Raw genomic sequence first — 57,671 nt, forward strand, 5'->3', positions numbered from 1 at the left:
ACAGGTGTTCCTGTCAATGCAATATGGTGCTGTCCATTTAATTTACGAATGGCACGCGATTGTTTCGTCTGCATATTTTTAATGTTTTGTGCCTCGTCTAGTGTAATGCTGGCAAACTGCACCTCTGCAAGTTGTTCGCCGTCTTGGGAAGCAGTGCCATACGTTGTTAATATAACGTTCGGCTTTGTTGTATCGATCAAAGTCTTTAATTGGTCGTCTTTGGCGCGGGTTGCTCCGTAGTGCGTGTGTACGTTAAGTGACGGCGCGAATCGCTCTATTTCCTTCTGCCAGTTACCTAAAACACTTGTCGGACAAATAATTAATGACGGTATCTCGGTTGCTTTCCGATCATGTACGTTAAGCAAATAAGCGATGAGCTGTACTGTTTTACCAAGCCCCATATCATCAGCCAAAACCGCACCAAATCCGTGATCGCGCATAAATGTAAGCCAGTTGAATCCATCTACTTGATAAGGTCGAAGTTCTGCCTGAAGTCGAGGTGAAAGTTTAGCAGCTGGAAGTCCTTTTTTGTCCGACAACATTTCCATATACTGTCTGAGCGATTGATGCATGGAAAAAGTTAAAAGGGGATCTTCATACTCATCGTCTTCAATCGGTACGATTTCTTCTGGGATTTCTTGGAACAATAAGTCCTTTACTGTCCACTCTCCGGCATCCGCCCGATCCATTAACGCCCGAATTTTCTGCAGCCAAAGCGGATCAATGTGGAACCATTCATCGCCAAGCCGAATGAATTCCCGATTTTCATCAACAAGTTTTCGGAAAGAGGAACCGTCTATTTCTTTTTCACCAAGTGAAAAGCTCCAGTTAAATGAAAGTACCTCGTCGAGACCTGTAGAAGACTTATACGATTGAATTCCCGCAGTTGTGCGAATACGCATTTTAGACTCCGTAATCGATTTAAGCCAGGCAGGAAGTATGACTGGAAATCCAAATGACTGGAATAAAGGCAGATCTTGTTGGATAAACACCCGAACTTCTGCATCAGTCATAGGAATTGAAAGAAATTTTTCATCGACTTCGATATCAATAGATGTGAGAAGCGATGCCATCTCCCTTTGCTTTTGAGAAATGCCCGCCGCAAATGATTTCCACTTTACGGGCAATGCCTCTTCAATAGGAGCCTGAAGTTTACGTACAGCTGGTGTCCAATGCGCACCGCGTTCGCTCACAATAGTGGTCTCAAGCAGCCATTCCGATTCTGTATCCAACTCGGGTTCTGTTAAACGGAAAGCTACTTGAATGGGTACTGTTTGATCGGATTTCCCCGGCCATCCATAGACCTGTAAGTGGGGGAGTAATGCGGCGAATTGTTCGGGGTGAATCGTCATTTCACCTAACTTTTCCTGTACTGCAAAATAAATGATATTCGCTGCCTCATGAGAAATTCCAGCTTGCCCTTCATCAAACTGCAGCACGCCATCAACGACTTTTGCAAACTTCCATAAACTAGGATGACGCCAAGCATTTGCTGCTTCATAAATAGAAGCAAGCTGTCGCTCATCATCGTTTGTTAGTCCAACAAATGATGCGAAAGGATGGGGATTAGAAAATGCTTGAAGAAGTTCATTGGCATTCAAATGAACACATCCATTGTTTGTGTTGGCGAAAAGCCCGAAAAACGCTTGCTCATTGCTAAAAAATAAATAAGAAACAAGATTGTCTGGATCGACCGAATGGCCATATTCATCTTCAGCAGAAATGGAAAACACCTCTGGTGAGGATCGATCGATTTTCAATTGAAAAAGATGTTTCAATCCGATTGACTTGCTCATAAATGTAAATTTCCCTTCTCCATTTCTTCCATTAAAGCGCGTAGACGGCGATTTTTATCTCGTACAGCATCGATATATTGATTCCAAAATGCAATTTTACCGCTTTTTTTAGAGCCAGTTTTCATCCTTTTAAACAATCTAACGGCATGCCGATAACTATGTCGATTTTTTTCTTGAATAAAGCGCATTGCATACGTATGCAAAAGTGGAAAAACAGCCGTGGGATCTTTGGCCAATGCGACTTTTAAGCTACTCGCTTCAATTGTATTATAGGATACTTGGTAACGATGCATGAGCGCTGACCACTCCGCAAATCGTTCACGCTCAATAAGAAAGTCAGCATATACATCTACACTGGCAAGGCCATAGTTTATGAATAAATTTTCCCTCGTAGCGTCTGGGAAGTCTGCTGCTTCGAGCAACCCATCTATTCGCCGCAGAAACTCAGTTTGTTTAGTTAATTGAAACTCATCTATTTCGTGAATGAGCGGCAATAGTGCATCCATAATGATGGAAAGTGCTTGTGAATCTTCCAATTTATCGGCGGTATCCGCAAGGGGGAGCCAAATCGCCGATTGAACGATTGATGTATTTCGGATAAGTGTGTCTAGTTCATGATGCCGACTTTGCATGACATAGAAAAATGCTGTGAAAACTTTTGCTTCTTCTGTTTGGATCTCTTGGAGTTTTGCCAATTCTTTTTCGTGTTCTCTTTTTTGTTGAAAAAGCTCCTGCCAAAATAAGCGGTAGATCTCAAAGCGATCTTCAAAAAGTGCTGAATGCCCAAGCGTAAATTTACGTACCAATTGTTTCAACTGCTCGTAGAACGAATCTGTTTCAAACAATCTCGGTTTAGACCGGATCGCATGGACGTTATCTTCCAATTTCTCCAGTTGTTCAACTAGCCAGTTTTTTAAATGCCATTTGCCATAGAAAAAGGACGAGGAGTTACCGCCTAAATGTGTTTGTACATATGGCCAAGCTGCGTCCAATAGATGCAGCCGATAATAGAGTTCAAATAATGGTTTCCATTCCCATTCGAAAGGTGAAAGAGGAGCCATTTTTTGCTCATTCAGAGCGCATTCATGTATAAAGACTCCTGGATTCTCGGTCAAATCTAGCCGACGAAAGGGGGAGGTGAGACGTGACAACGTTTCAATCCATGCTTCAGGTGTTCGTTCTGCAATGGATAAAACCAGTTGATCGCTTTCGGAACGTTTCCATTCATGCAGCCAATCAGTGACAGAATGAAATTGAGAATAGAGATGCAAAATGACCGCTACCCGGTGTGTACACCAATTCGTTTTGCCACAAGTACAGTGGGTTTCCATTCTTTCAAAAAAAATACGAACAATGTGGTCATCTACATCATTTAAACTTGCAACAACAATCTCTTCTGAAGCAGAGGTGTTTACTTTATATTCAATGACGCCTTTTCGAACAATCGAAACGGCAAGTCGAATGGCTATAGATTCTGTCTCGTTTCCAGGATCAAAAGCATGCGTAATTTCGTTTATAAAATGATTAATTTCATCCTCGTGTATATACGAGACACGCTCTACAGTCATATGCATTTATCGCTTACCTCCTAAAAAAGCAGTCTTATCATTATAACGCTTTTTTAGAAGGGGCGTAAACAAAGTACCATCGATCAGCAGGAAACAGTAAATAAGGAACTCCTTGAACTGCTAAGATTAGTTTAAATTTCATCGACTTTGCGAAAATATTATATTAAATACATCTTTTGGAGAGGAAGTGGGGAATTGGAGAAATTTGTACTACATGTAATGGATATCGATCAACATTTTTTAGAAATTGAAAAATATCGTCATCTACTAGCAGCTGAGTTCGATGTGAATTCGAGTCAAGACATCCAGTTTTTTAAAAAAGAAAAAGAACTGTTTATACAAGCCGAATCAGATGGCCGAAAGCAATACGATTTGATGATGATTGACTTTGCGTGCAATCGCATTACCTTCAAGAAAGGTAAGCAATGTTCCATTCATATTAACCAAACGGCTTTCAAAATATTATCTTCACTTAGTGTGAAATTTGAACCACACACAATGTCATTTTTGATGGGGCCCCGACCGAAAGAAAAGGATACGGTCAAATAACTCTTCTTTAAAAGTTCTGATTACTATTTTTCTAAATTCGTTCACAAAATGGTCACAGTTGTGATAAAATAATAATAATCGGAAGATTCAAAAATGGAGGGAGAGACCTATGCTATCAGTTCAGCGGATGACGCCATTTTATACAAGTAAAGAAGATTTCCGTTTACGACTTGTCTTTGCCTATCAATATTTCTCTATTGTAAAAGGTGGTGAAGTTTTTCAATTTGTACCTTCGGAAGGAAAAGAGATTATTATTAATACGAAAAGTTTACAAGTAGAAAATCTCGGTGAAGTTTTTGTTTTTCAACGGGGAACACGTTTTATTCGACTGCCACTATACCAATTGCTGCTAATCTCTGACTTGCATTCGCATTTGACAACGATTTTAGAAGGGACAGAAAACGTGAAGATGGAAATACATGAATCTGTAAAGATGGAGGCAGAGTCACTGATTTCACAATTGGAAGCAGAAAACAAACTACGAATGATCGACTATGCGCTAGAAACTAGAAATCAACAATTATTTTATGAATTGACGGAAGGATTGTAGACAATTGAAAAGTTTTCCATGAAAACACCTGTCGTTTTTTAATATAAACGGTAGGTGTTTTGTTTTTTTACTTAGGGCTGTCCCAGAAGTACCTGGCTCTTCTTTTTAGGACAGCTCCAAGTTAAGCCTTTGGTGAAATTGCATCTTGTCAATTTCCCGGGAAATAAGTCAAATTACTTTTTCTTTTGCGCGGTATTTGGAATGTTTTCCAAAGTTCTCAAATACTGTCGGAAAATCAACAAGATCTTACATTGCAAAACTTTCATATTTTGCTAAAGTATTGGTAGGGTATATTCTATAATAGCCACTATCCACAGTATAATCAGTCGTCGTTAGCAGAAAGGGGTTTCGCATGTTTTTTAATTTTACATATTGGCACTTTTTGACGAAACCGGAAGAATTAGCGGAAAAACTTCAATCCTCTGAAATGAGAGGTTTTAACAAAAGAGTTGTTTTCGTTTTTCTATTCGGTCTTTTTCTTTTCGTTAGTCGTGAATTATGGGGTATGAATACAGAGTCAGTCACATCACTTTTAGCTACAATGACTACGATTGATTTTATCATTGCAAGATATGCCTCATTATTGGGTGTCATTTTATGGGCATTCGTATATATGGCGTTTCACTTTTGGGGATTTGCATACATATTGCGTTTTCTCACAAAAATACCCTATCAAAACATTTTGCCACTGCAACTATTGATTACGGGTTTATTGCTGCTGGAAAAAGCGATTGTATTTATTGTTTTTTATATAAAAGGCGAAGTCGCAAATGTGTCATTTCTATCATTTGGCCCATTGGCAATGACATTTTTAGATCAGTATTACATGATCTTTTTCTTAAATCAGTTAACAATCATAACTGCTGCCATCATTGCACTTCAATTCCGCTTTGTAAGAGCGTATCATGGTGCCTCTAACTGGAAAGGTATTCTAGGCCTCTTGATCGCTGTTCATGTTGTTATGGCGCTTATTACAGCAGCAGTTGGAATGATTCCTTTCGAAGATGTGATCCGGGCAATCATCAGAGGAGGTATTGGTCTTGTATAAATGGATGAATGTTGCGATCGCAATAACAGTAAGTACATTTATTGCGCTAAACCTCTACCTTCTATTTTCAGATAAAAGCGTCATCGAAAAGACGGTCTCTATTGATCGCTATGAACGGATGAAAAATGGTAACTTTAGCGAGAAAATGCCTAAAGAAGGCTTCATCGCACCTTCTGAAATGTATACAATTTACGTTGGCAATGAAGACGCCGTAGATACGTGGCTCGTAAAAGAAGGGGAAGAAGTTACCATTGGACAGGAGTTAGTTGTCTTACAAACTGAACGGGCGGAAGGTCAGCGTGCGATTTGGCAAGCGGAATTGAATGCCCTTAGGGAGCAAGAAAGGACCATTCAAAACACAATTTCCGATTTGGAGTCTGATCGAAGAAATGCCAAATCCGACAACAAATCTAATGTCAAAAAAAATGACAGCACCTCCAAATCAACCCAGGGTGACAAGATTGAAGTCGGTCTCAATGTAGATGTGCAAGTAGATGTTGCACCAGACGGCCCGTATGCACAAGCCATTGGGGCGGCAGAGCGGGAACTTGCGAGTGTAGAAAGACAAATGGTTGTTGTCGAAACGCAACTTGAACAAAATCCCTCAAGACCAGCTCTTGTCAGCCCTATAGATGGTACGGTTGCCAATATTGTACGTCATGGAACAACACTTGCAGTCGACATTTATAGTGCACAAAAAGAAATTCTCACATATATCAAAAATAATGAGTGGGAAAAATTACAAACGGGTAATCATGTGTATATTCAAGGGAAAGGACTTGACCAAGCAATAGAAGGAACGGTTCAATCAGTATCCCAAACACCGGCGAATGAAGATCGATGGTTCGCTGCCTATAAGGCAGTGGATCCACAAGATATTAAAAATCCACTGGGCTTTTACGAAGTTCGGATTGGGACGGAAGCAGATCTACAGTCACTGCCATTCGGCACAAATGTCAATGCTGCTGTCGTTGTCAATGAAGTGCTTGATACGCTTTCAGTGAACGCACATTGGCTGTATGAAGAGCATCAGAAGAAAGCATTTGTATGGAAACTGGATGGGCGTGGGAGAGTTGTGAAAGAGGAAGTCGCGACACCGTTTACATGGAAGAATCGTTCTGTCGTAACAGTCGGTCTTCAATTAGGCGATGTTGTGGTCGATCGACCTGTAAACTATGAACAGTCTCCAAGAGTCTTTTTACCATTTCCCGGAGAGTTTCCAAATAAAAGTGACTGGAAAGCATTTGGCTGGAAAAATTACATGAAGTACGCATTTTTGAAATAATCAATTCCTCGACCAGTAAAAAGGTCGGGGAATTTTTTTACGGAATGTGGGATATTTTTGCCTGCTTTGGGTATAGAGTGGATAGGAAGAAAAATTTTGAGCGAGTACCGATCGAATACGTAAATCATAAAATGAAGGATATACTAGGTTCAAATAGTAATCTATTTTGTCATATTCCGTTTTTAATTTCGCGGCTAACAGGTATTTTCCAAAGTGCGCTAAAATTTTTTGAAGTGGGGGAGTTAGATGAAAAAAAGCATTTTCTTTGCTACTTTTGCACTCTTCCTTTGTCTGCTCTTTACAGCAGTTCCGGGTGGGGCTTCGGCAAAGAATAAGTCACTGCGCTATGTTGGGCTTCATGACCGATTATTGCCGTTGGAAAGTGTTCGGGTCATCGATGGCGATACAAAAGTAGCGATTGACGAAATTGTCATTCCTTTGCATGCCAGCCTAGAAAAAAAGGATGGCCAATTGTTCATCACAAAAAATGGACATAAAATCACATATGACCTGGCATCCAAAAAAACAACATCTGGCAAAGATCCAGCGAAAGGAATGCCAATTGTAGAGGTAGACGGCAAGTTATTCATCAGCGTAAGATATTTAGCAAAAGAAACTGGTTTTCAAGTCGATTATTTGCCGGGCATTCAAACAGTAAGAATGTATCGTACGGACTATCAGCATGTGAGTCATCCAGCTTTTGAATACTATGTAAAATCACAATGGAAGAAAAAACAAGCCGTTGCCGCCTCGAAAAAAGCAAATGTCTATTTAACGTTTGATGATGGGCCGAACGCATACACGATGAAGAACAAAAACACTTTAAGAAAGTACAATGTGCAAGGGACTTTTTTCTTCCTTGGAAAACATATGAAAAAGCATGAGGATATTGTAATATCCGTCTCAATGGATGGAAATTATATTGGCTCGCATAGCATGACGCATGACGTAACAAGCATTTACAAATCACCCCAATCATTTATCGATGAAATGAGCGGCGCCGCGAAGATGATTCAGGATATTACGGGGGAAGATGCAAGACTTTTGCGCGTCCCATATGGAAGCATTCCACATGTTACGCCAACAATGAGAGAAGAGCTCAATAAAAATGGCTACAAAATGTGGGATTGGAGCGTAGACTCGAATGATTGGCGCTATACGGATCAACAAGCGAATGAAATCATAAAAAACGTACAAAATGGCGTGAAAAAAGCCGATGGTTTAGGAAATCGTGACATTGTTGTACTTATGCATGATCGCAGCGCAACATCGAAAGCCTTGCCGGAAATTATTAAATGGCTTCAAAAAGAAGGCTATGAGATTAAAAAATATGAGCCTGAACAACATAGCGTTGTTAACTTCTTACATGATAAAAATTTATAACGAATAAGAAGGGGTTTTCCCGAAAGTGCCTGGCACTTCTGGGAAAACCCCTTCTTATTATTTCACAATACCTAAAGCATTCAAAAACACTAAAATAATCGTTAATGGAACAATCCATTTCATTAACAAATACCAAGTCGGATAAAGAGATTGCGCTTTTCCGCTGGCGATTAAAAATTCATCCCGAACAAGCACTTGGTCCATTCGATGAACGATAAATAGTGCAATGAGCAAACAGCCTGACGGCAGCAAAATATTACTAACAAGGAAATCCGTCATGTCAAAAATCGTTCTTTTAAACAAAATGACAGATGATAATAGGCTTTCTGACAAGGCAGCAGGTATTGCAGCCAAAAATACGAAACCGCCAATGATCCATGCACTTGCCTTACGAGAACGTTTTCCGTTAGCGGTCCAAGCCGCAACGATAATTTCATAAAGACTAAATGACGAAGTAAGTGTTGCAAAAAGGAACAACAACAAAAATAACGCTAAAAATAGCTGGCCAAATGGTAATTGGGAAAATACTGCCGGTAATACCATAAACAATAATTCCGGCCCCGCAGCGGGTTCATGTCCGAAAGCAAAGACAGCAGGGAATATGGCTAGTCCTGCCAACAGCGAGACGAATAAATTCATGCCCACCACGGAGAAGGCAGAAGAGGTTAAACTAACGTCCTTTTTTAAGTAAGAACTGTAAGTTACCATACAAGAAAAACCAACCGCTAGAGAGAAAAACGATTGCCCAAGCGCGTACAATATCGCTTCCCTCGTAATCTTTGAAAAATCCGGTGTCAGAAAGAATTTAACGCCTTCCATAGCCCCATCTAGCGTCAAAGACCGAATGACTAATAGGATAAAGAAGATAAATAATAATGGCATCATATATTTATTTGCTTTTTCGATTCCATTTTGAACACCAGAAGCAACGACCCAAACATTGATCACCGTAAAGATCAATAGACCAAGTATAGTCGTGGACGGTGAACTAATAATCGAACCGAATAAAGCCGAATAGGAAGCGTCAGCAGAAATCACTTTTCCGCCGATCGACAAACCGCTATAAATTAATACCCAGCCTCCGACGACACTATAAAATGAAAGAAGTAAAAAACAACCGACGACGCCAAGTTTGCCAACCCATCCCCAGACACTTGCGGGAGCAAGCTTTTTATAAGCGCTAATGGCCTCTTTCCCTGTCCCCCGACCGATAATGAATTCAGACAGCAGCATCGGTAAACCGATTAATACTGTAAATAAAACAAATATTAGGAAGAATGCACCTCCGCCACTCATCCCCGTTACATATGGAAATTTCCAAATGGCTCCTAAACCAATGGCAGCTCCTGCCGAAGAAAGGATAAACCCAAGCTTAGAAGACCATTGCTCATTCTCTTGATTCACACGCTCACCTATTTCTCAACTTTTCTATTCTTTCTACTATAGTTATACCGTACTGTTACGTCAGAAACAAAAGATTTTTCACATTCTACTCTAGGAAAGTAGCAAGAATGAGTAATCAATTGATCTATTCGGTATAATGAAGGACATGGAATCTAGAACGGGTGGATCGATCGCGGTTTGGTAAGTGAGATCATCCATTTTATTGTCATGAAAGAAAGGAGTGGAAAAGTATGTTGAAAATTTATCTATTATTAGCAACTACGATGGTTGTGTGGGGGCTAAACTTGCCACTCCTTAAGTTTTTGCTCATCCATGTCAGTCCCGTCACAATGACGGCATTTAGAATTTTACTTGCGGGTTTAGCAGTGTTTTTATTTTTATGGATGGCTAAGCTCCTTCGCAAGCCTACTAAACAAGAGTGGATGTTTATTGTTGGAGGCGCACTTCTAAACGTTGCGCTTCACCATTACTTTTTAAATATGGGGCTTCTTCGTACGACGGGTACGAATGCTGGTTTGATCCTTGGAACCGGACCTGTTTTAACGGCAGTTTCGGCAGCGCTTATCATGCGGATTTTCCCATCGAAAATCCAATGGGGCGGTGTTCTTTTCGGGCTATGCGGCATTAGTTTTGTTGTCTTATCTGGAGGGGAAATTTCTGGACTCAGTTTAGGGGACTTATTTATTTTCATTTCCATCCTTGTGCAAGTGCTTTCCTTTTTAGTCATTTCAAAGGCATCGAAAACACTTGATCCGCGTTTAATGACAGCGTATATGATGCTCGTAGGAAGTGTTATTTTATTATTCGTGAGCATTATTCAAGAACCAGGTGAAATGAAAGTATTTTTAACAGTTCCGCCTGCTTTCTGGATGGGCTTTATCACCAGTGCGCTCATTGGAACGGCGGTTGGCCATTTGCTTTATAATTATTCAATCGGAAAAGTGGGCCCTTCCAAAGCGGCCATTTTCATGAATTTAAATACAATATTTTCATTGTTTGGATCGGCAATTTTCCTCGGTGAAAGTATTACGGCTCATCATCTTGTCGGTCTTGTATTTATCATGATTGGCGTTGTTTTAGGTTCTGGTGCTGCTGAAGACTTATGGAAAAAACGAAAACAGAACGCCTTGGAAAATTAATAATTACGTAACATGCCATTCTCTAGTCTTCATTGACAAAGGGAGCGGCTTTTTTGTTTTGGAGGTGAGTAAATATAGAGACTAGTCAATCACTTTAACATTATCTTAATAGTAGTTCTTAGATAAAGCTGTTAGACTAGTAACTAGCACCTATTAAGGAGGAGAATCGTTTGTTCAAGAAAAAATTTCTAGCTTCTTCTGTAACAGCCGCTGCAGTTGCGACAGCGGTTATCGTTCCAACAGCATCAGCAGACACAATATCTTTTCAAGATGTATCTTCGAAATACGCAGACGCGGTTGACTTTTTAGTCGCCAACGAAATGACGCAAGGCTTTAGTTCCACACAATTTGGGACAACCCATTCGATTAAGCGGGTAGATGCGGCTGTATTGATCGCAAAAGCAATCGGTTTTCAGCCGGACTGGGACTATGAAGATTCCGGTTTTAAGGACGTGCCGAGCCGTGCAAAGTGGGCGGTTGATGCGCTTGTGGAAATTGGTGTCATAGATGGATTAAATGCGAAAGAATTTGGCTCCGATGCATTATTAACACGGAACCAGACTGCTAAAATACTAGCGAATGCGGCAGATCTTGACATTGATGATTCTATTAAAAAATCTACTTATAAAGATGTAAACTCGAATTTTGCAAAGTACGTCGAAGCGCTTGTAAAAGCAGCGATTACACAAGGAAAAACAACAACAAGTTTCGGGGCGAATGATCATGTCACGCGGGGCGAGTTGGCGCTGTTCATCCACCGTGCGAAAGAGCATTTTGGCTTCCTAGATCTTTTCGTTATGCATACAAATGATACACACGGTTATTTGGATTCATTTCCGTATTTGGCAACCCCGATCCAAGATCTAAGAAGAAACCATCGCAATACGCTGTTACTTCATGCGGGTGATGTCTTCTCGGGAGACCTTTACTTCAATGCGTTTCACGGAGAAGCTGACCTCGCGATGATGAATCATCTAGGCTATGATGCCATGGTATTTGGTAACCATGAATTCGACCTTGGTTCGTCACCAGATGGGCATCTAGCACTTTCTAATTTTGTAAAAGACGCAGATTTTCCATTTGTCGCGGCGAATGTTAACTTTTCTAAAGATGCATTATTCGATGGACTGCAAACGAAAGACGTCAAAGTTGATTATGATAACGGGCATATTTATGATGGCGTCGTTTTAAATGTGAATGGCAATGAGGTCGGTTTATTTGGATTAACGACCGAAGAGACGCCAAGCATTTCCAGCACAGGAAAAGTGGAATTCTCGAATTATATCGATCGTGCGAAAGAAGCAGTGGAAAAGTTTGAAGAGATGGGTGTTAATAAAATCATCGCGCTGACACATATTGGCTTAGATGATTCACTTGATTGGGACAATGATATTGAACTGGTCAAGCAAGTAGAGGGAATTGACATTATCGTCGGGGGACACACGCACTCTACTTTATTAGCACCTCTTGTAGTCGATGAACACGATGCACCAACCATTATCGTGCAGGCAAATGAATATGGAAAGTTTCTAGGAACCCTCGACGTTTCGTTTAACCAGTTCGGTGAAGCGACGTTAAATGGCGGCGGTTTGATCCCGACTGAACCTGGTAAAGCAGCACTTGAAATAGATCCAAAAACAGCCGAAGTACTTGCACCATTTACAAAAGTGGTCGATGAAATGAAAGCAGAATCGATTGGCGTCGAAGCACTGGTTGACCTTGATGGTGGGCGTGATTCTAATAATGAAGGAATCTCAAGCGTTCGTCACAACGAAACAAATCTTGGGAACTTGATGACAGATGCGATGCTCGCAAAAGCAAAAACGATTAATGGAGACACATCCATTGCATTCCAAAATGGGGGCGGTATTCGTACATCTATTCCGGCAGGTGACATTACGGTTGGCGACGTATTAAAAGTGATGCCTTTCGGAAATGCGTTATCTATTGTGAAAATGACCGGCGCTGACATCCGCGCGACACTTGAGCACGGCGTTTCAGCGGACGTAATCGAAGGCGGCAAAGGATTAAAAGAATCTGGCGGATTCCTGCACGTGGCAGGCATGAAGTTTACGTATGACAGCACAAAGGAAAAAGGCCAGCGCGTAGTAAGTGTAGAAGTGCAAAATGGTGAGCAGTATGCAGCGCTTGATGATGCAAAAGTCTACTACGTCGCAACGAACTCCTTCACAGCACGCGGCGGCGATGGCTTCGAGAAATTCGAAGAAGCATATAAAGACGGCCGCGTATCCGACCCAGGCTTCGTCGACTACGAAAACTTCATTGAATACGTGAAAACACTAGGCGACAAAATTGAACCGAAACGCGAAGACCGTATTACAGATGTGGGGATAACGGAATAATAGATTGATAGCCGCCTCCTTGAGTGGGGGGCGGTTTTTTGTTGATCAAATTTACGCGAGTTCCTCGCAACTGCGCTCGAGATTCCCGCGATGATGCGCGAGTTCCCCTCAACGAAGCGTGAGTTCCCCGATCCGCCGCGAGTTCCCCGCAACTGCGCCCGAGTTTCCCGCAAAGATGCGTGAGTTCCCCGCAACTGCGCCCGAGATTCCCGCAAAGATGCGCGAGTTCCCCGCAACTGCGCCCGAGTTCCCCTCAACAGGCTAAGTGATGCCTAAGCCGATAGCTACGAAAACCATTAAAAACGCTATCAAATTCCGACAAAACCGTGAAAATGCCTATATTTTCAAATTAGTGCCTTGGAAACGTATAAAACTAGTAAATAATATGATAGAATTTGAGTGTCATTTGCTGTCGCTTACATGTAAAAAACGGTAAGTTTGCCATGAAAAGCCAAACTGTACCTCTATATAAACTTCTTTAATTATTTAGAAGTAATGTTCATGTTAACTTTTGACACGGGATTGTCCCTCAAATATATGTATTGAGAGGCAAAAAATACATAAAAGGAGTATAGAATTTGAAGAAAATCTACCTGATCCTCACATCGTTTTTGTTATTTGCTACTCTATCGTTCTTGCCGACGGATTCGGCCAAGGCCGCAACGAACTATGTGGATATTCCTTCCAACCATCGCGCTTACAAGGAAATTAGCTATCTAGCGCAAAGTGATATTCCCACAACCAATATCCCAAATATTTTTGCACCAGATGCTGCCATGACACGGGCACATGCCGCGGCGATGATCGGAAAAGCAGTCGGTCTAGAGGGTGATGTAACGACTACTCGTTTTTCAGACGTTCCATCCAGTCATTTATTCGCAGGCTATATCAATGAAGCGGTGCAACGCGAAATTTTATACGGCTATAAAGATGGTTCCTTCCAGCCGAATAAAACATTGACACGCGGTGAGATGGCGCTAATGATCAGTCGCGCATTTGGCTATAAGTCTGAAACGACAACGGCTGCTGCTCACGAGTTAATGGACAAAGGAATCTCTAAAGGAACTGGAAACGGAAACTTTGGCGTAGGGGAACTCATGAAACGCGGCGATTTCGCAGTATTCTTAGCTCGTGCGATTAATGCCGAGTTCCGCGTCAATGGGGAAGCACCGACAGCGACCTCGATGTATGTAACGCCAGATACTTTAAACTTCCGCCAAGGCCCTTCTACATCGTATATTGAAACGAAAAAATTATTTATGGGTTATCCGGTGGAGGCATACTACAAAGTAGGCGACTGGGTGTATATAAAAGTCGACCAATCTTATGGGTTCGTACATAGCGCCTATTTATCAACAAATCAGCCGTCCGTCAGTTCGATCAAAGCACCCCTTGATTTAATACCGGAAGTGAGCAACCCCGGCAATCATACAGGCGGGAAAAAACCGTTGAACCAACTAATGGTCATTGTTGATCCAGGACACGGCGCACATGACCCAGGCGGATCTGGCTTCGGTCTCCAGGAGAAAAACGTTGTCTTGGACATGTCACTTCGCTTGAAAAAATATTTCAATCAGACGCCGATCAATGTCAAATTGACGCGTGAAACAGATGTTTTCTTATCACTTTCCCAACGTGTCAGTTTTGCACGTGCGAATCAAGGAGATCTGTTCATTAGTATTCATACAAACGCACATACCGGCGCTGCCACTGGACTTGAAACATATTATTACGGAGCGGCTAAAAATCCGTACGTTCAAAGCTCTCAAGCGTTGTCCAATTACATTCAAAAGCGTGCACTGCAAGCTTGGAACTTAGGCAACCGAGGCTCTAAACACGGAAATTTCCACGTTCTGCGTGAAAATACAATGCCTGCTGTCCTTGTCGAGGCAGGGTTTATCGACAATAAAAGGGACAATGCATATATCGCCTCTCCAACCCATCGCGAATCGATGGCAAGAGCGATTTTCCTCGGAACGCTCGACTATTTATATCATTACGAGGGACGGACAGATGTTGCGTCACTTTACACAAAATTTAACGCAAGACCATCTGCAAAATAATCCTACGTACCCCGCCGGAAAAATTGTTCGGTGGGGCTTTTTTTAAAATAGTAATCTTGTACAATGGAAGTAAGCTGTTGGAAAGGATGATTTTATTGAAGAAAATTGGAATGTCATTGTACCTATCCATCCTATTCATTTTCTGCATGCAATCGACGACATTCGCCGAAGAATCGCGTGCCGATTATTTATTAATAGGGGAAAATCAAACAGAAATTACGCGCTACATGAATGAACAAAACATTCCAATCGGAAAAATCTACTCGTCTTTTTCCATCATTAGTGCAAGTTTGACAGAATCTGAATATGCACTGCTGCAGAACCGATTTCCAAACTTAACGACCCAAAAAAATCAAACATACAAATCTTCGAAAGATACAACGCCTACCTCGATCAAAGCAGTGCAAGCTGCGAAAGAACAAACGCTTCCTTACACAGGGGCAGGCATTAAAGTGGCAGTGCTCGACTCGGGGGTTGACGTGAAACATCGCGACTTGAAAGTACAGGGCGGCTATTGCTCGCTTGGCTATGATTGTGCACCAGGCACTCCTTACGACGATGACAATGGACATGGCACCCATGTCGCGGGCATTATTGCCGCTTCAAACAACAACACGGGCATTATCGGTATTGCGCCTGATGTTGAATTATATAGTATAAAAGCACTTAATGCATTCGGCGTGGGTTCAACAAATAGCTTGATCAACGGGGTCGAATGGGCGATTAAAAATAATATTGATATTTTAAATTTAAGCATTACAACAGAAGACCACGATGTCGCGTTGGAAAAAGCATTAGCCACTGCATATCAAAAGGGAATGTTGATCGTCGGTTCGGCAGGAAACAACGGCGGAACTGCCAATAAATCCGTCATGTACCCAGCGAAATATGAGACAGTAATTGCTGTGTCAGCTGTGAAAAACGATTTATCCAAACTAAAAGAAAGCGCAATGGGCAAAGAAGTCGATATTGCAGCGCCGGGGGAATTGGTTTTTAGTACATATCCTGTGAAATTCGATTCTTTGGATTTTAAAGTAGACGGCTATACACATATGTCGGGAACGTCCATGGCAACACCGCACGTGACAGGCATTCTTGCTTTGTATAAAGAACGCTTCCCGAAAAAATCGAATGTAGAACTGCGGGCACTTCTTCAATCACATGCGAAAGATCTTGGTGATTCGGGGAAAGACCCGATTTTCGGATATGGCCTCGCGCAGTACGTCCCAAACATTCCAGGAACAACGGTATTTGATGTGAAAGAAGAAGTGGGCCTCGCGACACTTGCAACTACCTATAAAGTGTCAAGCATCGAATCGGGCGGCAAAAAAATTACATCTGAAAATAACGTGTGGAAAATATACGGCGTTGGCGGGAGAAAGAACATTCTCGTCACTTCTGTCGATGCGAACGGTAAGTCGCTCGTTGAACAGCAATATATTCAGTTGAAAAGTCCAATGTTTTCCGATGTCATCAACGCCCAACGCTTTGCCGAGTCAATCGGTTATTTAAGCAGCCGAAAGCAAATAAACGGCTTTGAAGACGGTACCTTTAGACCATACGCCAACATCACACGCGGCGAAGCAGCCGCACTTATCGGACGCGCACTCGGGTATTCAGATGAAAAAACGACAACAAAATTCGCTGATGTATCGGCATCTTCATTTGCCTCAGGCTACATTCAAAAAGCAGTAGATGCAAAAATTATATCGGGGTATTCCGACGGCACATTCCGCCCAGGAAATTTCGTCACACGCGCCGAAATGGCCATTTTGATATCGAAGGCATTTGACTTAAAAGCAACAACGGCCAAAACATTTACAGACGTCGCTTCGTCTATGTCCGCCTATCAAGCCATTAACACGCTAATTGCCGCGGGTGTCACAACAGGATACGGGGACGGCACCTTCAAACCATACGACAACATGACAAGAGCCGACTTCTCGGTGTTCTTGGCTAGGGTGCAAGACGATGTTTTTAAATAATGAGTGAACCGGCTGCTAGGGTATTATACCTGGCGGCCGGTTTTTTTAACGGCCAGTTACTCTCCAATAAACCCGTGCTAGTGCCCAACGAACACCCCACAATTCCCATAATTTAACGAAATCCCCAAAATACGCTACAAAACTCAAAAATGAATGATAGAATAGTAGAAAAGTCGAAAAACTAGACAATGGGGTGGCTTTATGAGGAAACGGTTGACGGTTGCGTGGTTCTTATTTTCATTCATCATCATTCTTCCTTTCGTCTCGACAAAAGAAGTGCTAGCAGCAACAAACGATAACATTACAAAATTTGCAAAGCAATTCGAGGGCACGCCTTATCTTTGGGCTGGCACAACACCAGCCGGCTTTGATTGTTCCGGCTTTATCCGTTACGTATTCAGCAATTTCGGCATTGATCTGCCAAGGACATCTGAAACGCAATATACGGCAGGAAAGCCGGTAGAAGCGAAAGATCTGCAACCGGGCGATATTGTATTTTTCCAAAATACATATAAAGAGGGCATCTCTCATTCCGGCATTTATTTAGGGGATAATCAATTCATTTCGGCAGAATCAAAAGGCATCGCGATTTCGAAACTATTTTCCCATCCGTACTGGGATTCCAAATACGCGGGTGCTAGGCGAGTGACGGGCAATGCGAAACCGACAGCCCCAATCTTCACGGATGTCACAACATCGCACCTTGCATACAATGCCATCGTTGACTTAAACAATAAAGGCATCATTGGCGGTTATCCAGATGCCACGTTTAAACCTGAAGAATCGATTACACGCGGACAAGCTGCGGCGATGTTAAACCGCCACTTAAAGCTGACGGCCAAACAAGAAGTCACTTTTACAGATGTGGGGAAATCGAACCCATTTGCTCCGCATATCGCGGCAATGAATGAAGCTGATATTTTAAAAGGCTATGAAAATGGCACATTCGGAATCGATGACACACTTACTCGCGGCCAGTTGGCGGTCATCTTGGATCGGGCATTTAATTTACAAGCGAAGGCAAACAAAGTTCAAATCGCATCCCTTTACCAAGACGTTGCACCGAATTACTGGGCATCGGACGCCATTCATGCGCTGAAAACACTTGATAAGACAGGCATTTTCCAGACGAGCACGTATGACATTACAAAAAACACATCACGTGCGGAATTTTCCGCAGCTGTCTATAGTGCGATCTCAAAATAATACTGAATCCCTTGACCTAGTCGAGGGATTTTCTATTTACAATTCTAGTAAAAAGTATGACAATAGCAAGGTGCTGTACCCGTTGAATTTTGATAGAATGATAGGAAGGAAGAGGGGGGACAAACTATGAAACGACAGCTGGTCGCCTTCATGACCATCATATTACTAATCTTACCGATTGCACCTTCCATCTCTCATGCAGATGAATTAAAAGGTCTTACATTGGAAAAAGAGATGAGAGAAATGATCGAACGCGGCATCATTAAAGGGTTTTCGGATGGGAAAGTTTATCCAAAAGCGGACGTCAACCGAGGGGACTTCGCTGCATTTTTGGCACGGACGATGAAACTTCCAAAAGAAACACCAAATTTCACGGACATCAATAAGTCTTCCGCGATTGCTGGCGAGATCGGAGCCATGCAAAAAACAGGCATTATGAACGGAACGACAGACGGTAAGTTTTTGTCGACACAACCGATGACACGTGAAGAAATGGCAATGACAACTGCCCGGGCATTGGCATATTTAGGCATGCCAGTGGAAAATGCGAACGTCATTCTGACCGACGAAGCAAGCTTTACATCGGATGAAGGAATTACTGGTGCAAAGCAAGTGTTTAAAGCAGGCATCATGAATGGGGTCAAAGTAAACGCTAGCCGCACGGAAATCACCTTTAATCCGAACGGCATTTCCCAGCGTGACCAAGTTGCTGCTGTTCTCAAGCGGTTCATCGATTTTGTAGGCGAAGACAACTTAGGGAAACCTGGTGAAGATTTGCCGAAACCGCCGCCAATTATCGAACCGGACAAGTTCCAACTCGCTGCGATTCAAAATAAAAAGCTTGTCGTTTTGAATAAAACGTATAACACGTATGCAGAAGCAGTGAAAGCATTCAACGCAAGCCCGACAGCCCAAGGAATCTATAAAGGTACGGAACTAATACGCGTAAAAAGCGGCATGGCTTTTGCACAAGGGCCGGCTGGACAAAATACGATCATTTACACAGCGCCTGACTTCAAAACACAAGCAACTTACATTATGGCAGGCCGCGAAATGCGTATTTTGGGATATGATGAAAAATTTATGAAAGTCCAAGTGGCGGACACAGTAGGGTACGTCAAACATAGTCAAATTGACTTTGTTCCAACGGCAATTTCAGATGCGAAAGATTACTATACGGCGCTTGGTAACGTGCTGCATCATTACACATACAATTACTTAACAAAATCGTATGCGTCTTATAGCATCGGGCCGAAGCCAGGCTTTATGCAAAACAATGTGAAATATTATTCAGCAGACGGCGTTCACTTTTTAGACGGGGCTGGAAAAGCGGTCGGCACACATCATCCGTATTTCCAATTCCAATCAGTGAGAACCAAAACAAACTATACAGCAGACGAGCTGAATGCTTATATCCAAACAGCTATAGCTGAACGAGAAAGTACAGGCATTGCGAGATACGCAGGCGCATCAACGAAATCAAAACTCATTGACCTTGGTGAGTATTTGAAGAAAATGGAAGAAGAACAGCGCGTCAACGCCTTGTTTATTCTTGCGACAGCCATTCACGAAAGTGACTACGGCATGAGTGCCAACGCCATGACGAAAAACAATCTTTTCGGCATCCGCGTCTTTGATAGCACACCAGAAGCCGGGGAGAAATATGCAACACCACAACGCAGCGTCGAAGCATTCGTATTGGAATATGCGAATAAAAACTACGGCCCGCAAACGGGAGCCTACTCCAAAGGCGCAGCCCCGGGCAATAAAACAGCCGGCTTCAATGCGCACTACGCATCCGATCCAACATGGGGTGCTAAAATTGCGGGTCATATGTGGCGCATGGACCTCGCAATGGGCGGGAAAGACATGAAGTCTTATAACCTTGCGATGACAAATCAAAGCGGAAACCTTAATGTACGTTCCGGCCCTTCTACGCAAAATGCCATTTTATTCTCTTATAAACCGAGAGACCTTGGCAGAAGCGGAGAAACCGGCTACCCAATTGTCTATGTCGACCGACAAATCGGCGGCGATGGCTACTGGTGGTATAAAATCCTCGCCGACAACTTGAAAGATAATAACGGGAATCCAATCGAATACGGATGGATCCGCGGCGATTTAATGAGAACGATTAGTCAATAATTGCATGAACCCAACCCCGATCAGGCTTGCTGATCGGGGTTTTCATATGCGGTGAATTGCCCTGAATCGCTCCCGAGTTCCCCTGAACGAGTGCTAAGTTACCCGCAATTCATGCTGAGTTACCCTAAACAGGCCTTGAGTTGTCCTCAACCGGCTCAGTTGCCCTGAATCGCTCCCGAGTTCCCCTGAACGAGTGCTAAGTTACCCGCAATTCATGCTGAGTTACCCTAAACAGGCCTTGAGTTGTCCTCAACCGGCTCAGTTGCCCTGAATCACTCCCGAGTTACCCTGAACAAGCGCTGAGTTACCCGCAATCTATGTTAAGTTGCCCTCAACCCGCCATAAACCAACCACGACAAGAATTCATAAAATTCTACAAAAAGCACTTGTTATCAAACGACATATTTGCTACTCTGGAATTGATTACAGAAAATTAAAATTAAGGAGGAGTGACTCCAATAAGTATTTATCGAAGAAAGCCTGAAATAATCAAGGCGTTGCATCGTCTACTGATTCGTCTTCATCCCGATAGCCCCCATTTCGAACGGATGAAAGACATACTCTATCAACAAGAAGCTGGTTACATAGGTGAAGTCAAAGTAGACAATATTCTACACTCCATCCATTTTCCTGAACCCGTAAAGATTTTGACCAATGTTGAACTTGCTATTTCCCCAGGCAACTTCATTCCAATTGACACTCTAATTGTTTCTTCCACATCCATTCTTATTCTTGAGATCAAGAATATTGCGGGTACATTTACTTATATTCCAAATCCTCCACATTTTGTTCGAACCTATCAAGGTAAAGAATCCATTGTCATTGATTGTCCTTTCATGCAGCTCCGTAGGAATCAAATCGGTTTAGATCAATGGCTAGCTAAAAACCGCTTGCCTATTAAATCTACAGGCATGATCGTCATGGCCAATCATAAAACATCTGTCCTGAACGCTCCGCCGGACATGCCGATTCACTATGCAAAACATTTATCGGTCCTATTAAGAGGCACAGAACCGAAAAAACAAATAATGACGCAGTCCCAAATAAACGAACTCGCTTATAAACTGCAGCAAGATCTTCGTCCCTACAATCCATATCCAATCTGTGAAAAATACAATATCGATCCGCGACATCTTAAAAAAGGGTTCATTTGTTCAAACTGCTCCACGAACTTAATCCGATATTCTGAACGAAAGTGGGAATGTCCAACTTGCGGAGAACTAACCGATCAATCCTATTTAGGAAATGGAGCGGGAATCCTCGGTATTTTAATGCCGAGATGAAAGCGACCACCCGTAATGGTAAATGAAATAACTGACTATGTGTAGATGCTTTAAGATTGTGTATATTGAATTATAAACGATATATAGATACACTATGTGTATGGGGAAATTAACTCACGCACGAACGTGCGTCTACAACGTAAACTATCATATTGTTTGGTCGGTGAAATATAGAAGAAAGGTATTAAACTCAGTTATTGAAAGGCGTCTGAAAGAGATTGCTTTCGAGGTTGCGAAGGAGAAAGAGTTTGTTATTCACAAGTTGGAAGTCGGCGAAATGGATCACGTACACCTCTTCGTTTCAGCACATCCAAAGATCGCCCCTTCTTACATTGTGAAAATGATTAAGGGTATTACGGGCAGAAAATTATTCATCGAATTTCCCGAGATCAAAGAAAAACTATGGAATGGTACCTTGTGGAACCCAAGCTTCTATCTGGAAACGGTAGGTTCCGTTTCACAAGAGGCCATCCAACAGTATATCGATAAACAAAAGAAAGGAGATGACTTGGTTGGCAATGATAACGTATAAGTTCAAAATCTCCGCAAAACAAACACAGAAGGATAAGATCATCGAAACTATTTCTCTCTGCCGATGGCTGTATAACACGGCCCTTGAACAGCGGATTCTTTTGTATCGCGAAAAGAAACAATCACTTTCTTTTTATACGCAAAAGAAGGAGCTTCCGCTCCTAAAGAAAGAATTTCCGATCTTTAAAACTGTTCATTCTCAGGTCCTCCAGAATGTATTGGAGCGTTTGGATAAAGCGTATAAGGGGTTCTTTGGAAGAATCAGGAAAGAGCAGAAAGCGGGGTTTCCTCGCTTTAAAGGCACAAACCGTTTTCACTCATTCACATATCCGCAAAGTGGTTTTGAACTCAAAGGAAACGTTCTTAAGCTTTCCAAAATAGGGGATGTTCGGATTCGTCGTCACCGAAAAATCGCAGGTAAAATCAAAACGTGTACAATTATTCATAAAAACGGAAACTTTTTTGTTTGTTTTGCTTGCGAAACGACAAAAGTAGCTGTGCCTGCCCTTCCGAAAAAATCGGTAGGTGTTGACCTCGGCGTTCAACATTTGGCGATCACTTCGGATGGTGAAATCTTCGAGAACCCGAAACATTTACGTAAAAACGAACGAAAATTAAAGCGTCTGCAGCGTTCGGTTTCGAAGAAAAAGAAAGGTTCCAATCGACGAAAAAAAGCCGTAAGGCTTCTGGCGAAGCTTCACGAACATATCGCAAATAAAAGAAGGGATACCTCTCATAAAGTATCCCGTAAACTTGTAAATGAATATGACTTGATCGTTTTTGAAAACCTAAACGTTCAAGGGATGGTCAAAAACCATCATCTAGCAAAAAGCATTACGGATAGCGCGTGGAGGAATTTGATCGACCTAACTTTATACAAAGCTGAGAATGCTGGTAAAAGGGTAGTTCTTGTCAATCCTTACAACACATCGCAGATGTGTTCGGAGTGCGGCACGATCGTTAAAAAAACATTAAAAGAGCGTGTGCACAGTTGCTCGTGCGGTTATATCGAAGATCGTGATATAAACGCCGCAAAAAACATTTTACAGCTCGGGCTATCCACCATAAAAACGGTAATCTAAGAAACATAAGGTGCGGAACGTGCCTTCGTGGAGAGAATGGGGTTGCCCATCTCAATGAAACGAGAAGCATCTTCGGATGCATCCGGAATTATCGGATGCTCGGGATTTTAATCCCGAGAGGTTCACAAGGTTTACAGGATTGGTTTATGTTAATAAAACCCAGAATCACAAATGAAGAATGCCGCCAATTTTTTAATTTGAAAAATAGGTATACGGCAAAATATATACTTAGTATGTCGCCATTAAAGAGGGAAGGGCAGTCAAGAGCCATTTTGTATTCATGGGATTATACTATTTCTCCATCTAAGATAGTAGAAAGAAAGGGTAATAAACTTAAATAAAATAACGACCACTCGGCCTATAGAACCGGGTGGTCGTCTTATGGAATGAAATACTGATTAAGTTTCGCACATGATGTCTTGAGCTGCCCATAACTAGCTCCGAGTTGCCCGCAAGGAGTCACGAGTTCCCCGCAAACGTACGAGTTGCCCTCAACTAGCTCTCAGTTGCCCTGAAACTTCATTGAGTTCCCCTCATCTTGTCTTGAGTTACCCGCAACTTGCCCCGAGCCCCTAATGGATCACATTACCTCCGCCGCAACAACCCAACAAACCGATCAAACCCCGGCCGATACATCACCCGTACCATCGCGACATACACAATCGCGCCAATCGGTACGAGTACCGCCAACTGTAAAATCGGCATCCAATTGCCAGCGCCGCTCACAATTTTTGCGCCCCACACAGCAAGCCCCATAATAATCGCCGGTCCAACAACACGCACACTCATCCGGGCAAACCGTTGAAACTCCGCCGCGCCGAGATCCTTATACACAACAACCATCGACACAACAAAGTAATACACACTGACCGCCGAAGCTGCAACCGCAAGCGCCGGGTATCCATACTTATCAACCAACAGCCAGTTCAGCAAAAAGTTCACCGCGATCGTCGTTACACTAATACGGAACACAACCGCCGTTTTCCCACGCGCGTACATGGATTTCGATAAAATTAACTGCATCCCTTGGAACACGATAATCGGCAAGTACAACAGCAATGCCAAATGCGTATTCGCTGTATCGGTCGAAGTAAACGCTCCGCGCTCATAAATAAATGCTACAACCGCATCGCCCACAACGAGCAATCCAACCGCAATCGGCAACAACGTTACAAGTGATATTTCCATCCCGCGAAACACGGTATCTCGAAACTTCGCGATATTCTCCGTCTGCTCGCTCATGAGTGTAAAGATAATCGCAGCCAAAGTCGTCGCGTAAATCGCATTCGGGATGCTAATAATTAAAGACGAGTTATTCAAATACGTAACCGCGGCATCGCCCGTACCACTCGCAAAATACCGGTTGACGAATAAATTCACTTGCCCCACAACCGAATTCAACAACGATGGCACAATTAGCATCAAAAACGCTGTCTGAAATTCCCGCTCCATGCGTAGCACCGGCCGCCACTGGTAATCCGACCGTACAAGCGCCACAACTTGAATGAGCGCCCCTAACACCGTCCCGGCAACAAAACCATAAACAAGTGAGTAAATTCCCCAAATGTCACTAAAGAATAATGCAAACAATGCAGCCATCAACGTCGCCAATAGCTTCGCCACTTGTGAAGGCACAAAAATCCGGCGCGACTGCAAATACGAATCGAGCAATCCGCTCAGTGCAATCATCGTCATAAACGCAAAGAAGATTTGCGTCATCTCAACCGCCAGCACCTTCGTCTCCGCTTCCATGTTTCCGTAAATGAACGGCACGAAATACTCCGCAAAATACCACCCAAACAAACTAATGCCAATGAAAATCATCATCGTCCAGTTCAACAGCGCATTGGCGTTCTGGTCACCGGAATTCCCGGCCGCCCGGCTCTTCACATACATCGGCAAAAACACATTATTAAACCCCGTCGAAATCATCGCCACGACGAGGGTAATAAAACCGAAAGCCAAGAAATAAGCATCTGTCTCCGCCGAAGCCCCGAACTCCTTCGCCACAATCGACTCACGAATAAACCCCGACACCTTCAACACAAGCGCCAGCGCCGTCGTCCACAACGCCGCCTTCTTCAATCTCCCCATAAGCTCCTCCATATAAGAAAGCTCCCAGCCAAAGCAGGGAGCCAAATATACATATTTATCATTTATCTAACGAAACAAATGCTGCATGAGTTCCCCGCAACACCGTGTGAGTTGCTCTCAAAGTTGCTCGAGTTACCCTCAACGCTGTGCGAGTTGCCCTCAACACCGCCCGAGTTGCCCTCAATGCCGTGCGAGTTCCCCGAACCGCCGCCCGAGTTGCCCTCAATGTAGCTTGAGTTCCCCGAACTGCCATGCGAGATGCCCCCAACACCGCCCGAGTTGCCCTCAACGTCACCCGCGCCCAAGCGCTTTCAAGTAAATCTCCTCATACTTCTCAGCCGCTGCGAAATGCGAGTACTCTGCCACAATCTTCGCGCGCGCTGCATCCGCCAGCCGCTGCCCTTCTTCCGGATCGGCCAACAAACGGATCATCGCATTGCTCAAATCCTCTACGTTTTGCTCTTCAACGAGCAGGCCGTCTTCGCCGTCCAAAATAATCTCCTTCAATCCGCCAACCGCGCAAGCGATCAACGGTACACCGGAGCCCATCGCTTCCAACGCAGAGATCGACGTCGCTTCTTCCACACCTGCGGAATAAATTGACGGCACAAGCGCGACATTCGCCAGCGAGTAATATTCAATAATCTCCGCATGGTCAACCGCACCAACAAGCGTCACGCGATCCGCGATCCCAAGCTCTGCCGCTTTCGCTTTCATCTCTTCCATCATTTCACCCGTACCCGCAAACACAACACGCGCCTTCGGGAACTTCTCAAGCACCGCTGGCAGCGCTAAAATCGGGTAAATGACACCGTTTTTCTTCGTTAAACGACGCGGTACAAAAAATATTTGATCATCCAACTCAAATCCATGCTTCCCGCGGAACTCATCACGTCGTTCCACCTCAGGTTTAAACGACTCCACATCGATAAAGTTCTTAATCATATTCCCGACAACGCCGGTTTTCTCTTCAATATAATTCTTAATCCGCGTATCCACCGTAATCACTTCACGTGTCACACGGTATGATTCCAGCTCATCTGCCATCAGCTTTTCCGCTTCCGGCGAGCCTTCAATGACCGTACCTTTGGAGATCCCTTCATACGTCAAATAGCCATGCACCGTGCTCACAACCGGCACGTCCGTCGGCAATGACGCAAATGTCGTATAGACATCCTGTGCGTTGATCAAATCATAGCCCTTCGCAGCCTCTTCTTTAATCAAAGCCTCCAACTCATCTTTCCGGCGCTTCAACGTCCACACATAGCCGGAGCCTTGCTTCACTTTATTCAATAAAAACGCAGGTCCGCGCACAACGCCGTCTCGCTTCCATTTCGGTACATCAGAAAAAGACACGATTTTCACTTCATGTCCGCGCGATTCAAGTCCAGCCTTCAACGTCGTCAAATGAACCGACAGCCCGCCCAAATGGGGGTAATCATACGCGGTTGCTAATAAAATCTTCATCGCCCATCGTCCTCCAACTTATCGTTTCTTATCTACAAAATTCTCTTTCAACAACTCCACATTGCGCATTGCTTCTTTTCGCAGCACATCCACATTCGGTTCAATCATCGCTTTCACTTCATCCTGATGATCGAGCGCATACAGCGCATCTTCTAGCAGCGCCTCTTTCGTAAAATCGCCAAGCGGGAAAGAGTGCTTCCACATACCGGAACGCTTCAAAAAGCTTTCCACTTTTCGGTCATAACTCAAGCCCACATGCGGTACATTCGACAGTGCCGCGAAAATCAACGCGTGCAAGCGGAGCGCAATCGTTAAATCAGTACGTGCGATGAAGTTATAAAACTCATTCGGCGTAAATGCTTCTCCGAGCAACTTCGTCTTGTCGGCATGCTTCATCTTCGCCATCACTTTCTTCGAAACATTCGTATCATAAGGCGGCTCCATCGGCACAAACACCGGCAGCACACCACGCTGTTCGATTAATTCATCTAACACCCAAGCGAGCTTTTCAATATACTCGTCCTCATGATCAAACCACGGACGCGGCGCAACAGCAACAAGACGCTCATCGCCTTTCAAACCAAGTGACGCATACGCCACATGATCCTCATCCGATTTAAACGCAAACACAATATCCGCAGTAACAACCGTTTTCGGTCGTTTGACGCCTAAACTATGCAAATAATCTTTTGAATATTGATCCCGCACAGTGACGAAGTCTGCCATATTCGCAAACGTCCGCATTAAAAACTTGCCCCATTTACTCGTAACAGGCCCGATCCCTTGTGAGAAGAACATGACCTTCGTTCCACAAAGCTTCGCCAAAAAGACGATGAGCAAATAGTAGGGAAGGGGACCGAACAAAAATTTCGTTGGATATGTATCTTGTAAAAGCCCGCCGCCGCCGGATATTAACAAATCCGCTTCGCGCAATGCCTTCACTTTTTCTTTATTCTCATGGCGCCATCCACGGTACACCGACTTCACGCCATGTTCTTTTGCCGTCTGTTCGGGGGACAATGAAAATACCGTAATGTCCGGGTTGTCCAACTCAGCACGCAAATTATCTACGATCGCTTTCAAAATGGCCTCATCGCCAGTGTTGCCGAGACCGTAAAATCCAGAAAGCACAATCTTCATACTACAAACTCCTCCTATCATTCCGTTAAGGGTGACAGTCACTCACACAATTCAAAGGGCATAAATTGTGTAAGTGACTGTCACCCCAACGAGTGCCTGGCACCCCTCAAATTTTATCATTGTTCTTCCTCGCTATGCAACCCGTTTCAGTTTCTGCTATACTAATACAATTGAAAGCGAAGGAATCGAGGGTATTATTATGAAAGAAACATACCTTGGCGTACACGTATCGCCACTTACATATGAAGGAATTGTGACAGAGGTGAAAGCCCGTATGAAAAGGGACGAGCAGTCCACCATAATTGCAGTGAACCCTGAAAAAGTCATGACGGCACAAAAAGACCCGCAAGTAAAAGATTTGATCAACACCTCAACGTTTCAAATCGCTGACGGGGTAGGCATACTACTTGCATCAAAACTCCAAAAAGGAAACATCACGTCCCGCGTCACAGGCGTCGACATGATGGCACGCCTTCTTAAATTTGCGGCGGAAGAAAACGAACCGATCTATTTATACGGCGCTAAAAAAGAAGTTATCGAACTAGCCGCCGAAAACATTCAACGAGACAATCCGGGCATCACCATCGCTGGGATGACAGACGGCTATGAACAAGACGAAGAAGCGCTCGTCCAGCGCATTAACGACAGCGGCGCTCGCATCATTTTCGTCGCCCTCGGCAGTCCAAAGCAAGAATTATGGATTCGTCGCAACATGCCGCGACTCAAAAACGTCTTAGTTTTTCAAGGAGTCGGCGGCAGCTTTGATGTGTTTTCTGGAACCGTCAAACGTGCGCCTGCCTTGTTCCGAAAGACAGGAACTGAATGGCTTTACCGGCTGCTCAGTGATCCAAGACGTCTCAAACGTCAACTCAACTTACCGCGATTTCTCATCGCGATCCTATTTAATGGAAGAAACTAATTTTCTAAAGGAGTCTTTCTAATCATGAAAAAATCAATTTGCGTCGTCGGTCTCGGTTATATAGGCCTACCTACCGCAGTCATGTTTGCCAATCACGGACATATCGTACACGGCGTCGATGTGAACGAAAATGTTGTAAAAAGCATTCGCAAAAAAGAACTTCATATAGAAGAGAACGGTTTACAGGAGCGTCTCGATGCGGCCATCGATGCGGGCACATTAACCGTCTCAACAGAACCAACGAAAGCGGACGTCTTCATCATCGCGGTACCGTCACCGATTAAAGAAGACAAAACGGCAAACTTAGAAATCATCCGCAGTGCATCGAAAGCCATTGCACCCTATGTAGAAAAAGGCAATCTCGTCATTTTAGAGTCAACGGTACCACCACGCACCGTTCAAGACGTCGTCATTCCAGAACTGATCCCATCTGGACTCGAAATTGGAACGGAACTATTCGTATCTCACTCGCCAGAACGTGTCATTCCAGGAAGAGTATTTGAAGAGCTTGTCTCCAATGACCGTATCATCGGGGGTATTAATGAAGAATCCGCACGTATGACATCAGAGTTATACCGTTCATTCGTAGAAGGAAAAATGCACGAAACAGACGATACAACGGCTGAATTCGTGAAAGTAATGGAAAACACCTACCGTGACGTCAACATCGCGCTAGCGAACGAACTCGCGCAAATTTCCCATACAATCGGCGTCAACGTCTGGGAAGCGATTCGCCTCGCAAACTTCCATCCGCGCGTCAACATTCATCAGCCAGGACCGGGAGTAGGGGGGCATTGTATCGCCGTCGATCCATGGTTCATCGTCGAATTAAATCCGGAACTAGCCAAAATCATTCACACCGCACGGAAGACGAATGACAGCATGCCGGCTTATACAGCAGGACTCACAGCAGATATCCTTAGAGCAAAAGGCATCGAACGTCCAAAAGTGGCGGCATTCGGCCTTGCCTTTAAAGGAAACATTGACGACATGCGCGAAAGTCCGTCTGTCGATGTCGTTGCGCAAATGAAGCAAAACGATCTGTACGTCGTTGCGTACGACCCGCATATTAAAGAAAACCAAATCGAAGAACAAACGCAATACGAAGAAGAAGCCTTAAACAGTGCGTCGGCGATCGTTATCTTAACGAGTCACGATGAGTTTAGATTATTAGATCCCGAAAAAGCAGCACTTCATATGGCGCACCGTGTCATCATCGATACAAAAAATTGTATCAACCGTGCCAAATGGGAAGCGGCAGGCTTTGACGTCTATCTTCTAGGTGATTCCAAAAATGGAAATGTAACAAAAGTAAAGAATTAGTCACAATAAGACGTGAATAATCAGAAATATTCACGTCTTTGTAATAAAAATATTGAATTCTAGAAATGGTTTGCTATAATAGATTCTGAGTTTAATTGCCAATAGGTGCAAAACACACACTGCTTTTATACATAGAATTTGTCATGGAATCTAGTACTCTAATACTGGAAAACTATTCTATCCAAATTAAAGCTGGATTAATTAGCACTTTGTTGGTACAATTTAAACTGGAATCTATGAGACAAATGAAAGTTTCATATGTATATTCAAATTTAGGGAGGAATTCTACACATGGCTCATCAACCAAAAGCTTACAAAAAGTTCGTAGCATCCGCTGCTACTGCAACTCTAGTCGCTACAGCAATCGTGCCAGTGGCATCTGCTGCAGAAACTAAATCGTTCACAGACGTGAACAAAAACTACGAAAAAGAAGTTAACTATCTTCTAGAGAAGGGTATCACTCAGGGTATCAGCGACACGAAATTCGGTACAGATCTACCGATCAAACGTGGCGACGCTGCAATCTTCATTGCAAAAGCACTAAAGCTTGATACAGAAAACGCTAAAGACCAAGATTTCACAGACGTGAACAGCCGTGTGGCAGGTGCAGTTAACGCAATCGTTGAAGCTGGCATCGCTAGCGGTAAAACAGAAAGCACATTTGCGCCAGATGCTAACATCACACGTGCAGAAATGGCTAAACTTCTTGTAAATGCATATAAATTACAAGCAGGAGAAACAAAAAACACATTCACTGATGTAAACAACACTTGGGATGGTTATGTTGATGCATTATTGGAAAACAAAGTTACTTTCGGTTTGACTGATACTACATTCGGTGCAACTCAAAACGTAACTCGTGGACAATTCGCGTTATTCATTTACCGTGCGGAGAATCCAACTCCTCCAGTCGATGAAGTAAAAGCACCAGAGGTTGTATCGGTAAGTGCGATTAACTCTAATAAATTAGAAGTAACATTCAACACAGAAGTTGAAGGTGCAAAATTTGAAGTTAAAAAATCTGGAGTATCTATCGCTGCAACTGTAGAATATAATGCTGAAAAAACAGTAGCTGTTTTAACTAAAGCATCTGGAGACTACGTTGCTGGCGATTACACAGTAACAATTTCTGATGTTGAAGGTTTAGAAACAGTAACGAAAGAAGTTAAAGTTGAAGAACAAAAAGTAGCAGAAATCCAAATTATTGGTGATGCAATTAAAGCTGAAGGCGGTCAATCAGCTAAAGTATCTTATAAAGCATTAAACCAATATGGTGATGACTTCACTAAAAAAGCTTCACTACAAGTAACAGGATCTGATGCAACAAATCCTCAATTGGATTCAACTAAAGGGCTAGTGACTTTAACAAAAGATTTTACTGCAAACAACGCTCCTAAAGAAGTTGTTCTTACAATTGTTGATCCAGCAACAGGCGTATCAGCTTCAAAAACTGTGAAAATTGCTGATGCTGCTGCAGTAGCAAGTTTTGAATTAAGCGAATTAACATACCCTAAAGATAAAACTCGTGTTTATGCAAACACATCTGAAGCAGCAAAAATTGCTTTCACAGCAAAAGACCAATACGGAAATGACATTGCTGATCCAAGCTCAGCTGTACAATTGATTTCTTCTGATACTAATACTGCAGAATTTAGCTATGTAAAAGATTCAGATGATAAATACTACATTAAAGTGACTACAAAAAATATTACTGTAGCTAAAGATGTAACATTAACTGCAGTAAATGCTAGAACTGGCGCTGTTGTAACTAAGACTTTCAAAGTTGAACTTGCTGCTGAACCAACTAGCATTACATTAGGCAACATCAGCGAAGAACTTGTGGCTGCTAATGACACAGTTTACATGGATCTTGAAGTTAAAGATCAATTTGGTGAGTTAATGGAACCAAAGGATTATGCTACAAGTGCAGATGAGTCTTCACTTGGTATTACTGGAACAGCTCCACTTGCTGCTGGTCAAATGTCAATCGTTACTGATAAATATGACAAAAACTACGGTAAATTAAAATTAGAACCAACTGCAAAAGGAACAGCTACTTTAGTTGCTACACTTGGTGGGAAAACTGTAACTAAGTCTGTAGAAGTTAAAGATGCTCGTGTACTTTCTGAAGTTGTAGCTCCTGCTACTGGTTCTACTGTTATCCAAGGTGCAACAGCTAAATTAGGTTTCAAATTCTATGACCAATATGGTAAAGAAATTAAAACTGTTGCTAATACAGAAGACATGACTTACAAAATCACATTAACAAAAGTTGATGGGGATACTGATTCTGTAGTTTTAGTTACTACAGCTGAAGCTGCTTCCGAGGCTAACTTAAATAACATTTCAGTTACAGCTGCTAATGGCTTAACTGGTTCTTATAAAGTAAAAGTTGAATTGCTTGGTGCTGCAAACAAGGTACTTTCTTCTGCAGAAACTACAGTTAAATCTGTTGCAAACAACGTTGAAGGTTTAACTTACACTGTTGATGCAGTAGAAAACTTAACTTTTGATGCAACTAATGGTAATGGTGCTGTTGATGGTACTAACCCATATGCAAAAGTAATCAATGTAGTAGGTACTGATAAAGATGGTAACAAGATTACTATCAATCCTGCTCAAATTTTAAATGTTGAAGTAACTGGAGATGCTCAAACGCCTTATCTTCAAGTTGGAGAAGTTTCTACTGCTAATGCAGGAACAAAAGTAGATGCTCAAGAAGGTAAATGGGTTGTAGCTGCTCAGAAATTAGCTGACAAAGATATCCCAGCTGAGCTTAATCTTAAAGTAACTTTAAACACTGCAGACGGAGTGAAAGTTCTTACTGCTCCAGTAACTGTATCTAAAGAAGCTCCTAAAGCACAGGAAGTTCAAATCCTTAGCAAGGCTGTATCAATTGATGAGCCAACTAAGCTTGCTGAAGATTATAAAGTAGTTGATACTTTAACATTTGCAAACCGAGCTAACGCTTTAACAGGTACAGAAGCTGAAGGTTTAGATGCAGATGCAGTATTTGTTACTGTAAAAGACCAATTCGGCGTATATAAAAATGTTGATGCTAAATTCATCGTTAATACTCCAAGCCTAATTAGCTTTGGAACAAGCGCTGTAGCGCCAGCAGCTGCTGATGGATTCTACACTACTGATGCAGGAGCATTTACATTAGTTGACGGTGGTACTGTAGCTCAATTCTCTGCTGATAAAAAAATCAAGCTTAGCGTTCTTGTAGGAGATAAGACTGCTACACTTGATGTAGTGATTAAAGCTGAAATAGCTCCAACTGTTACTACACCTGCTGCAGCTTCAATTGCTGCTTCTGGTAACGATGATGTAGTTTTCTCAGAAGAACTATCTGCTTCTTCTAAAACTGCAGTTGAAAATGCAATTAAGGCTGCTGTAAAAGGTGCAACAGCTTCAAACTTAACATTCACATGGAATGGTGCAACACTAACTGTTGCTAATGGAAATACTACAACAGCTGCAACATTTGATGCAGATGTAACAGTTGATATTACTGATTTATTTGGTAACAAAACTACTGGTGCAATTGTTGTTGATAAGCAATAATTCTATAAAAAAAGAGAGCATAAGCATTCGGTGACAGTCACTCACACAACTCAGACACTATTCTGATAACCGTGATTGATGCCAAAGAAATTAGCCCTTTGATCGAGCAATCGGTCGAGGGGCTTTTTCTGTTTCTACTGTCTTTTCAAATAGATATTATTATCCTGAATACAATTACGAAGCTCTAACTTCCATTGCGGAGTTAGGGCTTATTTATATAAGAAACCCGTGCCTGTGCATCACACAACTCAGACACTATTCTGATAACGGTGATTGACACCAAAGAAATTAGCCCCTTGATCGAGTAATCGGTCGAGGGGCTTTTCTGTTTCAAGCGCTTATTGCTTTCGGAAAAACGTACCAGAAAACAAGAAAACCGCCCTTCGCCGTCGCAAGCATAAGGGTGGTTCTCGAAAGAAATAAAGTTACTTAGACAACCACCACCCTGACGGCAGTAGTTGCATTGAGAAGTGTTAGGGTACTTCTCTTTTTTATTATATTCTCGTTATACATGAAATAAACCCTAAGATAAACCTTTAAACATTCGGTGACTGTCACTGGAAGTCAAACAATAGATCCCTGTATATCTCAGGGTGAAGCATTTTTCCTAATTTCAATGCACCTTCAAGTAATCGAGGGGATGGGCGGCAATACAGTTCTTCCTCCATAATTGCCATACGCCCATTTTTAACGGCGTTGAGATCTTGCCAACCCGGTCGTTTCAAGACGACTTCTGTTTTTACTTTTTCGATATGGACTCCAACCCAAGCGAGCAATATGTAGTCAGGATTTCTGCTTAAAACATCCTCCCAATCAGTTTGCACACTGGCAAGTTCTACATCACGGAATTCATTTCGTCCACCAGCAAGTTCACTAATTTCTGTTAACCAGTTAATGCTGCCTGGCGTGAAAACTGGTTTTGGCCACCATTCCCAATAAAGGGAAGGAAATGTTTCTACAGTTAAAGCCCTATTTTTCATTTCGGCGATGATGGCTAAAAATTTTTGTTGAACTTGCAAGGCTTGCTCTTGTATACCGCATAAGTTTCCGACGGTGATGAGGTCTTCCGCAATATCCGTCAAGCTTTGCGGATTTAGAACAATATGTGGGATTTGGCGTTTCTCGAGTTCTTCAATATTTTTTTCCATTCCAGGTACACTTAACGAAGCGAGAACGAGATCCGGTTGAAATGACTCCAATTTATCCATATTAATGGATAAATCGGGACCAAGCCGGGGGAGATGTTGAATGCTTTCAGGCCAGTCGGAAAAATCGTCAATGGCTACGAGATGATCAAGAATTCCCAGATAGGCAAGTAGTTCTGTATTGCTGGGACAGATTGAAATAATGCGCATACTAGTCACCTCCATTTGGATTAATTGTATCATAGTTACGTGAGTGTACGATTATAAAAAGTACTTTTGAGTAAAGTTGCATCCCTTGTCGCATCATGTTGTAAAATGGAAGAAAATTGTAGCTTTCAATAGAGGACTTGGGGGATGCTGAATGGCTATTAAAAATGTAATGGAAATCATTGTACGTGATGTTTTACTGGGTAATAAACAGGAATTAAAATTAACTTGCTCATGTAACAGATGTTTGGATGACATTATGGCTCATGCGCTTAATCATTTGCCGCCGCGGTATATTGTCAATCCTGACCATCAGCCGTATGTCCGAGTGATGCACGAAGCGGATCGTGACTAATATATTACGGGTTGTTACACAGGCGGCAACAGTTGTCTCAGCAAACCCTCGTTGTCATGAACATGAAGTACCTGGAGTATGAGATACCCACTAGTGTTGCATGGAGTCCGCGATCGAGAAATCAATCGGGGCTTTCTTTATTTTGTTTACTGGCAAATTATTTTTTGTTTAACTTCTGTAAATATATTCCTCCAGTGGATAATAACCCAATACGCACAAGGTCATTGTCGCGAAAAAAGTTGGATGGGTGGCAATCTGATGCAGTGCAGTAGGTAGTTGGTTAAAATATAATTCTAAATTTGATTGTACTTAATTACCAATTTTCTGAAAAATGTTGATAATAATTCCGATCCTGTTAGTCTAGTCTTATAGTTCTATTTTGAGTTATGCGTATATTAGCCTGTTTAATTGGTAACTAACAACCAAATTTTATGCAAAATTACTTATTTAATTTTAAAAGGCAGCTAGAAAAGATAAGCATACGATCTTTACAAAGTACAGAAAATTGAGGGGGTTAATAAATGACTCACCATTTAAAATCTTATCGTAAGTTTGTAGCAGCAGCTGCAACGGCGACACTTGTGGCAACGGCGGTGACACCTGCCTATGCTGCTACATTTAAAGATGTATCCAGCAATTACAAAGAAGCAGTAGATTATCTTGTTAGCAACAAAATCACTAACGGAATCAGTGTGACAAATTTTGGAACAGATTTAACGATTAAACGTGCGGATGCTGCAGTTATGTTGGCGAAAGCATTGAAATTAGATGTAAAAGATGCCAAAGATTCGGGCTTTACGGATGTGCCGTCCCGTGCGAAAGCATATGTAGATGCTTTAAAAGAAGCAGGTATTGTGAACGGAAAAACAGCCAAGATATTTGCCTCTGACCAGAACATTACCCGCGGGGAAGCAGCTATTATGCTTGCAAAGGCCTATGAAATTACAGGAAGTAAAGTGAAAATTCCATTTACCGACGTTGCTGTTCATTATCAGGATTCTGTTGCTGCTCTTGTTGATCATAACGTTACTTCGGGGAAAACAGCTACATCATTTGGCACTGGACGAGCCATTACACGCGGAGAATTCGCAATTTTCCTACATAGGCTATCGAAGCTTGAAAGGGAAGAGCCGAAAGAAGAAGCTAAGGAAAAAATAGAAGTGTATAATGAGGCTGATTTAATTGCCGCATTAGAAGATTCGAAGATTACTAAGGTCTTATTAGGAGCAGATATCACATCTGATAGTATACCGACGATTCAACACAAAGTGGAAATTGATTTGAATGGAAAAACTCTAAAAGGAATTGTAAAATACGATATTCCTAACGGTACAGACACAATTACGTTAGCCTCTTCTAAAAATGGAGGAAAGGTGCAAGGGGATCTATCTGTTAATACTCCAAAAGCAGATTTCATTGTAGGTGAGAATGTAGAGATTGCAGGAACGACTACAATTGTGAACGTGAAGGAAAGTACATTCTATAATAAAGGAATACTAAACGCTGTAGTGATCGAGGATCATGATGGGACAAGCTTCGCTAACCAAGGAAATGTGAAAGGTAACGTGGCGGTTGAAACGGATGGAGCCATAATGTTAATGGGTAAAATTGATGCGGTAGTTGTCAATAAAGCAGCGGATATTACGGTTGCAGAAAGTGCAACTATTAAAAGTATGACTGTTACGGTTAATGGTGTAACAGTGAATGCACCAGCTGGAACGGTTCATACAATCCAAGCCTCTGATGGAGTAACAGTTATGGATCCTGATGGTAAATCAGTAGAAGGACCGACTAATTCTAGGGGAGGATCTGGTGGTAGTGGGGGCGGGACAGTTGTCAAGACAGTTTCTGGCAACATTGATTCATTTACAAAAGATGCTGTTACAATTAATGGGAAAAAGCATAAAATTTCTAATTCATTAAAGGGATTATTTAATGAAGAAAATAATGCAGCATTGCAGGGAGCATCTATTGTATTTGAAAGTAAAAATGGTGTAGTTGACAAAATCACTAAGCTTGAGCTTACGAATACAACAGGAACGGCTGATAAAAACCTTGTTCTAGATGGAGATGGAGCGGTTATTGACGGTTCCGTTATTATTCAAGGCGACTATTACAATATCAAAAACATGACTGTTAATGGGGACTTCACGATTACAGGTGAAGTGCAAAACAGCTTTATATCGGATCAGTTAACGGTAGAAGGCACTATGCATATTGCGGAAGAAGAGGCTAAGCAGGTGGCAGCGGCATCCTTTATGGTGCAGGCGGCAAGTATTTCGAAGACCCGGATCACTGTTGTTTTTAAAGATTCAACAATTGCTACATTTGAAATCGCGAAGGAAGATGTGCACTTTACTGCGACTGGCAGCACAAGAGTAACGACATTGTCGCTTCAGGCCAATGCGGATATTTTTGCGGATCCAGATGTCATCTTACCGAAAGTAGAGATTACAAAAGGTGTCACACGTGTAGTGCTGAATGCGACGATTCAAGATGTAATTATTGATTCGAATGATGAGATTGAAGTGTCAGGCAAGGGCAGATTTGATAACATCGTTGTAAATACGGATAAAGAGGTAAAACTGAGTACAACAGGAACGATCAAAAATCTTGATATGAAAAATGAAGTATCCAAAGTTTCAATCGGTAATGATGCAGTAATTAGCGATATAAAAATGCCAGAGGGTAAAACTGTTGAGGACGTAGTTAAAAACTTTAATGAAGCTAAAGAACAAATCGATAAAATTGCGGGAGTAACAAATCCTGAATTCAATGAAGAGCTTCGGGAGAAAGAAGATGAAGACTACTTTGCGGCAGGCATTTTGAAAACTGATAGATTCGGCTATGTAAAATTGAATATTAAAAACCAAGGTGATTATCAAGTAAAGTATTTAATTGTTGATGGAGCATTTAATTCTCCGAAAGCAGGGGAACAAGTGCCGAAAGAAGCGATTGACTATAAAGAGAATGATGAATTTATCCTTTGGCACGGACATGAAATCTTTGTTTATCAAACGGATGAACAAGGTAAAATTGTTGAGGTAATAGATGTGAACGAAACCTGGCATTTCCCTACGGAATGGAAGTTGAATGATGATAACACATTAACACTGAAAACAGCGATGAAAACGGATGGTCGATCAGTAAAAGACTTAATGCGTTATGTGTATGTTTATCAGGATGGGGTGGCAAACAAAGTGACTAATTTCTCCGGTTACTCATGGGGCGAATCGGATGGAATCCCTGTTTTGACAATCAATCTTAAAAATACGGATCCAACAAAGCCGGGGTGGATCTTTATAAGCGCGGACCGGTTCGGTGTATCTAGTACCTTAAATGGCGGATACGATAATGAATCGTTGAATCTTTTTGTTCTCCATGATTTGGCTCGTGATAATAGTACAGATATTGGATGGGAATTTACTCATCTGCTGGATCATATCGCGTATGAAGAGATTCAAAAGGAGGATGCTTCCGGGGGAACTTACATTTCACGTGAACGGATCGCGGAAAATGATTCTGTTAGCGTAAAAGCATACAAAGATGAGTTACTAAAAAACAAATCATCATTGCAGACATATGAGGCAGTGAAAGAAATGGTGATTCGAATTAATGAAGATTTAAAAGAGAAAGTAGATGCTTATAAAAAAGTAAGAGAACTGACCGAAGCACTTTATAAAGAAGATCGCTATGATTATCCGCAAGATGAGCGGCTTCGTGAAGGTGTGACACAACAGCAAATTGATGAAGCGCTTAAAGCGGTCAACGCGTTAAGTAATGAATTTGTTGAAAAGCAATGGCTAAAATGGGATGTAGATCATGCTCAATATTTACTTATTAAACCCACTCTTGGTCAAATTGTATCGGAATTTACAATAGCGTCCACTGTTGAGGCGGGGGCTTCGTTAATGGATCATCTTTATAAAGGGGCAAAGCCGGAAAAACTTCGGATTGAAATAGGAGCCGCGGGCCAAAGAATTCAGAAGAACGGATCGCACTCTTATGTTGTTCATGGTTCAAGATATTTAGATACAAATCAAAAGGAATTGACACTAAAGACGCAAAATAAAACTGGAGAGTCAGTAATTGAATATGTAGGCGTAACTTTGTACGTCGGTGACTATCACGTCGGCAATGAAATTATTGCCGTAACAATCGAATCTGCGGAGCGAGATGAATCTGCATTAAGCCATGAAACTAGTATTTCGAATAGAACATATGGAAAAGGAATTTATAGGGTAGACAATGATAACGAGAAAAAAATCCATATTGATCGGGATGTTACGGTCGAAATACTACTGAAAAACATTGTGGCTGCGGATTATTCAGAACAAGAATACGAATTCACCAATGCGGGAGGGGAAGCATTAAAGTCAGGTGACATCGTTGCAGACGGATCGCTGTTTACAGTCACATCTGAAGATGGACAAGCGACTGCGGTTTATCAAGTTGAAACGGTTGTTTCACTAACGGATATTCAATTGGGTGCACTCGGTGAATTGGAGTTTACAGCAAAACATTCGAATTTTGAAGAGTTGCAAGAACACTTGAATATTAGTGGTGCTGAGGGTAAATTCACGCTGTCACAAGTGAACGGTAGCCAAAATCGTTATAAAGTCATTATTTCTGATGCGGTAGAACATCAAAGATATTGGTTCGAACACAATGGCGGAAAGCTTGTTGTAACGGAAAATAACCAGGATGTTATTTGGAAAATCTTTAGCGTTGAAAGAGAAAATCCGTCAATAAATCACACTGTAATTGTGAGAAAAGTAACTGATCAAGTAAATATTACATCCAGTGAAGATATCGATGTTCAGTTCTTAAAAGACGGGGAATGGCTGAAGCAATTAGAGGTAGACGGCGTTACAATTGGTACTGAAATTACTGAAGTTAGCAATGGACAAGCGAAAATCACCTTCACAACAACAGGCAATGATCTAGGGGAAATAAACGAAACAAAAGACGTAGAGGTAAAAGTCCTGGTTAATGGAATTGAAGATCAGGATTTCATTTATCTGACAATTGGGAGGAATGGAGAATTTTTCGTTAACGTCGTTGAAAAGTGAATGCCTAAGATGACGATAAAATCTGACCGTTTCAAATAGAAATGGTGAAAAATCATTGAATATATAGAGTAAACTCCACAAAATCGCCCTTTCTCTCACTTTGTTGGTGAGACGGGGGGCGATTTTTTCATATTTTAATAGGTAACTGATATACACTCCTTATTCATCCTCAAACAAGGAAGTCATGGGAGTGGCAATCTTGTACTAAAACTTCTACCAATGTTTAAGTTAAGGAAATTGTGGAATAGATAGATAGTATTTCCTTTAAGTACCAGGTGCTCACAAAACTCATGTAAATATTATTCCAGTAATAGTAATTATTTCCAAAGGGAATAGCCCTACAATCGGCTTGGGGGCTTATCTACTAATCTTTTGTTACTATTTACCAAAAGTAGAAAAGGTACACGTAATCTATTTAACTATGTTACAATAGTTGTGCAGATGGATCATGTAAGGATGGGTAGTTAATGAATACCCAGCGCCAACCTTATAAAATTCAACTGTACTATTGCAATAGGGAGGAACTCTACACATGTCAAATCAACCAAAATCTTATAAAAAATTTATCGCAACAGCTGCAACTGCAACGCTCGTTGCGACAGCTATTATACCGACCGCATCTGCTGCGGAAGCAAAAGCATTCACAGATGTGAACAAAAACTATAAAACTGCTGTTGATTATCTAGTTTCACAAAATATTACAAAAGGCATCAACGATACAACATTCGGTACGGATCAGCCGATCAAACGCGGTGACGCAGCAATTTTCATTGCAAAAGCATTGGATCTTGATACAGTTAACGCACCAGACGCTGGTTTCAAGGATGTAAACAGCCGCGTGAAAGGCGCTGTTAACGCAATCGTTCAAGCGAAAATCGCGGGCGGCAAATCAGAAACTACATTTGCACCAGACGATAACATCACACGTGCAGAAATGTCTAAACTACTCGTAAATGCTTATAATTTGCAAGCAGGCGACACAAAAAACACGTTCACAGACGTCAACAACACGTGGGATCCATATGTCGATGCATTATTGGCAAGCGGTGTAACGATGGGGTTAAATGAAACGACATTCGGTGCAACGCAGGACGTAACACGCGGTCAGTTCGCACTATTCATTTACCGTGGGGAGTCGACAAAGCCTGAACCCGGTAAAGCACCTGAGGTCGTTTCTGTTGATGCGGCGAACGCTAAACAAGTTAAATTAGCTGGATCAGCATTAGATCAACTTAAAGCTAGTCAATTATCTGTAGAAGGAAACAAAATTCTTTCTGTGGTCGCTAGTGCAAACGGAAAAGAAGCTACTGTAACGTTTGAAACAGCGGTAAAATCTGGTGCTGAACAAACACTGAAATTCACTGAAAAAGTTGAAGGTGAAGCTGACAAAGTCAATGAATTCAAATTCACTTATACACTTGAAGTAAACGCAGTGGAAGGAACATCTGAACGTCTAGATGACGACACAAATAAGCAATTTTTAGGCTTTACGATTAATGATGGAGAAGCTGTGAGTGTTCAGTATTTAGTAGATGCTGGTTACACAGTGGAATTCCAATCGACGAAGGATCTATTCGCTTCTACTTCTACAGGTGAAGTCGATGCCTCCAAAATTGCAGATGGTGATAAGTTTGCTTATAAAGTAGTGATTACAAAAGGTGATACGACTGTTGAATCTAAACTGACAAACGTTGAAGTTCTTGATTTTGCTACTTACTTAACTTCAATTAGTGAAGTTAGCGTCACGCAAGGTGCAGTTGCTGTTAAAAGTAATAAAGTAACTGTAGAAGATAAAAACGTAACTGTTGCAGCTACAAAAGCAACGGCACTTAACGGCGCGACAATTAATAGTCCAAAAGTTACTTATAAATCATCAAACCCTGCTATTGCGACTGTTGATGCAACTACGGGTGTGGTTACGCCTATTAAGCCAGGTAATGTAACAATTACGATGGAAGCTGATGACGCGAAGAAAGAAGTACCTTTAACGGTCGTCTCTGGCGCTCGTGAAGTTGCTCAAGTAACGGCTACTTCTACTTCTGTTAAATTACTAGCTTCAAAGACTCAAACGATTGATGTAACGGTTGTTGACCAATACGGTGATGAGTTTGAAGGGAATGTAGACGTTGTCTCTAAAGATGCTAAAATTGCAACTGTAAGTAATCCAGTAGCGATTACTAACGGTAAAGGAACAGCTACCATTGCCGCAGTTGCTAAAGGCAATACAACGGTTGAAGTGAAAGCAGGAGATCAGGTTCTTAAGAGCGTCAGCGTAGCAGTTTCAGACGATTCCGCTGTTGCATCTAGAAAAATTGAAACTGTTTCTGCATCTGCTGACTATGCGCTTGATGTGGTAACAGGTTCCGATGATGCATCTCTTGACATCGTATGGAATCAATATAATGCTGGTGGATTTTTAATCGGACCTGAAAAGGATTTCACAAATGATGACCTAAAAGGAACGAAATATACAGTTTCTTCTTCTGATAATAGTGTGGCTACTGTAAGCGTAGCAACTAATGGAACAATTACTGTCGGTGCATTAAAACCAGGGACAGCAAATATTCAGATCAAAGAAGGTACGGTAACAAGAGCTTCTGTTCAAGTTACAGTTGTAAATACAACACCAACGATTACTGCTGTTAACTTTGAAACAGTTGAAGATGTAACGACTAACGGTGCTCTTAATGTACAAGCATTAAAAGCAGAAGGAATTACATTGTCTTCAACAGATTATACAGCTGAAATTCATACGGATGGAACGATCTTTGTTGACGTCGATACAACAGAAGGTTTAACTGATGGAGACATTAAGTTAGGGAAATTAGGTGCCCTTTACTCAGGCACACCTGCCGATATCACTTCTTTAAGTGTTAATGCAGGTTCTGTCGTAGCTGCAAATGTAGCGGCCGGCGCCGAAGGAACAATTGTCGTGCGTGTCGTTAAAGAAGGCGAAACTTCAGCATTCGCAACTTCAACAATTACTGTAAAAGTTCCACAGTAATATTTGGTGCCAGGCACCCACACAATTCAGACGCTATTCTGACAACGGTGATTGATACGAAAGTCAAAAGCCCTTCGATCGAGGACTCATCGGTTGAAGGGCTTTTTTCATGGTGTGAGCAGTTAAAATACTTATGAACATTTTGAGGTGCTATTATGATGAATCAGAAGGAGAGTATAGCCGCATCTGTATTTGAGCGATTGGAGAATGTGGCAAAAAGGAATAATCGGTCTTTGGATTCGACTCTATTAGTCTACTTTCAAGAGCGATTTTTGTATCGTTTATCGAAATCGCACCATAGGGAACGATTTCTGTTAAAGGGAGAATTATTTTTATTTGCCCTAACTAAGTTTTCCGCCAGACCGTCACGGGATATTGATTTTTTAGCAACTTACTTTTCCAGTGAAATCAAAAACATTGAGCAAGCGTTTAAAGAAGTTTGTTCGACAGAGACGGAAGATGATGGTGTAATATTTCGCGTTGATCGAATGACTACGGAACGAATCAAAGAGGATGCTAATGACGAAAGCGTTAGCATCAAAATTCCTGTTGCATTAGGTCAGGCTGAAAATGAGCTGCAATTAAAAATTGGGTTTAGGGATGTGGTTATTCCAAAACCACAAACGATGGATTTTCCTGTTCTTTTGGATATGGAGCAGCCAATTATTATGACATACTCAATTGAATCGATTGTTTCGGAAAAGTTCGAAGACATCATTAGCCATTCTGACTTAAATGATAGAATAAAAGATTTCTATGATCTTTATATGTTAAGTAGTTCTCAGGTTTTTGAAGGCAGGGTACTCCAAGAAGCGATTCTAGAAACATTTGAACGGCGCAAAACGCTAATGGAAAAGGAACATCCTTTGTTTACGAAAGATTTTTGCCTTGATCCAGCAAGAAATGCACAATGGACTGCATTTATAAAGGAAATTGGCATAGCAGAAGATTTGTCATTTGAGGTAGTGATGAAACAACTTCAAGAATTCATCGAACCTATTTACCAAGCAGTTTTGCATGAAGATGAATTTTTTGGAAGATGGGATTTTAACGAGCTAAGATGGATCAAGATCTTTGATGTTTAATCGATGCACTCACATAACTTGGACACTAATCGGACAATGATGGATGACCTAAAGGAAATGGAACCCCCGCATATTCGCTCCTATCATCATGCGGGGGAATCATCGAACAGTATTTTTCAAAGCAAGGTGACCTTACAAAGATAGTTTAGTTGTTTGAGTGCCTAGCGCTCAAACGACAGGTCTGTGTATATTTCAGGGTGAAGCATTTTCCCTAATTTCAATGCACCTTCAAGTAGTCGAGGGGATGGGCGGCAATAGAGTTCTTCCTCCATAATAGCGATACGCCCATTTTTAACAGCCTTGAGATCTTGCCATCCCGGTCGTTTTAAAACGACCTCTGTTTTTACTTTTTCAATTTGGACGCCAACCCAAGCGAGCAATATGTAGTCAGGATTTCTGCGTAAAACGTCTTCCCAATCAGTTTGAACACTTGCCAGTTTAACCTCACGGAATTCATTCCGTCCGCCAGCCAGTTCACTAATTTCTGTTAACCAGTTAATGCCCCCAGGCGTGAAAACTGGTTTTGGCCACCATTCCCAGTAAAGGGAAGGAAATGTTTCGACAGTTGAAGCCCTGTTTTTCATTTCAGCGATGATGGCTAAAAAACTTTGTTGAACTTGTAAAGCTTGCGCTTGTACGCCACATGCGTTTCCGACGGTGATCAGATCTTCTGCAATATCGGTCAGGCTTTGTGGGTTGAGCACAATGTGTGGGATTTGGCGTTTCTCGAGTTCTGCTATATTTTTTTCCATTCCAGGCACACTCAACGAAGCGAGAACGAGATCCGGTTGAAATGATTCTAACTGATCCATATTGATGGATAAATCAGGACCAAGCCGGGGGAGATGTTGAATGCTTTCAGGCCAGTCGGAAAAATCGTCAATGGCAACGAGATGATCAAGTAATCCGAGGTAGGCGAGTAGTTCTGTATTACTTGGACAGATTGAAATAATGCGCATACGAGTCACTTCCATTTTTGATTAATTGTATCATAGTTACGTGAATGAACAATTGCATCACACAATTCAGACGCGATGCTGAAATTGGTTTGCCCCCCAAAAAAAGCCTTCGATCAAGAGAAATCTTGTGATCGGGGGCTTTTTTACTTTCAGATGAATGGTTAACTGGAAAAATAACTGAATAGCGTAGGGGGTTCCTCAAGTATTAGTCACCTCTACCCCACGAAATTTGGACACCGTTCCGACAACGATGGATAACTATGACCATGTGATAATCGTTCCGTGATCGGCATAGAATGATAGCAGGCGATAGGTTTAACTTATATGGTTTATCATTGAATCCCTACTTTGTCTATCGGCTATGATGGTTTGAAGCGTGTTTTATCAATCATTTAATAGTGAGGAGGAACGAAGTTTTGGAGACGGTCTTGCTTTTAGTCAACCTTGCCGGATTGCTTCTACTTGTCGCTTTGTTGTATGGAATGAAACGAAAAAAGATTTCATTTTCGAAACGTGTTTTCACAGGTCTCGGGCTTGGAATTGCTTACGGACTCATTTTAAACTTTGCTTACGGAGCAGATTCGACAGTATTGAAAGATTCCATGCCATGGTTTAACTTAATCGGGACCGGTTATATGAAATTGCTTCAAATGATTGTCATCCCACTGGTTTTCATATCCATCCTTGCCGCCTTTACAAAAGTGACGATTGGCAAGAATTTCGGGAAAATGGCCGGCATGATCTTAGGGATGCTCGTAGGAACAACCGCAATTGCCGCAATTGTGGGGATTTCTGCCTCACTTCTTTTTGGACTTGATGCATCAGAGATTGTGCAAGGAGAAGCGGAAGCTGCACGTGGGGCTTCACTTGAAGAGCGTTCTGCTACTGTAGCGGATCGTACCTTACCGGATCAGATAATTGATCTGCTGCCGGCAAATCCATTTTTAGATTTCACAGGTGCACGACCGACATCGACCATCGCTGTCGTCATCTTTGCAGCATTTCTCGGATTTGCTTACTTGGCCATCACAAGAAGAGATCAAGAAAATGCGACAATGGTGAAAAAGGGAATTGATGCACTTTATTCACTCATTATGGGTATTGTAAGAATCGTTTTACGATTAACACCATACGGTATTTTAGCCATCATTGCCCGCACGGTGGCCACGTCCGATTTTGCGGCAATCTATAGTCTTGGTAAATTTGTCCTCGCTTCCTATGCCGCGTTGCTTGTGATGTTCGGCATTCATCTCATCATCATTTCACTTTCGGGGCTCAATCCAATCACCTATGTGAAGAAGGCAGGAGATGCACTTCTATTTGCCTTCACGTCACGATCTAGTGCAGGAACCTTGCCATTAACAATTAATGCGCAAACGAACCGCCTCGGTGTATCAGAAGGAGTGGCGAACTTTGCCGGCTCATTCGGATTATCCATTGGTCAAAACGGCTGCGCAGGCATTTACCCGGCGATGCTTGCAGTGATGATCGCACCTTCTGTCGGGCAAAATCCACTCGAGCCAATGTTTCTACTCACATTGATCGTGATCGTAGCGATTAGCTCATTCGGCGTTGCCGGCGTAGGCGGTGGCGCAACGTTCGCCGCAATCCTTGTCCTTTCTGCCATGAATCTTCCAATCGTATTGGCAGGATTATTGATTTCCATTGAACCGCTAATTGACATGGGACGCACCGCAGTGAATGTTAGTGGATCCATGACGGCGGGCGTAACGACGGCGCGTCTGACGGGGGAATTGGATACAGAAATGTACAACGAGCCACTTGAAAAACAGACGGTGGACTCGTAAGTTGCCCGTCTATTAGATCCTATAATAGCTAAAATGATAAAAGACCCTGTGGAGAGAAATCCCCACAGGGTCTTTATTGTTGTCAAAAGGAACAGTGTGGACGCAGTTAACTACTGATCCATCTTCCAACAAAAAAATCCTTCATCTTTTTTCCATTCGGCATATAAAACATCTTCAAAATTTAAGATGTCTTTTTTTCGAATTTGCTTCAGCAGCCAATTTTCGTCAAATCCGACTAGCTTTAGATTATCATGAACGACTTTCCCGTCACTAATAAGCGAAACGGGGATGTAAACGGCTTTTTGCTTGATTTTTAAATCTTCTATTGTAGGGTCGGCATATTTCGATTTTTTAATGGCGCTTATTTTGCCGTTTGGTTCTAAGATGGCATATTCTACTTCGCGGAGTGAAAAAATGTCTTTTTGTTGTCTCAGCATTTGTTGCAGTTCATCGATCGATACGTTGTTGCCTTTTAATTCTTTTCTGTCGAGGATGCCTTTTCTAATGACAACAGAAGGTGCCCCTTCGAGGACTCGGCGTGTACCTCTTATTTTCATTGTTAATTTTTCAATAAGAAAAATTAATAATCCCCAAAACGAAACGGCATATAAAATGGACCATACTTTTACTTCGGGATCATAAACGGAATTTCCAACGAGCTCACCTAGGATGAGAGCGGATATAAAATCAAACGGTGTTAGCTGATCGATTTGCGTCTTTCCTAAGATCTTTGTCAGCACTAATAAGGCAAGTAAACCAACAAAAAGTTCTACCGTAATTTGTCCGATGTGCATATTTTAACTACCTTTCGAAAGTCATTCTTTTATAGAATGGACAAAAAGCTTCTGATCAATTCATCATAATTGGTGCCAGGCACCTGCGCAATTCAGACACTATTCCGATAACGATGATAATACAAATATAAAAAGCCTCTCGATCATTCCGAGGAATTGATCGAGGGGCTTCGAGTGTGAATAAGGATATTACGCCAACGGTCTTTATTCAATTGGGTTCAGAAGAATGTATTGACCAGAGAATTCTTTGATTAACCCATCATCTCAGCGACAATTTCATAAGAACGCAACCGAGCTTTCTGATCGAAAATTTGCGAATTGATGATCAGCTCGTTTGTTTTTGTTTCACGAATGAAACTTTCAAGCTTTTGCCTCACAGTTTCTGGACTACCAACAATTGTAGAACGGGAGTCAAGCGTTTTTTCGAGGGACGCTCGCTCATAAGGTGACCATACTTCTTCAATGTTCGCAATCGGCGGTTTCAACTGTGTTGGGACGCCTCTCGTTAAGCTAAGAAACTGTAGTTGTTGAGAGGTTGCCAGAAACTGGGCTTCTTCATCTGTGTCTGCTGCGATGACATTGACGCCTAGCATTGCGTACGGTTCTTGCAGTGTTTTCGACGGCTTGAAGTTTTGACGGTAAAGCCGTAACGCAGGCAATGTGTGTTGCGGCGCGAAGTGACTTGCGAAAGAAAAGGGAAGTCCTTTTTGCGCAGCCAGTTGAGCACTGAAGCCGCTTGAACCGAGTAACCAAATAGGAATGTCAAGTCCTTCACCGGGAAATGCGCGAACGCGTGCTGTTCGGTTCGGTTCAAAATAGTCCTCGAGTTCAGCTAGTTGATTCGGAAAATCTTCCCCAGTGCTATGTAACGTACGGCGCAGCGCAAAAGCTGTTGCCTGATCCGAGCCAGGCGCGCGGCCAAGACCAAGGTCGATTCTTCCGGGATAAAGTGATTCTAATGTGCCAAACTGCTCGGCGATCACGAGTGGTGCGTGATTGGGCAACATAATTCCGCCTGCACCTACACGAATACGATTTGTGGCGCCTGCAATATGCCCAATTAGCACAGACGTTGCAGAACTTCCGATTCCCGGCATATTATGATGCTCTGCCAACCAATATCGATTGAAGCCCCATTCTTCTACATGTTGTGCGATTTCCACGCTGTTTTTAAAGGAAGCATTTGCATTGCTGCCCTCATTAATCGGTGCTAAATCCAAAACAGAGAGCGGAATTTCATTAAAATACTTTATATAATTTCTGTTCAATTTTAACACTCCTTGTTTGATCATCCCTTTAAATCATACCGTTCCGGGATAGGATTCTCTAACAATCTGATTGCGAGAGATACAACGGCGAGACGCTAGGAGTCCAAAATTGAAAGAACCATTAAAAATTGAAACACCCGGCACTTTCCATTGGTGCCAGGCACCCACACAATTCAGTTTCTCCACGATTGCTCAAACAGTTTGCCTATTCCAAAATCGATGTGCAGCAACCGCATCGATGAAATCATTTGAAAAGCGTTGGACGTCATTTCCCGTTATAACACCTGGTTCTCCGGTGTATTTATTTAACGTTAAAAGTTGTATCCCCTGGTGGGTAGCACCGATTGGTTTATAATGTGAAAATGCTTCATCAACAAAATAAGCCGCGTCTTTATTAAATTTCTTGCTCGTTTTACTTCCATTTACGACATAAACTGCATCGAACTGTACGGACTTTGCGGTTAGGAAAGTGTGATCGACGTTGAATGTAACACCGTTTGTACCAATTACCTCTCCCTGATTTTCACTGATGAATTCAGGTGTCAGCCCAGAATCAATCAACCGTTCGATTACATACTTTACATCAGGACCGTTAAAGCCATCTGCTAGAATGACGGCGACTTTCCGTGTGCTCGGTGTGAAAATCGTATTTTGTTGACTGAGTGCAGGAGATGACTCTGTGATAGTGGAACCGCCTTTTGTCGGTGGGGGCATACCGATTTTCTTCGCAAATGCTTGTGTTAGCTCTAAGCTTACATTCGCAAACATGTCGATCACTTGCTGCTTTACCGATAGGCTCTTTACTTTCCCTAGTTCAAAACTAAAGGCATCAATGATGTGTTTTTTCTCGGCTGGACTCATACTGTTCCAAAAGAGAGTTGCTTGTGAAAAGTGGTCTTTAAAACTGTCACTTCGCGCTTGGATTTTTCGGCCTTCTATTTTTTCCTGGTAATGTTCGTACCCGCCTTCTGCCGGACTTGCAGGAGCAGGTGTATTTCCTGCCAAAGAATTCCGGTGATAGTTCACTTTTCCGATATTAATCGTTTGTCTATGGTATCCGTCTCGCTGGTTGTTATGAATGGGAACGATTGGTCTATTGATCGGAATTTCATGGAAGTTCGGACCGCCGAGCCGGATCAATTGTGTATCAATATAGGAAAACAGCCGACCTTGCAGCAACGGGTCATTTGTAAAATCTATCCCGGGAACGACATTGCCCGGATGGAAAGCGACTTGTTCTGTTTCTGCGAAGAAATTATCTACATTGCGGTTTAACGTCATTTTTCCAATGATTTTAACTGGAACAACTTCTTCTGGCCAAAGCTTCGTCGCATCCAAAATATCATGTTTCAGTTTAAATTCATCTTCCTCATTTAAAATTTGAACACCTAGTTCAAATTCTGGGTAATGACCATTTTCAATCGCATTCCATAAGTCATTACGGTGAAAGTCTGGATCGATTCCCGCTAGTTTATGGGATTCATCCCAAACGAGAGAGTGGGTCCCTAACGTTGGTTTCCAGTGGAATTTTACAAAGAAAGCTTTTCCTTGTTCATTCACGAATCGAAAAGTATGAACGCCGAATCCTTCCATCATTCGGAAACTCCTTGGAATGGCACGGTCAGACATGATCCACATAATCATATGTGCAGTCTCTTGGTTATTCGCAACAAAGTCCCAAAATGTATCATGCGCCGTGGAGGCTTGTGGAATATCATTATCTGGTTCTGGTTTGAATGCATGCACAACATCTGGGAATTTAATCGCATCTTGAATGAAAAAGACCGGGATATTATTGGCGACTAAATCATAATTTCCCTCTTCCGTATAAAACTTCGTCGCAAATCCTCTGGCATCCCGAACTGTATCGGCGGAACCTCTAGCGCCGCTTACTGTGGAAAATCGGACGAACACCGGCGTCTTAACGGAAGTATCTTGCAAAAACTTCGCCCTCGTGAAATCACTCATATTTTCATATAATTGAAACTCGCCATGCGCAGCAAACCCGCGTGCATGCACAACTCTTTCTGGAATTCGTTCATGATCAAAATGGGTCATTTTTTCCCGGAAATGAAAGTCCTCCATCAGTGTCGGTCCACGTACACCCGCTTTTAAAGAGAATTCATCCTCCGACACTTTCAATCCTTGGTTTGTCGTCAGTTTTGTACCCTTGTCATCTACAGTAAACGCATCAAGTTGCTTCTCCTTATTATTCTTATCGCTATTTTGATTGTTGCGCAGTAAACTCTCCTCCTCCTTATATTCAATTTATGCTTGTGTTTTTAACTTATTCTTGAGAGGTCGAGCTACGCCTAATTCGACATGAAACACTCGGCGCTTTGCGTTGGTGCCAGGCACCAGCGCAATTAGTTAGTTATAGACTATGAGCATAAATGAATGGAAGTTTTTATAGCGTAATAGAGTAGGAAACAAGAAAACCACCCGCGCCATGAATACAGGCAACGGGTGGTTTTCGATTTATGATGGCATTATGCTGTAGGGCGATGCAAAGTTTTATTGTTTAATCCAATTAGACGTTACGTTCACACCCGCATCGATGAGCAAGTTGATCACGGGACATCTTTTTTCGACCGCTTCTTTTAACTGCTCTAGACGCTCATCGGATTCTTCTGTTTTAATGAAGACATCGAGATTAACAGATTGAAAATGTGGCGATACGCCTTCAACGCCTCTTAATCCCCGCACGTCAAGTTCACCAGCGTTTTTGAACTCAACAGCCTCATAAGAAAATTTTTGCTCTTTGGCGATTAACGCAATCATAACAGATGCACAGCTTGATAAGCCCGCTAATACGAACTCGAGTGGGTTTGGCCCTTCATCTTTTCCACCTAAGCTTTTTGGTTCGTCTACAATAAAAGGTTCGAACTGTCTAACCTTTATTTCCGTCTGTACGCCACCTGTCCAGACACCACTTGTTTCGATCTTAATTAATTGACTAACGGACATTTTAAATCTCCTCCCAAATCATAGTAAGTGTATAGGTTTAATTATAATTATGTTTTCATACAAAAACAATACTTTTCTGAAATATTTGCTTTTGGAGGAGCATTTTGAATTGAAACACCCGGCTCTTTCCGTTTGTGCCAGGCACCCACACAATTTAAATGATAATGGCCAGTATGGATGCTACTACTAATAGAAGAAGGAAAATTACAATTCCTGCGAATATCAATAGGGTTCCAAATCCCCGCCATGCCGAAAATTGGTGGACAATCCCAATTGCTTTACTCTGTACAACAATTGAAAAAATGGATATCCCCATCATGATAACTGCATTCAAAATATAAAAACCGATCGACATATTTGTAATGCCAAATGGGTTTGTTGGGGTGGCGAATAACTGTTCACCATATAAGAAGAGTGCAATGATTCCAATTGGAGCAGTCCAAATCGTAGGGATTGTACCCGCTGCAACGGCAAGCCCCATCTGTCGCATTTTTCCGGAACCGCCGAGCAACTTGCCGATCCATGTGTATGCAACCACAGTAAGTCCAAATCCAGCCGTACCTATGAGTAAGCTTAAAAAGAGAACAAGAAAAAGTATAAGGGGAAATGGGAATTGTTCGAAGAAACCTGAATCTGCAAATCCCATAAAGCTACTTGCAAGGGATGAAAAAGCGATGAGCATTAGTGCATAAGGTATTGTCTTATGATCGACGATGTATTGAATCGTTTGGCTTGGATGCTTCCATATCGAAAGGAATGGATTCATGCTGTCACCGACCTTTCTCTATTTAAATTTAATCGCTTTACCAGAATATGAAAATGTATGATTTATATTCTCGTTTCGCCCAGTTTCTACTACTATAACAAATTGAGCACTATTTTTCAGAAAAGCGATATGAAACACCCGGCAATTTCGGTTGGTGCTAGGCACCCATGCAGTTATTCTCCAAATATGTCGAATAACTTTAAAAATACTAGAATAGTTTAAATTCAATGTTTTTTGTGATATGGTTTCCATAGAGACATTGTTATGGTAATAACTGGATCCTGCACAACGAAAGCATGTAAATACGCCATGATGCATTCAACAAAGGGAGTCTAGAAGTTATCTAAGACAAGGACAACTACTTTTAAAAGAGGGGGAGAAACATGAGGAAAATTGGGGTACTGGCATTGGTTTTCACATTCTTATTCGCTTTAATCATGCCGGTAACGAAAGTGGATGCAGCAAAATCATTTAGTGATGTATCAAAAGATTATTGGGCTGCTGAGCAAATTTACCGCTTTTCGGATCTAGGGGTTATTAAAGGGTTTGATGATGGAACGTTTCGTCCGAATAACAAAATTACGCGGGCGCAAGCAGCCATTATGTTAACACGCGGACTTAAGCTAGATACAGAGAATGTCCCGTCCGTAAACTACAAAGATATTAGCAAAGATCATTATGCGTATAAAGAGATTGCCGCCGTTACGCACGCAGGCATTATGCAAGGAAGTAACGGAGCGTATCAACCAGACGAGCCGCTAATCCGTTCACAAATGGCAATCATATTAGCCAATGCATTCGAATTAAAGGGCTATCAAACGGCATCATTTAAGGATGTACCGAAAAACGCCCATGCTTATGAACAGATCGATGCCATTTATGCTAGTGGGATCACGAAAGGTTATGAAGACCGTACGTTTAGACCTTCCATTCCAACAACTCGTGCGCAGTTTGCTGTTTTCCTAGGACGAGCCATCGATAAAGATCAGTCGCTAGCAGGATTGTTGAAAGAAGTGTACGCCAATGAGCAGGCGATTGAAACATACGAGTACGAAGGGAATCTAAATTTAGGCATTTCATTCCCAGAAACAATGCAAGAGTTTCCTGAGATGGCGATGATCGCATCTATGTTGGAAGATGTGAAAGTTCGCATGGTCGGGGCGTACCAAAAAGATCCGATGTTAATGGACATGGTGGTTGAGCTGACGCTATCTGGTGATGTGCAAACAACTGTTAAACTGCCAATCGTGATAACGGAAGAGAAGATGTGGATGAAGTTGCCGGAATCACCGCTATTCCCACTGCCGGAAGAGTTGACTGGCAAGTTTATCGAATTTGATCTCGCGGAGTTATCAGAGCTTTCGGGTCAGCCGAATAACACGGTCAACCTAGATTTACAAACAGAACTTGCACTGGCAATTAACAATCTATTCTTCGATCAATTTGCGGTTGATTTTTACAGCACTGTTGAAAATGAAGATGCGATAAAAGTGCCAAGTGACGTAGATGTGAAAAAGATCGTTAAATTTGAATTGACAAATGATAACTTGCAGCCATTTGTTGAAACATTATTCAATGGCTTCTTACCACAGCTATTCGAATTGCTGCAACAGGACGACTATGTGGAAGCATTAGGTCTAACTGCGGAAGAAATCGAGCTGCTTAAAGAAGAAATCGCACATATGCCCGCCGACCTAGATGAAATCATCGCCGAGATTAACAAAGTCGTAACCATTCATAAGTTTGAAGAACATATCGTCATTAACGAAGACGATATCATCGCCTATGACGTATTCGACCTGGATCTCGATGTGAATGTAGAAGAAGAGACATATGGTTTAAAACTGTTTTTTGATATGAAGAAATCCAAGATTAATGAAGAAGTTAAATTTTCGATAGGTATTCCAGACAAAGCGAATACCATCACATTAGAGGAGTTGCTCCAATTAGAAGGCGTGGAGATGGATGCTTTGGCAGTCCCGTATGACCTACAATAAGTCCGTTTCAGAAAACACCTGGCACTTTCCGTTTGTGCCAGGTACCCGCACTATTCTAACAATGGACAGAAAAATCAAACATATTGTACTTCGAACAAGCTCTCATTCCATAAAGTGAATGAGGGCTTATTTTTATTGTTTTCCAACTGTGAATAGATCATTTGCCATGGACGTGGTAGCGAGGCAGGCATATCTTATGGGAAAAGGGTATTTCTGGATAAAAATAATTTCATTGTTTGATCCCGTATTTTCATGGTCAAAATACGAAAAGGGGACAATGTGCACATTCGCCAAGCCATTGACAAACGTGGGGACTTCAATACAATGGAGGAATCTAGTATGCATTATTTAGATATGGGGCAAGGTGAGCCACTCGTTCTTATTCATGGATTGGGAAGCGTAAAGGAATCGTGGAAGTATCAATTTGACCTGTCAGAGAAGTTTCGTTTGATTATCCCTGATCTTCGGGGGCACGGGGAGTGTAACGACTTTCAGGACATTTCAATTGCGGGATTTGCGGATGATGTGTTGTCGTTGTTGGATTCGCTTGACATTCAACAAGCGCATTTCTGTGGGCTGTCATTAGGTGGGCTCGTTGTACAAGAAATTTATCGACAACAATCTGATCGTGTGCAGTCAATGATCTTGTCGAATACATTTTCTTACCTTCCTTACTTTATAAGGTATACCTCGTTACATGACAGATTGAAAAATCTCCGTTCGTTAACGAGCGATGAATACATTTCCATTACCGCCGAAAAATGCTTATACCAAAAAACACCTGATTTAATTGAAGAAGCGAAATCCTTGTTTTTAATTAAATCCGAACCGTATATCCAAACTTCACGTTCGGCAGTGAAATCAAATTATCTTCCGATACTGCCATTTGTGAAAGCGCCAACATTACTGATTGGAAGTTTGTATGATGAAGTTGTTCCGCTATTTTCGGTTTATCAAACGAAATGGTGTATGCCGCAAGCAAAATTAATTTTATTTGATCAATGCGGACATTTGCCAAATTTGGAGCGGCGAGAAAAGTATAATGAGGTTTTGACGCAATTTATCGAGCAACAAAAATCGCTGCCAGTTTCCTGTACGGTCTAGACATTTATTTCCATTGATAAAATAAGGGAATCCGTGTACAATAATCAATACAAGCTGCATTGTTCGTATCGACATTAAGTTTTAACCTTTAAGCTGTAAAAGGGAGTTTTAATTGAAACTGGAATGGCAAGCCTCGTTCTTCTCGAACAACGAGGACATACAGGAACGTTTCTGCAAACACCCACTTTGAGGAGTGGTGGTTTAAAACTTTCTAATCACGTACGACAAAGGCGGCTTCCTACATAATTAAAAACAAATGAGTCATCCTCCGATCAGGTTTCTGGTCGGAGGATTTTTTTGTTTACCGAACTGTTATAAGCGATTGGAGAAAGTTAGACGTAGAAAAAGGGATTATATTTAGTGGAAAAGGATAGGATACAGGTCGAGGGCCTATTCAGTAACCCCCAGCAAACAATAAGTAAAGGAGCTACGGTAATGACACAAGACAATAATCGTCAAAATCGTCAGAACGACCAAGACCAAAATCTTCAAGAGAGATATCAAGATCGATATAATTTTGAATTTGGCGGTGAGTTTTTCGACGAGATCCCAGATCTAACTAACAATCAGCCCAACAACAAGGACCGAAATAACCAGCGTAATCGCTAAAATCCAAATAGACCTGTATGACAGCATCGTCCGTCATACAGGTTTTGCTTTGGTAGCGTGCATACAACTGCGATACAGCGCCGACAACACAAGACTTATTCCTGTCTACCTTCCTTAGTAATCTGATCAATCGCCTTACCATCTATAAAGTCTGGCGCATCAAGATCCATTAACGTATATAAAGTTGGCGCTATGTCCAATGTAGAGAGCTCATTTGGAATCGTTGCTTTTGTATAACCAGTGCCAGTGACCAATAAGATTGGACGCAAGGCCTTTCGCTCCGGATCACCGCCGTGATTTCCTAGATCGACGGCTTTCTTCGCTGTGGCTTGTTCATCTTGCGCAATATAGTAGCCTTGACTGGCAATCAGCAGGACATCTCCACTCCGTTCACTTTGAAGCAGATTTGCTTCATTGCTTCCTGCGGCTATAACTTTTTCAAAAGGATCATCTTGATCATCCAGTAAAACGTGGAGTATTTTTTTAGCAGTTGACTTGCTGTTCGCAGAGGTTTGGTGCCACTGATGAAACAAAGAGCGAATTCTTTTCACTTTAGAGATCTTCTTCACTTCTAGGTTAGTAAAGATGTCGGTGATCTCTTGTTGAACTTCATTATATTGCTCTTTTGAAACAATTCCATT

The 57,671-nt window shown here is 42.0% G+C and carries 39 protein-coding genes and 1 other RNA gene (2 of these 40 only partly in view); 26 read left to right on the forward strand and 14 right to left on the reverse strand.

Annotated features, from left to right (window positions below; all coding sequences use genetic code 11):
• Nucleotides 1-1,796, reverse strand: the 5' portion of a protein-coding gene (locus AU377_RS05920) for a DEAD/DEAH box helicase (RefSeq protein WP_067405593.1). 940 nt of this gene lie to the left of the window's left edge; the window shows 1,796 of its 2,736 coding nt (coding positions 1-1,796); the start codon lies at nucleotides 1,794-1,796; its stop codon lies beyond the left edge, outside the window.
• Complete coding sequence (locus tag AU377_RS05925) at nucleotides 1,793-3,370, reverse strand: hypothetical protein (protein ID WP_067405596.1); 1,578 nt, start codon at nucleotides 3,368-3,370, stop codon at nucleotides 1,793-1,795. The genes AU377_RS05920 and AU377_RS05925 overlap by 4 nt, the downstream gene beginning before the upstream one ends.
• A 189-nt stretch (nucleotides 3,371-3,559) precedes the next feature.
• Here AU377_RS05925 and AU377_RS05930 point away from each other — a divergent pair, with 189 nt between their 5' ends.
• From AU377_RS05930 to AU377_RS05950, 5 genes are all read left to right on the forward strand, one after another.
• On the forward strand, nucleotides 3,560-3,913 hold the full coding sequence (locus AU377_RS05930; RefSeq protein ID WP_067405599.1) for a hypothetical protein: 354 nt from the start codon (nucleotides 3,560-3,562) through the stop codon (nucleotides 3,911-3,913).
• 109 nt (nucleotides 3,914-4,022) lie between these two features.
• Entirely contained in the window at nucleotides 4,023-4,463 is a 441-nt protein-coding gene (locus AU377_RS05935; protein ID WP_067405602.1) for an IDEAL domain-containing protein, read from the forward strand.
• Nucleotides 4,464-4,815: 352 nt separating this feature from the next.
• On the forward strand, nucleotides 4,816-5,511 hold the full coding sequence (locus tag AU377_RS05940) for a hypothetical protein (RefSeq protein ID WP_067405604.1): 696 nt from the start codon (nucleotides 4,816-4,818) through the stop codon (nucleotides 5,509-5,511).
• Nucleotides 5,504-6,796 carry an HlyD family efflux transporter periplasmic adaptor subunit gene (locus AU377_RS05945; RefSeq protein WP_067405609.1) on the forward strand — a complete coding sequence of 431 codons (1,293 nt, stop codon included), beginning with the start codon at nucleotides 5,504-5,506 and terminating at the stop codon, nucleotides 6,794-6,796. The genes AU377_RS05940 and AU377_RS05945 overlap by 8 nt, the downstream gene beginning before the upstream one ends.
• A 246-nt stretch (nucleotides 6,797-7,042) precedes the next feature.
• Nucleotides 7,043-8,179 (forward strand): polysaccharide deacetylase family protein, encoded by a 1,137-nt coding sequence (locus AU377_RS05950; RefSeq protein WP_067405612.1) that lies wholly within the window; start codon nucleotides 7,043-7,045, stop codon nucleotides 8,177-8,179.
• A 57-nt stretch (nucleotides 8,180-8,236) separates the two neighbouring features.
• Here AU377_RS05950 and AU377_RS05955 read toward each other — a convergent pair whose 3' ends face one another.
• Nucleotides 8,237-9,583, reverse strand: coding sequence for a sodium-dependent transporter (locus AU377_RS05955; protein WP_067405614.1), 1,347 nt, complete (start codon nucleotides 9,581-9,583; stop codon nucleotides 8,237-8,239).
• Nucleotides 9,584-9,813: 230 nt separating this feature from the next.
• On the opposite strand from AU377_RS05955, the gene AU377_RS05960 reads away from it, so the two are divergent.
• From AU377_RS05960 to AU377_RS06000, 9 genes are all read left to right on the forward strand, one after another.
• Nucleotides 9,814-10,722, forward strand: coding sequence for a DMT family transporter (locus tag AU377_RS05960; RefSeq protein ID WP_067405616.1), 909 nt, complete (start codon nucleotides 9,814-9,816; stop codon nucleotides 10,720-10,722).
• 170 nt (nucleotides 10,723-10,892) lie between these two features.
• Nucleotides 10,893-13,085 (forward strand): 5'-nucleotidase C-terminal domain-containing protein, encoded by a 2,193-nt coding sequence (locus tag AU377_RS05965; RefSeq protein ID WP_253724395.1) that lies wholly within the window; start codon nucleotides 10,893-10,895, stop codon nucleotides 13,083-13,085.
• Nucleotides 13,086-13,663: 578 nt separating this feature from the next.
• Entirely contained in the window at nucleotides 13,664-15,148 is a 1,485-nt protein-coding gene (locus AU377_RS05970; RefSeq protein ID WP_067405623.1) for an N-acetylmuramoyl-L-alanine amidase, read from the forward strand.
• Between the two features lie 95 nt (nucleotides 15,149-15,243).
• A complete protein-coding gene (locus tag AU377_RS05975; protein ID WP_172794027.1) occupies nucleotides 15,244-17,133 on the forward strand; it encodes a S8 family serine peptidase in 1,890 nt (629 codons plus the stop codon).
• 201 nt (nucleotides 17,134-17,334) lie between these two features.
• Entirely contained in the window at nucleotides 17,335-18,339 is a 1,005-nt protein-coding gene (locus tag AU377_RS05980) for a C40 family peptidase (protein WP_067405629.1), read from the forward strand.
• Nucleotides 18,340-18,465: 126 nt separating this feature from the next.
• The gene (locus AU377_RS05985) at nucleotides 18,466-20,484 is read left to right on the forward strand and encodes a glucosaminidase domain-containing protein (RefSeq protein WP_067405632.1); all 2,019 of its coding nucleotides are present in this window, start codon (nucleotides 18,466-18,468) and stop codon (nucleotides 20,482-20,484) included.
• Between the two features lie 449 nt (nucleotides 20,485-20,933).
• On the forward strand, nucleotides 20,934-21,767 hold the full coding sequence (locus AU377_RS05990) for a nuclease-related domain-containing protein (protein ID WP_067405636.1): 834 nt from the start codon (nucleotides 20,934-20,936) through the stop codon (nucleotides 21,765-21,767).
• 94 nt (nucleotides 21,768-21,861) lie between these two features.
• Complete coding sequence (gene tnpA, locus AU377_RS05995; protein ID WP_156450389.1) at nucleotides 21,862-22,299, forward strand: IS200/IS605 family transposase; 438 nt, start codon at nucleotides 21,862-21,864, stop codon at nucleotides 22,297-22,299.
• Nucleotides 22,286-23,380 carry an RNA-guided endonuclease TnpB family protein gene (locus AU377_RS06000; RefSeq protein WP_082731953.1) on the forward strand — a complete coding sequence of 365 codons (1,095 nt, stop codon included), beginning with the start codon at nucleotides 22,286-22,288 and terminating at the stop codon, nucleotides 23,378-23,380. Before tnpA ends, AU377_RS06000 begins: the two co-directional genes overlap by 14 nt.
• Nucleotides 23,381-23,965: 585 nt before the next feature.
• On the opposite strand, the gene murJ is transcribed toward AU377_RS06000, so the two are convergent.
• From murJ to csaB, 3 genes are all read right to left on the reverse strand, one after another.
• Nucleotides 23,966-25,474, reverse strand: coding sequence for a murein biosynthesis integral membrane protein MurJ (gene murJ, locus AU377_RS06005; protein WP_067405654.1), 1,509 nt, complete (start codon nucleotides 25,472-25,474; stop codon nucleotides 23,966-23,968).
• 291 nt (nucleotides 25,475-25,765) lie between these two features.
• Entirely contained in the window at nucleotides 25,766-26,941 is a 1,176-nt protein-coding gene (locus AU377_RS06015; RefSeq protein ID WP_067405659.1) for a glycosyltransferase family 4 protein, read from the reverse strand.
• Between the two features lie 18 nt (nucleotides 26,942-26,959).
• A complete protein-coding gene (csaB, locus tag AU377_RS06020) occupies nucleotides 26,960-28,081 on the reverse strand; it encodes a polysaccharide pyruvyl transferase CsaB (protein WP_067405661.1) in 1,122 nt (373 codons plus the stop codon).
• Nucleotides 28,082-28,277: 196 nt separating this feature from the next.
• Here csaB and AU377_RS06025 point away from each other — a divergent pair, with 196 nt between their 5' ends.
• The 3 genes from AU377_RS06025 (at nucleotide 28,278) to AU377_RS06035 (ending at nucleotide 33,890) form a co-directional block, all read left to right on the forward strand.
• Entirely contained in the window at nucleotides 28,278-29,000 is a 723-nt protein-coding gene (locus tag AU377_RS06025) for a WecB/TagA/CpsF family glycosyltransferase (RefSeq protein ID WP_067406090.1), read from the forward strand.
• 24 nt (nucleotides 29,001-29,024) lie between these two features.
• Nucleotides 29,025-30,323 (forward strand): nucleotide sugar dehydrogenase, encoded by a 1,299-nt coding sequence (locus AU377_RS06030; protein ID WP_067405663.1) that lies wholly within the window; start codon nucleotides 29,025-29,027, stop codon nucleotides 30,321-30,323.
• Between the two features lie 291 nt (nucleotides 30,324-30,614).
• Nucleotides 30,615-33,890 carry an S-layer homology domain-containing protein gene (locus tag AU377_RS06035; protein ID WP_067405668.1) on the forward strand — a complete coding sequence of 1,092 codons (3,276 nt, stop codon included), beginning with the start codon at nucleotides 30,615-30,617 and terminating at the stop codon, nucleotides 33,888-33,890.
• Between the two features lie 554 nt (nucleotides 33,891-34,444).
• Here the strand turns inward: AU377_RS06035 and AU377_RS06040 are convergent.
• The gene (locus AU377_RS06040; protein ID WP_067405671.1) at nucleotides 34,445-35,245 is read right to left on the reverse strand and encodes a cobalamin-binding protein; all 801 of its coding nucleotides are present in this window, start codon (nucleotides 35,243-35,245) and stop codon (nucleotides 34,445-34,447) included.
• Between the two features lie 151 nt (nucleotides 35,246-35,396).
• Between AU377_RS06040 and AU377_RS06045 the strand changes: the two genes are divergently transcribed.
• The 4 genes from AU377_RS06045 to AU377_RS06060 all read left to right on the forward strand — a co-directional run bounded on the left by AU377_RS06045 (nucleotide 35,397) and on the right by AU377_RS06060 (nucleotide 44,758).
• Entirely contained in the window at nucleotides 35,397-35,597 is a 201-nt protein-coding gene (locus AU377_RS06045; RefSeq protein WP_067405677.1) for a late competence development ComFB family protein, read from the forward strand.
• Nucleotides 35,598-36,118: 521 nt separating this feature from the next.
• Nucleotides 36,119-40,669, forward strand: coding sequence for an S-layer homology domain-containing protein (locus AU377_RS06050; RefSeq protein ID WP_067405680.1), 4,551 nt, complete (start codon nucleotides 36,119-36,121; stop codon nucleotides 40,667-40,669).
• Between the two features lie 532 nt (nucleotides 40,670-41,201).
• Nucleotides 41,202-43,673, forward strand: a complete 2,472-nt coding sequence (locus AU377_RS06055) for an S-layer homology domain-containing protein (RefSeq protein WP_067405683.1) — start codon at nucleotides 41,202-41,204, stop codon at nucleotides 43,671-43,673.
• Between the two features lie 155 nt (nucleotides 43,674-43,828).
• Complete coding sequence (locus tag AU377_RS06060) at nucleotides 43,829-44,758, forward strand: nucleotidyl transferase AbiEii/AbiGii toxin family protein (RefSeq protein WP_253724396.1); 930 nt, start codon at nucleotides 43,829-43,831, stop codon at nucleotides 44,756-44,758.
• Nucleotides 44,759-44,919: 161 nt separating this feature from the next.
• Here AU377_RS06060 and AU377_RS06065 read toward each other — a convergent pair whose 3' ends face one another.
• The gene (locus tag AU377_RS06065) at nucleotides 44,920-45,717 is read right to left on the reverse strand and encodes a cobalamin-binding protein (RefSeq protein ID WP_067405685.1); all 798 of its coding nucleotides are present in this window, start codon (nucleotides 45,715-45,717) and stop codon (nucleotides 44,920-44,922) included.
• 416 nt (nucleotides 45,718-46,133) lie between these two features.
• Here AU377_RS06065 and AU377_RS06070 point away from each other — a divergent pair, with 416 nt between their 5' ends.
• Entirely contained in the window at nucleotides 46,134-47,525 is a 1,392-nt protein-coding gene (locus AU377_RS06070) for an L-cystine transporter (RefSeq protein ID WP_067405687.1), read from the forward strand.
• 110 nt (nucleotides 47,526-47,635) lie between these two features.
• On the opposite strand, the gene AU377_RS06075 is transcribed toward AU377_RS06070, so the two are convergent.
• From AU377_RS06075 to AU377_RS06095, 5 genes are all read right to left on the reverse strand, one after another.
• The gene (locus tag AU377_RS06075; RefSeq protein WP_067405691.1) at nucleotides 47,636-48,319 is read right to left on the reverse strand and encodes a DUF421 domain-containing protein; all 684 of its coding nucleotides are present in this window, start codon (nucleotides 48,317-48,319) and stop codon (nucleotides 47,636-47,638) included.
• A gap of 251 nt (nucleotides 48,320-48,570) precedes the next feature.
• Nucleotides 48,571-49,587 carry an LLM class flavin-dependent oxidoreductase gene (locus AU377_RS06080; RefSeq protein WP_253724398.1) on the reverse strand — a complete coding sequence of 339 codons (1,017 nt, stop codon included), beginning with the start codon at nucleotides 49,585-49,587 and terminating at the stop codon, nucleotides 48,571-48,573.
• A gap of 192 nt (nucleotides 49,588-49,779) precedes the next feature.
• Complete coding sequence (locus tag AU377_RS06085; RefSeq protein WP_067405697.1) at nucleotides 49,780-51,828, reverse strand: catalase; 2,049 nt, start codon at nucleotides 51,826-51,828, stop codon at nucleotides 49,780-49,782.
• Between the two features lie 273 nt (nucleotides 51,829-52,101).
• Nucleotides 52,102-52,554, reverse strand: a complete 453-nt coding sequence (locus AU377_RS06090) for an OsmC family protein (protein WP_067405700.1) — start codon at nucleotides 52,552-52,554, stop codon at nucleotides 52,102-52,104.
• Nucleotides 52,555-52,708: 154 nt separating this feature from the next.
• Complete coding sequence (locus tag AU377_RS06095; protein WP_067405703.1) at nucleotides 52,709-53,320, reverse strand: YIP1 family protein; 612 nt, start codon at nucleotides 53,318-53,320, stop codon at nucleotides 52,709-52,711.
• A gap of 383 nt (nucleotides 53,321-53,703) precedes the next feature.
• Between AU377_RS06095 and AU377_RS06100 the strand changes: the two genes are divergently transcribed.
• The 4 genes from AU377_RS06100 to AU377_RS06115 all read left to right on the forward strand — a co-directional run bounded on the left by AU377_RS06100 (nucleotide 53,704) and on the right by AU377_RS06115 (nucleotide 57,030).
• On the forward strand, nucleotides 53,704-55,317 hold the full coding sequence (locus tag AU377_RS06100; RefSeq protein ID WP_067405706.1) for an S-layer homology domain-containing protein: 1,614 nt from the start codon (nucleotides 53,704-53,706) through the stop codon (nucleotides 55,315-55,317).
• 339 nt (nucleotides 55,318-55,656) lie between these two features.
• Nucleotides 55,657-56,421: an alpha/beta fold hydrolase gene (locus tag AU377_RS06105; protein WP_067405709.1), complete on the forward strand. Its 765-nt coding sequence runs from the start codon at nucleotides 55,657-55,659 to the stop codon at nucleotides 56,419-56,421.
• Between the two features lie 48 nt (nucleotides 56,422-56,469).
• Nucleotides 56,470-56,662, forward strand: a non-coding RNA gene (gene ssrS / locus AU377_RS06110) — 6S RNA.
• Between the two features lie 194 nt (nucleotides 56,663-56,856).
• Nucleotides 56,857-57,030: a hypothetical protein gene (locus AU377_RS06115; RefSeq protein WP_156450390.1), complete on the forward strand. Its 174-nt coding sequence runs from the start codon at nucleotides 56,857-56,859 to the stop codon at nucleotides 57,028-57,030.
• Nucleotides 57,031-57,125: 95 nt separating this feature from the next.
• On the opposite strand, the gene AU377_RS06120 is transcribed toward AU377_RS06115, so the two are convergent.
• Nucleotides 57,126-57,671: the 3' end of an alkaline phosphatase family protein gene (locus AU377_RS06120; RefSeq protein WP_067405714.1), read on the reverse strand. The gene runs 1,404 nt beyond the window's last position; only the last 546 of its 1,950 coding nucleotides appear in the window; its start codon lies off the right edge, out of view — the gene reads right to left on this strand; the stop codon is at nucleotides 57,126-57,128.

It is taken from the genome of Sporosarcina sp. HYO08 (genome assembly GCF_001563475.1).
Taxonomy (GTDB): domain Bacteria; phylum Bacillota; class Bacilli; order Bacillales_A; family Planococcaceae; genus Sporosarcina.

Bases quoted from the DNA above. Each gene is read 5' to 3' on its own strand.
- csaB (WP_067405661.1), bottom strand. From the start codon at position 28,081: ATGAAGATTGTGCTTTCTGGATTTTACGGTCTCGGCAACACTGGCGAT.
- AU377_RS05960 (WP_067405616.1), top strand. From the start codon at position 9,814: ATGTTGAAAATTTATCTATTATTAGCAACTACGATGGTTGTGTGGGGG.
- AU377_RS05940 (WP_067405604.1), top strand. From the start codon at position 4,816: ATGTTTTTTAATTTTACATATTGGCACTTTTTGACGAAACCGGAAGAA.
- AU377_RS06060 (WP_253724396.1), top strand. From the start codon at position 43,829: ATGATGAATCAGAAGGAGAGTATAGCCGCATCTGTATTTGAGCGATTG.
- AU377_RS05935 (WP_067405602.1), top strand. From the start codon at position 4,023: ATGCTATCAGTTCAGCGGATGACGCCATTTTATACAAGTAAAGAAGAT.
- AU377_RS06045 (WP_067405677.1), top strand. From the start codon at position 35,397: ATGGCTATTAAAAATGTAATGGAAATCATTGTACGTGATGTTTTACTG.
- AU377_RS06035 (WP_067405668.1), top strand. From the start codon at position 30,615: ATGGCTCATCAACCAAAAGCTTACAAAAAGTTCGTAGCATCCGCTGCT.
- AU377_RS05925 (WP_067405596.1), bottom strand. From the start codon at position 3,370: ATGCATATGACTGTAGAGCGTGTCTCGTATATACACGAGGATGAAATT.
- AU377_RS06050 (WP_067405680.1), top strand. From the start codon at position 36,119: ATGACTCACCATTTAAAATCTTATCGTAAGTTTGTAGCAGCAGCTGCA.
- AU377_RS06015 (WP_067405659.1), bottom strand. From the start codon at position 26,941: ATGAAGATTTTATTAGCAACCGCGTATGATTACCCCCATTTGGGCGGG.
- AU377_RS06095 (WP_067405703.1), bottom strand. From the start codon at position 53,320: ATGAATCCATTCCTTTCGATATGGAAGCATCCAAGCCAAACGATTCAA.
- AU377_RS06065 (WP_067405685.1), bottom strand. From the start codon at position 45,717: ATGCGCATTATTTCAATCTGTCCAAGTAATACAGAACTACTCGCCTAC.
- AU377_RS06040 (WP_067405671.1), bottom strand. From the start codon at position 35,245: ATGCGCATTATTTCAATCTGTCCCAGCAATACAGAACTACTTGCCTAT.
- AU377_RS05980 (WP_067405629.1), top strand. From the start codon at position 17,335: ATGAGGAAACGGTTGACGGTTGCGTGGTTCTTATTTTCATTCATCATC.
- AU377_RS06030 (WP_067405663.1), top strand. From the start codon at position 29,025: ATGAAAAAATCAATTTGCGTCGTCGGTCTCGGTTATATAGGCCTACCT.
- AU377_RS05985 (WP_067405632.1), top strand. From the start codon at position 18,466: ATGAAACGACAGCTGGTCGCCTTCATGACCATCATATTACTAATCTTA.
- AU377_RS06115 (WP_156450390.1), top strand. From the start codon at position 56,857: ATGACACAAGACAATAATCGTCAAAATCGTCAGAACGACCAAGACCAA.
- AU377_RS05950 (WP_067405612.1), top strand. From the start codon at position 7,043: ATGAAAAAAAGCATTTTCTTTGCTACTTTTGCACTCTTCCTTTGTCTG.
- AU377_RS06075 (WP_067405691.1), bottom strand. From the start codon at position 48,319: ATGCACATCGGACAAATTACGGTAGAACTTTTTGTTGGTTTACTTGCC.
- tnpA (WP_156450389.1), top strand. From the start codon at position 21,862: ATGTGTATGGGGAAATTAACTCACGCACGAACGTGCGTCTACAACGTA.
- AU377_RS06090 (WP_067405700.1), bottom strand. From the start codon at position 52,554: ATGTCCGTTAGTCAATTAATTAAGATCGAAACAAGTGGTGTCTGGACA.
- AU377_RS06055 (WP_067405683.1), top strand. From the start codon at position 41,202: ATGTCAAATCAACCAAAATCTTATAAAAAATTTATCGCAACAGCTGCA.
- AU377_RS06100 (WP_067405706.1), top strand. From the start codon at position 53,704: ATGAGGAAAATTGGGGTACTGGCATTGGTTTTCACATTCTTATTCGCT.
- murJ (WP_067405654.1), bottom strand. From the start codon at position 25,474: ATGGGGAGATTGAAGAAGGCGGCGTTGTGGACGACGGCGCTGGCGCTT.
- AU377_RS06105 (WP_067405709.1), top strand. From the start codon at position 55,657: ATGCATTATTTAGATATGGGGCAAGGTGAGCCACTCGTTCTTATTCAT.
- AU377_RS06000 (WP_082731953.1), top strand. From the start codon at position 22,286: ATGATAACGTATAAGTTCAAAATCTCCGCAAAACAAACACAGAAGGAT.